The sequence below is a fragment of the Labrenzia sp. 011 genome, assembly GCF_003075075.1.
Lineage (GTDB): Bacteria > Pseudomonadota > Alphaproteobacteria > Rhizobiales > Stappiaceae > Roseibium.
Genome location: NZ_QCYM01000065.1, coordinates 1 through 47,880, shown reverse-complemented (window position 1 = coordinate 47,880; position 47,880 = coordinate 1). Strand labels below are relative to the sequence as shown.

Genomic DNA, 47,880 nt, shown 5'->3' with positions numbered 1-47,880 from the left:
ATGTGTATGAGAGACACGAGCCGGCCGCTGCCGGCGAGACCTCCGGTGACTCAGCGCCTGCCCCCACGCCGGGGCACGAAACCTCTTCCGCTTCCGAAAAGGAGCCGGCACAGGTGGAGCCAGAGGTTCAAGCAGAGGTGCAGACACAGACGGCACCGGAACCGGCAACCGGAAATGCCGGCGACGACAAGCCCGGCCCCGAGGAGTCCGCCGAAAGGGAAATCGTGCTCGATCTGGATGACCTCATCGCTGATACCCCGCCGCAGGCCACCGCAAGCCCCGATCAGGACGAGCCCGCCGCCGCCCAGGACAACACCGTCTCTCAGGACCAGTCCCAAACCCCGGCAAAAGAGGCTTCCTCGGACGAGGAGCCTCGCGACGACCAGGTAAGGCCGGCTGCGCGGCCTGCCCCGACCCTGAGCGAGAAAAACCCGATCGAAGAGGAAATGGCGAAGATACTCGACGAGCTGGGTGGACAGCCCAACTGATGACCCGCGACAGACATTCATTGCGGCGATACGCGTGGCTCGCGTTGCCGGCGTTCGCCGCAGCGATGCTCGCCATTCTGGCCGGTCCGGCCGCCGCCCAGGAGATTTCCGTCGGCTTCGGTGACGACGCCAGCCTGACAGAACGCGCCGTACAGCTCGTCATTCTTCTGACGATTCTGTCGCTCGCACCGTCGATCCTCGTGATGGTGACCAGCTTCACGCGGATCGTCGTGGTGCTCTCGCTGCTGCGTTCCGCAATCGGCCTGCAGACGGCTCCACCCAACATGGTGATGGTCAGCCTGGCGCTTTTCCTCTCCGCCTTCATCATGATGCCGACCCTGCAGGCAGCCTATGACGCCGGTGTCGAGCCGCTGGTCAACGGGGATATCGAATTCGAACAGGCGTTCGAACGCGCTTCGGAGCCCTTCCGCACCTTCATGCTGTCCCAGGTCCGTGAAAACGACCTTGCGCTCTTTCAGGAACTTTCAGGCCAGGACGCTCCGGACGGTCCGGAAGATCTTTCCATGGCCACGCTGATCCCCGCGTTCATGATCTCCGAACTCAGACGCGCTTTCGAAATCGGCTTCCTGCTGTATCTGCCGTTCCTCATCATCGATCTCGTCATTGCGTCCGTTCTGATGTCCATGGGCATGATGATGCTGCCACCGGTAGTCATCTCGCTACCCTTCAAGCTGATTTTCTTTGTTCTTGTCGACGGCTGGAACCTTGTTGCCGGATCGCTGGTCAAGAGCTTTGGTACATGATGTTTTTATGCATACACAATCCTCGAACGTAGAGGAAAATTAACAATAGACCGCAATACTCGCCACTGTACTTGAGGATTTTTCCGCTCCGAACCGCAGTGGTAATTTGGTGATACATCAACAACTTGAACAACTCGCCAGGATCAGGGAACCGGAAGCCAGATCCAAACTCATCCGGGCCCTTGTAGGGGAATACGCCCGCTCGGAAGACCATCAGCCCAGCGAGACGGAACGGGAGCTTTTCTCCGGGATTGTTCTGTCTGTTTTCGATCAGCTCGACCGCGAGGCCCGTTACGAACTGGTCGTGCGGCTCGCCAAGACGGATCGCATCATATCCGCGCTCGCGGACAGGTTGGCTCAGGAAGATTACGCACTTTCGGAACCCGTCATCGAGTGCTCGCCCATGATGAGTCCCAACGGATTGATGACAATCGCCCGGGCCGGCGGCAACGACAAGAGATTGTCCGTTGCCCGCCGGAAGGATGTGAGCGAGGAGATCTGCGACACGCTGATCGCCCGTGGCAACAGAAATGTGGTTCATGCCCTGCTGAACAATCCGCACGTGCCGTTTTCCGTCCGGGGAACCCTGGCCCTGCTGATCTTCGCGAATACGGAACCCGAAGTGCTCGGCGGCATTGCAAGGCGGGCGATCAGGGACGAGGAATTCCTGCGCACCCAGATGGAAATTCTGGAGACAAACTGTCCGCTGCTCCCCCCGCCGCTGAAGACGGCGCTGGAAACGGGAGACCTGCAACGCCTGGCCAATTCGATCGAGGATCAACCCCGCGACGGCGACATCGAGCTGGACGGAGTGAATTACTCCCGCCACGAAGCCAGTATCCAGATCGCCAACGGGGAACTGTCCTTCGATGCGATCCTGCGCACCCTGTTTGAACAGGAGCGCATCGACGCCGCCATCTGGCTGATCAGCCGCAGGATCAATCTCGCCGACGAGGTTGTTTCCGACACGCTCAAATCGGATGCCGACGGCGCCATCATGCGCCTGATGCTGCAGACCGGCATTCACGAAAAGACCTATCGCGACTTTCTCAAGGCCCGCTGCGAGTGGCTTGGCCGCAGCACGAGATCCATTCCCGAACTGGTCATGCGCTATCGTGCCGAGCTGCGCTCCCCGGGCCACTACCGGCCGCAACTCGCGGGCCAGTAGAGCAAGTAGCGCTAACCTGAATTCAGGAATTTTCCCGAGAGCTTCTGCAATGCAGCCTCGGGCCCCTTCCCGAAACCGGGATTTTGCCGGGAGGCACCGCGCTTCCATGATGGCGAGAGCCGGCTGATCCAGACTTTCCGAAGCATCCCGCCTGCGGTCACGTCGACCCGGACACCCTAACCGGCAACCTCGTCGACTTCCGAGGCCGCCGTGGACTGATCCGGACTGCGGTCAGGCGACATATACTGGCGGCGATATTCCTTCAGGAAGGTTTCCAGGGAATCGATGTCCGCCAGTTGGTTGGCGACTTCGAGGAATTCGACGCCCTGGGCCTCGATCGGCCGGGTAACCACCTCGAAGGCCAGCGCCTCCGGGCTGTCGGACATCTTCTCCATATATTTCGTCTGCAACCGTTCCAGGCTCAACTGATCGCCTGCCAGGGAGTAGGCAATGCCGGCCCGCAGAATGTCGCGGCGCTCCAGATCGTCGAGCGGAATATTGTCCGACCAGCGCGAGCCGTGCATCGCCTCGAACTGCTCTCCGGCCTCCCGCCAGCTTTCAGCCGCCCAGAAGGTGTCGGCCCGAAGACGGTCGACATCGGATCCGCGCATGTTGCGCACCAGTTCCAGGGCAAGATCCGGGCGTCCGCTTTCGGTAAGCGCCCTGGCCTCGACAATGTTCCGCTGCCGCTCAAGGGTCGACGGCAGGCTTGCCTGCCGCGTCCTGTTGAGCACCCGCAACGCCTGATCCGACTTGCGGTCCATCAGGTAGATCGCCGCCAGATCCGCAGCAATTTGCGCCCTCGCCGCCCCTTTCAGCCGGTTGTCGACCTGGTGGCGCAGCAGTTCCGTCGCCTGCCCCAGAAGATCCACTTCCACCAGCCGCTTGGCCAGCAGACGGACCATCTCGTCGCCCTGCCGGCCGATAGGCGTCAATTCGCGGAAATCGTAGTAAAGCGCCAGCGCCTTGACCGTCGGCATTTCATCCGCCTTGCCATCCAGGAACAGGGCATTGAACAGCGCGTTCATTTCTTCCTGCAAAAGGCGCGTGGTATCGGAGTCCGGATCCGCCTGGACCGCCGATTTCATTGCCTCGAACGCTTCGCGGTATTGGCCGCGCTCGGCATAGAGCTGCGCCAGGAACCGCAGGGTCTTGAGCTCGATTTCGTCACCGCGCCAGGAGGTGGCCAGGCCTGCCAGCCTGTCGATGGTTTCATCGATCCCCAGTTCGCCGTCACGATAGCGGATTCTCAGCGCCCGGTATTCCGCCTCGGCGGCGCGCGGCCTGTCGTCGGAGCGTGTGACGAGATCGAACACTGTCAGCGCTTCCTGCGAACGACCGGATGCATCGGCGACCCGGCCGCGCAAAATGTCGTAACGGGCAGCCTGCGCGCGGGTCACTTCACTCGGCTCGATCTCCGCCAGGATGCCGTTGGCGATACCGAAATCGTTGACTTCCACCATCGCCTGGGCAGCGGCAAGCTTGAACTCGGTCTGAATGGCGGCAGGATAATTGCCCACCACCGCCCGGCCCCGCGGCATGGCGATGCGCGCCGGCGTCCAGTTGCCCAGCTTGACGTCGACGATCGTCTGCCAGATGGCCGCGTCCGGACTGTTTTTCAGATCCGGCCGGTTCAGATGGGCATAGGCCTCTTCCGGACGGTTGGCCATCGTCTGGGCCGCCCCCATCATCAGATTGAAGGAACTGTCCTCCGCCAGGGCCGGCTCTTCTTCCAGCGACAGCTGCATCAGTCCCAGCGCTTCCTGGGCGAACTGATGGGCGAGATAGAACCGGGCCAGCGCCATCAGCGGCTTGCGGCGCTTGCCTTCCGGCGAATTGGCCAGACGATCCTGCAGTTCCTCAAGACCCGAGCGGTAGGCGCCCGGCCCTTCCGTACTCAGGGAGACGAACTCGATCGGGCTGCTTTCCTCCGGATTGATGATCCGGTTGAATGCCCCGGTTCCCCCGCGCAGATACTCGTTGGACAAGAAAAGACCGCCATCCTTCTCGATAATCACGTCATCGCCGAGGATCTTCATCTTCACCCCGTCGGACTTCGGCACGATGGCGATCCCCTGCGCGGAACTCAGCGCGTTCAGGTCGACGAAATTCTGGGGTTTCAGCAGTCCCCGCGGCGGACCGAAACCGGTGACCAGGGAAATCGTGTCGCCCACGAAGGGATCTTCAACCTGGCGGATATTCTGGGGATCCTGGTAAAGCACCCGCAGAGCCGAGCCGCCGTCGCCGCGGATATTGCGCTCAAGCTGGAGCGGAATGGACGGCTCGAGGATCATGTCGCCAATCACCAGCGACCAGGCATTGCCGTCCACACCCACCGTCGCAAGAACGGGATCATTCATGTCCATGCGCAGGATCTGATAGTCCTCGAACTGGTGGACATCGATGGTATCGGCGGTTTCGGCGAGCGCGGAAACCATTCCCCGCGTGTCGATGGTGGCATCGGTGTCGAACACCAGCCAGATACTGTCATTGCGGCGGAACACCGCACTGGAGACCGGCTCGGAAAACGGAAAGACGACGCGCACAGTATTGCCGATCCGGCGTGCCTCGGCCGAGACGAAATTGCGGACCTCCTCCGCAAATTCGGCAGGCGGCGTCTCCGGGGACGCCGGAAACTCCCTCAAGTCCTGCCCGCCCTTGGCCCTCCAGACCTCCTGTGTCTCCTCGGGACGGCTGGGCAGCCGGATGCCCGCCGGCACGTCAGAACCGCCAAGCCCCGTGCCATCCTGCATCTGCACCGGATCGCCGGGCGAAGAGGCTGTGCCCTGGCCCGCCTGTTCCGTCAACCCGGCGGGCTGCATGGTCGGAATGGTTCCGTTTTCGTCCTGCGCCGCGCCCTGGTTTTGCTCTTGAGACCGGGGGGGCGCGATCTGCTGCGTGGAAAGGTCGAGCATCGGCCCCTGGCGGATGAACTCCTCTTCCTCAATGTCCTCCGGAGCCTGACCGGACAACGGCATGGCTTCCGGGGCAACCGGAGCTCCCGCCTCGGGGGCCGCCTGCACGGTTCTGACCGGTTTCGCCACCGGCAGGCCTCCAGCACGGGGCTCTCCGTCCGGAGCGGGAATGGCTGAAGTGATCAGATCGTTGGAGGGATGAAAGTCTTTCACAGCAACATCCGGAAGGACGGACGCGACCAGCTCCGGCGCGCGAAGCGTTTTGATCGCCAGCTCCCGCGTCTCCGGACCGGTTTCGGCCGCCGCGGCCGGTTTGGACCGGGGCACCATCGCCAGCTGCGGTCCCTGCGGCCCGTCAGTCGGAATCGCGAGCGTAAGATCGAGGGTGCCCGCCGCCGGTTCCCCGCCGTCCGGCAGGGCTGCGCCCTGATTGCCTGGGGCCGGCGTCAGTGGAACAACGGTATAGGCGGGAGAATCGTCGGCCGTGGATTCCTTCAGGATGCCACTGCCTGCGGTGGTCGCCGGACCGGCCGACGGCCGTCCGCGGGGGTTCTTCACCTCGCGCGTGTCCCTGAGACCGGGGGCGGTGATCATGTCCTTCCGGTTCTCGTTGTCCTCGACCGACAGTTCCCTGTTGATCATGGCGTTGGCCGGATCGTTCGCCGTCATGTTCTCCGGAGTTATGTCAATGACATAGGTCTGCTCTTCACGGAAGGCGCGGATATCCACGGACGGCTCGATGCGCATCAGGAACTTCAGCTTGCCCTGATCCAGGAAGGAGGTCGCATCGATCACCCCCTGGGGAAGATGCGCGCGCAGGTGGGAGATATCCAGCTGTGCCGGGTGATTGAACGTCACCTTGATGATGTCGTTCTCGCGCACGAATGCGGTATCGAACTTGATTGACCAGTCGAAGACGAGCCGGGTAAAGGTCGGGTGTTCCCCCACATGGAGGGTCACTTCCGGACCTTCCTGCACCTTCAGCCGCGCCTGTTCCAGGGCACGCACCTTGCGCATGGCCGCCTCGGCGCGCTTGGCCAGTTCCCGCACCACGTCATCGGGCAGTCCCGGCGGCAGGCCCTGCCAGTTGAGAGGCAGGATATCAACGAACAGCTTTTCGCCAGCTTCCAGCGTATTGATCTTGAACTGGTTCTTCAGGGCAAACCGGATGGCGCTGCCGTCTGGATCGCGGCGGGCGATGGCAACGTAGTTCTTGAGGTCGAGCGGCACGTCGTCGACATTGATGTCGATCGGCTCCTCGAAGGAAATCCGCAACACGCCGCCGGTGATCACCGCATCGTAGATCGGCAGCAGCGTCCGGTCCTTGAAGGTCAGGACGATCCGGCCGTATCCGTCCTTCTGGGAAACATCGACATCCACCGGCTCGAGCGACTGGGCCCTGAGCGGGGCAATTCCGGCACAGAACATCATGGCCAGGCACAACCAGGCAGCAGCCGCGATCGGACGCGAAAGCGCCCGCCATCCACCCGTAAGGGCGCAATGGCAGCTTTTACCAATGGTCAGGAATAGTCCCGGCAAGTTGTTCTGTCCTCGAATAACGCCAACACACCATTATTAGTTTTCTGTTCTTAACGTGCCCTTACGCGACCGGTCCAAATACACGTAATTCACTCAGTTTGACGGGATTTTCGGCAGGCTGCCCGGCACGGAAGCCCGGGTCTGCGTCGGCCTTGGCGCTTGTGCGGCTGCATCGGGATCACCGGCAATGGCAACGGTCAGCCTTTCCGCCGACTCACCGGACATGCGGGCCAGGATATCGGCCATTTTCCGTGGCTTCATCTGGCGGACCACCTTGAGGAGGATGGGAAGACTCAAACGATCGAAGATGCGGGCGGCATCCTTGGCCTTCATGCTTTCATACATGGTCACAAGTCCGGCAATCTCCGCCTTTTCCTGCTTTTCCTTCTCTCCGACGGCCGCTTCGATCCGCTGTTCCAGCTTCTTCAGTTCGTCCACCCGCTTCTGGATGCGTTCTTCCGTCGCCTGGAGGAGCTTTTCACGCAGATCCAGCTGACCTTCCTGTTGCTGAAGGTCTTCCCGCCGCTTTCCCAGACTTTCCAGAACCGCCCGTTCGGCGGCGGACCCGCCGATTTCAAGACTGTTCGGCAAGACCGGCTGGTCCGGAAGCTCGCCTCCCGGCGGTGGCGGCGGCGCGCCGTCATCCGGCATCGCAGGCGGCGCATCGGCTCCACCGGCCTCATCGCTGGCGGCAGTTTCCTGCGCGACTGCCCCGTTGATGGGAAGATTGCCGCTGTCCGCCCCCAGCACGAGGCCGAGCAGCTTCAGCGCAAGCAGGGCGCTCGCCGAAATCCCCAGCAAAGGCAGCAGTCTCAGATTCATGCCGCAGCGCCCTTTCGCCTGCGAAACTCTTCCAGACGGGCCGTTGCTTCCGCTGCCGCGCTGCGGATATCGGACGTCCGGCTGCGCTTGCGGTCAGGCTCATGCTCCGCTGTCACTGGTCCGGGATAATGGGCGGCGGGCGCATAGGCCTGCTCCGCCGGCGCATAGCCCGGCTGTGTCTCGGGCGGCTGCACCGCATAGGCCTCGCCGCGGGGCGTACTTTCCCGCTGCGGCATCGCCGAGCGGGCCGCCTCCGCGATCTGGCTGATGCGGGTAAAGACCCTCTCGCCCTCGCCCAGCTGGTCGGCCAGGGTATGCGACATGGTCTCCGCCTGCTTGAGGCGCGTGCCGAGGGTCTTGTCCGCATCCGCGGCGGTGCTCTTCAGGCCAAGGATCGCCCGTTCGGCGATTTCCGTGGCCGTCATCAGCTCCGAAATGGTCGCCCGCAGCACCTGTTCGTCGGCGCGCAGCCGTTGCAGGCGTTTGTTGAGCATCCAGCAGTAACCGATCGTGATCAGCAACAGAACGGCCACCAGCCCCTCGATAATCATTCCCAATGGCAAGGTGGTCATCAGTTCTCCATTTCGCTTTGCATGGCGCGCTCGAATGCTGCCAGGGTCATCTTGGGCTTGCGCAAGTTCTTTGCGACACGAATGGAAATGGAGTCGTCCACTTTCCCGAGTGTTCCTTCCGTGAGAGGAACATTGCCGCATTTGATTGTCACGGGGTCGGAAGGGCTCACGTCGAACAGCAGCGTCTGACCGACATCCAGGCTCAGGATCCGCCCCAGCGGCAGATAGGTTTCGTAAAGGACCGCATCGACCTCGACCTGCGCCGCATGGATTTCCGAGGCCAGATGGCCTTCCCAGATCGGATCGCGGCCGAACTTCTCGCCCATGAACATCTGCAGGAGCAGATCGCGGATCGGCTCCAGCGTTGCATAGGGCATCATGATCTCGACCGATCCACCCCGATCTTCCATGTCGATCCTCAACTCGACGAGGATCGCGGCGTTCGCCGGGCGGGAGATCGCCGCGAAACGCGGGTTGGTCTCGAGCCGTTCGAGATTGAAGTGAACCGGAGACAGCGGCGCGAAGGCCTGCTCCGCGTCCTGCAGGATCAGCGCCACCATCTGCTGAACGAGACCCGTCTCGATTGTGGTATAGGGACGCCCCTCCACGCGGACCGCGGACGTGCCCCGCCCGCCGCCGAGCAGCACGTCGATGATCGAATAGATCAGGCTCGACTCAACCGTGATCAGACCGAAACCATCCCATTCCTCGGCCTTGAACACCCCCAGAATGGCCGGCAGGGGGATGGAGTTCAGGTAATCGCCGAACCGGACGGAACTGATGGAATCCAGCGACACCTCGACATTGTCCGAAGTGAAATTGCGCAGGGAAGTGGTCGTCAGGCGCACGAGCCGGTCGAACACGATTTCGAGCATCGGCAGACGCTCGTAGGAGACCATCGCCGAGTTGATCAGCGCACGGATACCGCTCTGGTCACCGGCGATCGTGTCCTCGATGTTGAAGCCGAGAAGGTTGTCGATTTCCTCCTGGTTGAGAACACGGTCGGCGCCTCTGGTGGCGTTTTCAAGATCCGGCTCGCTGTCGTCGATCATGGCCGCCCATTGGGCCGCCATATCGTCGGAACCGCCGGCCCCCTGCTCTTCCAGGGCAGCCCCCCAGGCAGCAGCCAGATCATCGTCCTCTTCGCCGGCCGCACCTTGCTCGGCAAGGGCAGCTCCCCAGGCATCGGCCATGTCCTCTTCGGACAGGTCGTCTTCTTCGATATCAGCCATTAGTCCCTACTGAACAAGGATTTCCTTGAACAGCACCCCTTCAACCTTTGCCGGATAGACCGACAGATTGATCCGCCTGAGCAATTCTTCCTTCAGACGGAACAGACCGGCAGACCCTTCCAGGTCCGCAGGGCGCAGCTCGCGCAAATAAATCTGGAACGCATCCAGAATACGCGGCAGATACGGTTGGATCTGGTCGATCATCCCGCGGTTTTCGACTTCCAGGGCGATCCGGACCTTGAGATAGGTGGAACGCCCGTCGGTCGCCAGATTGACGGTCATTTCCGGCAGGTCGTAAAACACCACCGGCTTTTGCACTTCCTGAAGCGGATCCGGCTCACCCGGCGTCGGCGCCGGGCTGTCGCCTCCCATCAGGAAGAAATAGCCGGCCCCGCCCGCAACGGCCAGAACAGCCACGCCGATGCCGCCAAACAGCAACAGCTTCTTCTTGCCGCCCTTGCCACTGCCGGCAGCAGCGTCTTCTTCGTCGTCGCCCGCGGCATTTTCGTCCGCCATTCCGCACTCCGCATCTGCTGGCGCTCGCGCGCGCTAATTATTACTAAAGAGTTAATGGTTAACGAGTGGTTAACGATTAAGTGTCGGCACATTGGCGCGAGTCACCGGGCAAATATTGCCAACTGGTTAAGTTCTGCCGGAATCTCTTGCCGCATGCATCCGCCCCCTTTGGCTTTTACCCAGATTTCCCAACGATTTAAAAACTGGCACGCTGTGTGCATTAACCTTAACGAGCCAGCGGATCTGGGGAGATCGGCCGGCTTTTCGGGGAGCATGAAGGGAACCGTTCGCAATGGAGAACGCTCAACTAGTCGCCTTGTCGAGGCAATCGAACTTGCGCCACCATCTCGATGTGGTCGCCAACAACATGGCGAACATCAACACATCCGGATACAAGTCGCAGAATCTGCATTTCACTGAATATCTCATGCCGGTCGCAGACGGGTCCGCTTTCCTGCCGCAGGATCGCGAGATTTCCTACACGGACATGTTCACGACGCGGACGAATTTCGAACACGGTTCGATCAAGCTGACCGGCAACGAGTTCGATCTCGCCCTGAACAGCGACGGGTTCTTCGTCGTGCAGATGGACGACGGCACGGAAGCCTATACCCGCTCAGGCGCCTTCGGTCTGGATGCGAACGGACAGCTCATCACCACCGGAGGCCGGCCGGTCATGACCGATGCGGGCCCGATCACCATCTCCGTCGAAGACGGCCAGGTTGAGATCGCCAAGGACGGAACCATCGCCACCGAACAGGGTATCCGCGGCAAGATCAGGGTCGTCGACTTCGAAGACGTCCGCACCCTGGAGAAAGTCGGCGACACCCTGTTCGCCGGAGAAAATCCCATTCCTGCTGCCGAAGTGCGCATGGTTCAGGGAGCCATCGAGGGCTCGAATGTCTACGGGATCACGGAAGTGACCCGCTTGATCGAGGTCACCCGCGCTTATGACGCCACATCCAAGGTCGTGAACGACCTGGACGAGTTGCGCCGTCAGGCGATCGGCACCCTTGGAAAACTTCAGGCCTAAGCGGCATCGAGGAAGAAGAACATGAAAGCACTCCATATCGCCGCGACGGGCATGAAGGCCCAGGAACTGAACGTCGAGGTCATCTCGAACAACGTCGCCAACATGCGTACCACCGGGTTCAAGAAGCAGCGGGCGGATTTTCAGGATCTGCTCTACCAGAACCTGCGCCGCATGGGCACGGAGACATCCGATGCGGGAACGATTGTTCCGACCGGCATTCAGATCGGCTCCGGCGTCAAGCTGGCTTCCACCACCCGCATCATGTCCCAGGGCTCGCTGGAACAGACCGGAAAGTCGCTCGATCTGGCAATCCGTGGCGAGGGCTTCTTCCAGATCGACATGCCCGACGGCACCACGGTCTATACCCGGGACGGCTCTTTCGAGCGGGACGCCGACGGCCAGCTCGTGACGGTTGACGGCTATACCGTCAATCCCGGTATCAACATCCCGGAAACCACCCTGGACATCACCATCTCCAACACCGGCGAGGTTCAGGGGGTCGATCAGGCGGGCAACACTGTCCAGCTCGGCCAGGTCCAGCTGGTCAGATTCGTCAACACGGCCGGTCTCGAGGCCATCGGCGACAACCTCTTCCGTGAAACCGATGCCAGCGGCGCGCCGGAAACCGGCGATCCCGGCGACGACGGCTTCGGCAGCGTCGCACAGTATTTTCTGGAAATGGCCAATGTGGACGCGGTGACGGAAATCGCGGATCTGATCTCGGCCCAGCGTGCCTACGAGATGAATTCCCAGATCATCCAGGCAGCCGACGAGATGTACTCCACGACCACCAACCTGCGCTAGGAACGGAAGGCCGAGATGATGAAACACCTTCTCACTGCCGTGATGGCTCTCCTGCTGGCTGGTCTTGCCGGCGGAATGTCGCTGGCCGAAGATCGTCCGGTCCTGCGCTCACAGGTTCTCACCCTGTCGGAGATCGTGACCGTTGGCGACTTCTATTCAAACGCCGGCCTGCTGGGCTCAAAGCCCCTCTTCCGCTCACCGGACATGGGGACCTCCGGCAACGTCGACGCGGATGTGGTCGCGGCCCGCGCCCGCGCGGCGGGCCTCGAATTTGCCAGCACCGACGGACTGCGCACGGTTGTCGTTCATCGGGGTGCGACACGCTTCGACCGGGACAGGCTGGAAGTCCTGGTTCGCTCCGCACTTGCCGAGCGCAATGCCGGTATCGACGCCGACAGTCTCGACGTGCGGCTGGTTCAGGCGCCTGACGAGATCCTGGCCGACCCCAAGATAAGCGATCCCGTACGGATCGACCGGGTCGACTGGTCCCAGTCCAGCGGGCGCTTCACCCTCAATATCTCGGTGGCCGTCGAACACGGCACCCGTCCCGTGACCCTGAGCGGCACGGCGGTCGAAATGATCGAGGTGGCGACCCTGGCGCAGCCGCTTCGCCGCGGCGACATTCTCAACGAAGACGATGTCGCCATCATCCGCCTGCCGCGCAACAAGGTGCCCGCGGGCGCAATTCTGGATGCAGATGAAATTGCCGGCAAGGAAGCGCGGACCGGCCTGCGCCCCAATGCGCCCCTGACCCGCAACGACTTCCGCAGCCCGATCCTGATCAGCCGCGGGGAAAAGGTCACCGTGACCTATGAAATGGCGGGCATGAAACTGACGTCCCGCGCCCAGGCCATGGATGACGGCGCCAAGGGTGACGTCATTGACGTCATGAACCTTCATTCCCGGCGCATCGTCCCGGCAATTGTTTCCTCCCGCGGTCAAGTACGCGTCCATGCCGCCAATCCTGTCATTGCAAGCTTGAACAGCGAGATCAACTGATGCTCATTTCTCTTCCAAGACACTTCCTGGCGAGCATCGCGCTGAGCGCTCTCGCAGCCGGATGCGGCACCGCCGACAAGCTGGCCAACGTCGGTCAGCAACCTGTCCTGAACGCCATTCAGGATCCGACCACCACCCCGGGCTACCGACCCGTGCAGATGCCCATGCCGGAACCGCAACAGGCGCATTACAATCCCAATTCGCTATGGCAGTCCGGCAGCCGCGCCTTCTTCAAGGATCAGCGCGCCAGTCAGGTCGGTGACATCCTGACCGTTGTGGTCACCATCGACGATCAGGCCGAAATTGAAAACAAGACCGAGCGCAGCCGCTCGGAAAGCAGCGGCGCCGGCGTCGGCGGCGCACTGGGCACGGCCATCGACACGATCTTCCTGCCGGCCAGCACTGCTGCCAGCGATCTGGCCAACACCAACAGCAATTCCAGTTTCGAGGGCGACGGCAGCGTCGACCGCAACGAAACGCTGCAGACGACCGTGGCCGCCGTCGTCACCCAGGTCCTGCCCAACGGCAATCTGGTGATCGAGGGCCGCCAGGAGGTTCGCGTCAACTTCGAGGTCCGCGAGCTGATCGTCGCCGGTATCGTCCGTCCGGAAGACATCACCGCCAACAACCGCATCGCCAGCGAACAGATTGCCGAGGCCCGCATCGGCTATGGCGGCCGCGGCCAGATATCCGATGTCCAGCAGCCGCGCGTCGGCAACCAGGTCCTGGATATCCTGCTGCCGTTCTGATCCGGCACCCGGTCGGACCACGGGCCCCTTCACCCCACAATCAGGGGCCCGTGATCCGAAGTTCCCCCGGCCGGTGCGGGCGGCGTGTTCTAGAAGCGCCCAACGTTCCGGCTGACAACGGGCATGGTGTCTCGCTCCCCGAGCACCATGCCCGTTCTCTTTTTTGACAAACAGCGGGACAGGCCCCGGACAATCGCGGGCCGACCCCGGTCGCGGCACATGGTCGACGGTTCCAGCCGACGCCCGCCTTCCTTGCCGGCTGAAAAGATCTCCATGGTATAAAGCCTGATTGTTTTCCCGATTCCGAGCCACGTGACATCGACGCTTATCGTGCTTGCGCAGTCATCAGACACGATCCCTGACGCAATCCCTGCCCCACCGGCGCTCCGGCACAGCGCCGTGCGCTTGGCCGAAACTGTTCCGGCCCCGACAACAGAGTTGATGACGCAAGGCGAATTTGAGCTAATATGACCGGCGGTATATCGGAGCTAGCGGAGCCCTCATGCGCCTTTTCATATATGTTTTTCTTGGATGTTTTCTTGTTTTCCCCCTCACCGCCTCGGCAGCGTCCTGCGGCAACGGTCCCGGCGGATTCGAGGCCTGGCGTGACGACTTCATCGCTCAGTCCGCCCGCCATGGCCTGAAACCGAGGGTCGTGAAGCCAGCCCTTCAGAATGTCAGCTACAATTCCAAGGTGATCCGGCTGGACCGCGGGCAGAAGTCCTTCAAGCTGAGCTTCGAGCAGTTCTATGCCAAGCGGGTCAACAACGCGATGATCCGGCGCGGCCAGAAACTCGGCAAGACCTACGCACGAATCTTCAGGGGTATCGAACGGAAATACGGCGTTCCGGCACCGGTGATTCTGGCGATCTGGGGTCTGGAAACCAACTATGGCAGCTTTTCCGGCAACATGCCCGTGCTCCAGTCTCTGGCAACCCTCGCCTACGACTGCCGTCGCTCGGCATTTTTCACCAACGAGCTGGTCGCCGCCCTGACCATCGTCCAGCGGCGCGACATGACCCCGGCCGAAATGAAGGGGGCCTGGGCGGGTGAACTCGGCCAGACCCAGTTTCTCGCATCGTCCTATGTCAAATACGCCGTCGACTATGACCGCAACGGCCGCCGCGATCTGATCCGGTCGATCCCCGATGTTCTGGCCTCCACGGCAAATTATCTGGCAAAGCACGGCTGGCGTCGCGATCAGGGCTGGGGCCCGGGAACCGCGAACTACAAGGTCCTGCAGAAGTGGAACAAGGCCGGAGTTTACGTTCGCACGATCTCTGTCATGGCGGACAAGATCGCCGGCTGATCCCGCACCGGTGCGCGCCCGGTCCGCATGGGCCGGCGCAGACCCGCCGGGCGCATGTCCGCGACGGGCTCCTCTTCCGGAAACAAAAAACCTTCCCGCGATGGGGAAGGTTTGAAGTCACATCCTCCACCGTCTTTGCGGCGGCCTGTCATTGTTCGCAAGTCAGTCGTCCCGGTAGACCTTTTCCCGGCGTTCATGCGCTTCCTGTGCCTCGATCGACAAGGTTGCGATCGGCCGGGCCTCAAGGCGCCGCAGGGAGATCGGTTCGCCCGTCTCCTCGCAATAGCCGTAGCTCCCGTCGACAATACGTTCCAGCGCATCGTCGATTTTCGAAATCAGCTTTCGCTGCCGGTCACGCGCGCGCAACTCGATCGAGCGATCCGTTTCGGACGACGCACGGTCGGCAAAGTCGGGATGATTCTGGCTCTCTTCCTGAAGGTTGGTGAGCGTTTCCTTGCTCTCCCTCAGGATGTCCTCTTTCCAGGCAAGCAGCTTGTTGCGAAAGTATTCCCGCTGCCTGTCATTCATGAACGGCTCGTCTTCCGAGGGTCGGTAGTCAGACTCTATTTCAACCGTCATCGATAGCTCCGGATTACCGTTAGGCCGGGCGCAATATATAGCCGCATCCTTCAACCGACAACGGTCCATTTTGAAAAAATAAAAACGCGGAAATAGCAAATGTTTCAATCCGTTGCGTAAGGTTGCCCGGAAATTGGTGCATATTCCCTACGTCCTCGGGACGCCTCAGTCGAGGAATCGGCCGAGCTTCGCCAATTCGACTTTGACGCGCAATTCGATCTCCTCCATCACGGAATCGACGTCGGGATCGCCGCTGGACTGGCGTCGGGAAACATCCTGCGCAAGCCTCTCCAGCCGCTCTTCGGAAACATGTCCGCCGAGCAGGTCGGCGCGGATGGCCTCAAGAGAATTCAGCAGCCCGTGACCGCGCTTCGCCGCCCGGGACCGGCGCTCGGCAACCTCATCGACTTCCTGCAGCGCCAGAAGCGCATCCATCCCCTGGATCCCGGCCCCGCCGGCGGTCGGCGCGGACTGGGAGACTTCCTCGCCCAGATCCGGAGCGAAACCCTCCGCTCCGGAGGAGCTCCGCTTTTTCGAGCTTTTCCCCTGGACCCCGGTGATCGGTTTATTGCCTGTAATACGCATTTTCTTTTCCGGTCCAACTAAGGGTTTGAATCCCCTGCCCGTCAAATTCTGCCGGTAAGGGTAAATGAGTCCTTGCGCATTGGGCAATATTTGCCGCCCCGCAAACGCATATTCTTTACCCGGATCGGCAAATTTACGTGGATATGCTTGCAACCATACCGGAAAACAAAGGAGAATCCGGGCAATTTAATCGAAAGAACCACAAGCTTCCTGAAGTTGGCACGGCTCTCGCATTACGCAAGACCAGAATGTGTGACCGGCAACAGTCGCCGGATCGGGAAAACGGGCAAGAAACAGCAATGCGAAATTTGGGTGAAAAGACTTCCCGTTGGTGCGCGCGGATCGCCTGCGCCGCCGCAGCCCTTGTCATCGGGGCATCCATTGTCCTGACACCTGCGCTTGCCGCCTCCCGCATCAAGGATATTGCCGATTTCGAGGGTATCCGGGAAAACCAGCTTATCGGATACGGGCTTGTCGTCGGCCTCAACGGCACGGGCGACTCCCTCAACAATTCGCCTTTCACCCAGCAGAGCCTGCAGGCGATGCTGGAACGGCTCGGTGTGAACACCCGCAATGTCGATCTGAATACGGACACGGTGGCCGCAGTCATGGTCACCGCGAATCTGCCGCCCTTTTCCACACAGGGCACGCGCATCGACGTCAATGTCAGCGCCCTCGGCGACGCGGAGTCGCTTCAGGGCGGCACGCTTCTCGTCACCCCGCTCGTCGGCGCCGACGGCGAGGTCTATGCCATCGCGCAGGGTTCGGTCGCCATCGGCGGCTTTTCGGTTCAGGCCGACGCCGCCTCCGTTGTCCGGGGCGTTCCGACAGCCGGACGCATCGCCAACGGCGGACTGGTCGAGCGCGAACTGGATTTCAAGCTCGCTTCCCTGACCACCTTGCGCCTGGCGCTGCGCAATCCGGACCTGACCACGGCGCGGCGGATCGCACTGTCCATCAACGAGCTCATCGGCATGCCGACCGCCGAACCTCTCGACCCGGCCACGGTGCGCCTCGATCTGCCGCAACGCTATGACGGCAATATCGTCGACCTTCTGACCGACATCGAACAGCTGATCGTTGAACCCGACCTTGCCGCCCGCATCGTCATTGACGAGAACTCCGGGATCATCGTGATGGGTCAGGACGTCAAGGTGTCCATGGTCGCCGTTGCCCAGGGCAACCTGACCGTGACCATCGCCGAAACGCCCCAGGTCTCCCAGCCGCTGCCGTTCTCCGACGGAGAGACCGTCGTGGTGCCGCGCTCGGAGGTGTCCGTCAACGAGGACGACGAGGCGAAACTCGCGATCGTTCCCGAAACCGTCACCCTGAAACAGCTGGTCGACGGGCTGAACGCCCTCGGCATCGGCCCCAGGGACATGATCTCCATCCTGCAGGCCATCAAGGCGTCCGGCGCCCTGCAGGCAGAAATCGAGGTGCTGTGATGCTCGCGCAGATGACGACACCGCAGGCCGCAAGCACCGGCCAGCGCAATCCGCTGGACACGATCAAGGGCGTCGACCCGAATGACAGGACTTCGGCCAGCAAGGCGGCCAAGGAATTCGAGGCTGTTTTCCTGAACACCATGCTCCAGAACATGTTCACCGGCCTCGACCAGGGTGGCACATGGGGCAGCGGCCACGGGGCGGATGCCTGGCAGAGCCTTCTGATCGACGAATATGCACGCACCATCGCCGAAAACGGCGGCATCGGACTGGCCGATAGCGTGGAACGCGAATTGCTTTCTTTACAGGAGGGGGCCAGATGACAGCTCAACCGGAAACCACGACCTTCCCGTTTTCCCTGGAACGGCCGACGAGTCCCCAGGATGCGGAAACCTTCTGCACGGCCCTTTCCGGCACCATGGAAGCCCTGTTGTCCGTCATTGAAATGGAAACCGACCTGGTGCGGGCCGGCAAGTTGCAGGATGCCGGCGAACTTCAGGCCGACAAGGCCCGCCTTATCCATGAATACACGCGCGGCATGATGACCGCGAAAGACCATGCGGTGGCCCTTGGCAATCTCGCGCCGGCCGCGACCCAGGCCCTGCGCCGCCAGCACGGCGAATTCCAGCCTGTCCTGCGGATCAATCTGGCGGTGCTTTCCACCGCCCGCGATGTGGCCGGCAACATTGTCGCCACCGTCGCCAAGGTGGCCGGCGCCAGGAACGCGACGGCCCCGACGACTTACGGGCGCAACGGCTCGGCTCCGAGCGGCCCCAAGATGGCGCATGGCATCGCCGTCAACCAGTCTCTTTAGGCTCTTCAGAGTCTTCAGGTGCCCCGGCGCCCACGAGAGATGCCGTCTCCCCTTGCCCGAAGGAGCCTGCAGGCCGGGCCGTCTTACATGTCTGGGGAAGAACCGTTAGAATACCGGCAAAAGCGCGAGCCGTGCGACCCCGAATCAGGCGCGGCCGGAAACAATTAAAAGCCGACAGGTAAAATCCTAACCAATTCATTAACGGAAGTTTTATTCCGCTGCGTTATCTTGTCTTTAATTGGGTATCTGTATCGAGCAACCCGGAGACAAGATGATGGACACGGGACTGGCCCGGCCGCCATCGCCGACGTATACGGCGATCACGCCGGTTACGCGGGCTCCAGAACGGAACGCTCCCGCCGCAAAAACCGAATTGCCGAGAGAAGCCACCGTCAGCCCCGCTGACGAGGGCAGCGACGGCCAGCGGGCTGCCAACAATGCCCGCGATCAGAAAAATCAGGCCGATCCCGTCACCCCCCGGCTTGAGCGCCGCAACATCATCGATCCGGACAGCGAGAGTCTGGTCTATGTCGCGACGAACACCGACACCGGCCAGATCGTGCGACAGATCCCGAGCGAAACCCTCCTGCGTCTCCGGGCCTATTCCAGGACCATGGAAGAAAGTCAGCCAAGCCAGACCGGAAAACCGGTTCAACTGGTCGTCTGACACGGCGCTGCGAGACAATCGCAGCACGCCTCCCTTTTCCCAGGCCGTTTCCGTCTTCTTGCCCTGCCTCCCTTTGGAAAGCAGCCTTCCGCCTCAGGGCGGTCGCGGCAAGTTTCAACACCTCCCGTCAATACGGAACAGCTCACTCTCCGGCCAAGCCCGCTTCCCGCATACATTAAAGGATGCCCGCTCAGCAGCCCCTGCCCCGGCCGGCTGCGGAACCGCAGTGCGATCATCCATTGCCCGCCGCGCTGCTGAAAGATTTCAGTCGTAAAAAACTCCATCATCAAAATATAGACACAGGAACAGCAGGAACGATTACTGAAGACATCTATTTACTCTGCATTAAGGTTAATACACGCTAACCACGTTTGTTTAGATTTCCTTACACCCGCCGGCCGTTCTATGCCCCCTGGATCCAGGAAGGGTCCATGTATTTTGTATTCCTAGAAAGGACACACAATGGGTGACGTAACTCTTTCCAGCGCAGTTCGCGCAAACCTCTCCTCCCTGCAGTCTACGGCTGACATGATGTCCAGCGTCCAGAACAAACTGGCCACTGGTCTGGAGGTGAACTCCGCGCTGGATAACCCGAGCAACTTCTTCACGGCTTCCGGCCTGAACGCGCGGGCAAACGACCTCAGCACTCTGCTTGATGACATGGGTCAGGTCGTTCAGACGCTGAAGGCTGCCGACGAAGGCATCAGCAGCATCACCAATCTGGTTGAATCCGCCAAGGCGAAGGCAAACCAGGCACTGCAGACCCAGAGCCAGTACGAGCGCAAACAGTTTGCAAGCCAGTACAACGAACTGCTCACGCAGATCGAAGACCTGGCCAAGGACAGCTCCTACAAGGGCAAGAACCTGCTCGCCGGCGACGGCAACGACCTGACGGCGATCTTCAACGAAGATTCGACTTCGAAACTGACCGTTGGCGCCGTCGACTACACCAACGTCGGCCTCTCGACCGGTCTGAACCTTTCCGAACTCGAAGAAGGCACGGGCGCAACCACGTCCTTCCAGCTTCAGGGCGGCAAGACCACGATCACGTTGACTGACGGTGCGTCTACCCTGAATTCCAGCTCTGTCCTGTCTGAGTCCAATGCGATCTCCTCCACGACCACTCTTTCCTTCGTGGACGATACCGGTACCGCTCCCGCAGCGCTTGCAGGCGCAGGCAGCCTGACGGCCGGCGCGACGGTTCAGGATCTCGTTGATTCCTTCAATGACATCGCCGGCGTTCGTGCCGAATTCGACGACAACACCGGGGAACTCACCGTCTACAGCGACGAAGATTTCCACATCACTGACGGTTCCGTGACAGCCACTCTCGGCGCGTTCTCATTCGATGCAAACGCACTGACAGCAACGACACAGCTCCTCAATGAAACCGGTTCCTTTGCAGTCGGCGACACCCTGACGCTGACCGACGGCAACGGCTACGAGCTCGGTTCTCTGGAAATCGAAGACGATACCTCGGTCGATGACCTCAAGGACTTCGTCAACGATTTCGATGGTGTGTCCGCATCCTTCGACACCGGTTCGGGCAAACTGACGATCACGTCCGAAACTGACCTGTCGCTGACAAGTGACAATGACGACTTCGCGGCGGCGAGCTTCGTGGCAGATTCCGATGGCATCAATATCTCCGCCATCGCCGACAGCGGCTTTGCTACGGACAGCGACATCAACCGTGTCATTGGTCGTATGAACTCCGCACTGTCCAACCTTCGCACACAGGCGTCCGAATTCGGTACCAACCTGTCGATCGTTGAGAACCGTCAGGACTTCACCAAGAACATGATCAACACGCTTGAAGAAGGTGCCGGCAAGCTGACCCTGGCCGACACCAACGAAGAAGGTGCAAACCTTCTGGCACTGCAGACGCGCCAGAGCCTGGCATCCACCTCGCTGTCCTTCGCAGCACAGGCGGATCAGAACGTTCTGCGTCTCTTCTAAGCACTCGAAAAGCTTTCAAGACGGGAAAGGCGGGCTCAGGCCCGCCTTTTTTCGTTTCCCGTCCACCGCCTCCCCTTCCCGGTTTACCGCTGAATTTCCCATATCTTTCCAGTCAGTTAACGCCTCGTTAACCCTATAGTGCGATGCAGTTAACCAATGATTAGGGTTAACAGGAGATGATCCTAATCAACCTGCTCAGGACGAGCAGAAGAATTTGTGACCCAGGAAAGGGATAATCAGATGCAGGACATTACCCTGTCAGCTGCCGTACGGCAGAACCTTCTTACTCTTCAATCCACCGCAGACCTGATGTCCGGCGTCCAGAACAAACTGGCTACCGGCCTCAAGGTCAATTCCGCGCTGGACAATCCGAACAGCTTCTTCACCGCCTCCGGCCTGAGCTCCCGCGCCAGCGATCTGTCCAACCTGCTTGATGACATGGGCCAGTCCCTGCAGACCATCAAGGCCGCGGACAAGGGCATCCAGACCGTTACCGACCTGGTCGAAACCGCGAAAGCGAAAGCCAACCAGGCGCTGCAGACCCAGAGCCAGTACGAGCGCAAGAGATTCGCCGAACAGTACAACGACCTGCTCGAGCAGATCGAAGACGTGGCGAAGGACAGCTCCTACAAGGGCAAGAACCTGCTGGCCGGCGACGGCAACGACCTGACCACCATCTTCAACGAAGACGCCACGTCCAAGCTGAAGATCGAAGCGGTCGATTATACAGACACCACGCTTTCGACCGGTCTGAACCTGTCCGACCTTGCTGAAGGCCAGGGAAGCGCCACGTCCTTCCAGCTTCAGGGCGGCAAGACGACGATCACCTTGACCGACGGTACGTCTACCCTGAATTCCAGCTCTGTCCTGTCTGACTCCAACGCGATCTCCTCCACGACCACTCTTTCCTTCGTGGACGACACCGGCACCGCTCCCGCAGCGCTTGCAGGCGCAGGCAGCCTGACGGCCGGTGCGACCGTTCAGGATCTCGTGGATTCCTTCAACGACATCGCCGGCGTTCGGGCCGAATTCGATGACAACACCGGGGAACTCTCCGTCTACAGTGACGAGGATTTCCACGTCACCGACGGCTCGGTGACGGCCACTCTCGGGGCCTTCGCATTCGATGCCAACGCTCTGACCGCGTCGACGCAGCTCCTCAGCGACACCGGTTCCTTTGCAGTCGGCGACACCCTGACGCTGACCGACGGCAATGGCTATGAGCTGGGCGCCCTGGAAATCGAAGACGACACAACGGTCGCCGATCTGAAGGATTTCGTAAACGATTTCAATGGTGTGTCTGCTTCCTTCGACTCCGGTTCGGGTAAGTTCAACATCACCTCTGAAACGGATCTGGCCCTGACAAGCGACAACGACGACTTCGCGTCCGCCGGCTTCGTCGCGGACACGGACGGCATCACCCTCCAGGCTCTGAGCGACAGCGGCTTTGCGACGGACAACGACATCAACCGGGTCGTCGACCGTATCAATACCGCCCTGTCCAACCTGCGCTCCCAGGCGTCCGAATTCGGGACCAACCTGTCCACGGTGGAGATCCGTCAGGATTATACCAAGACGATGATCAACACCTTGCAGGAAGGCGCCGGCCTTCTGACCCTGGCCGATACGAACGAGGAAGGTGCGAACCTGCTGGCTCTTCAGACCCGTCAGCAGCTTGCCTCGACATCCCTGTCCTTCGCCTCGCAGGCCGACCAGACAGTGCTGTCCCTCTTCTAGGTCGACGAGAATCAGTCAGACGGCGAAATCACGCACAAACAAGCGGAAACGGCGGGCCCAAAGCCCGCCGTTTCCTTTTCCGGTGCATCCATCCAACAGGATGCAGTAGAATTTTTCGGTTGAATTTCAATCGCTTAAAAGAAACCTTTTGGTAACTTTCATTTACAACAGGTTAATTAGTGCATCACCGATTAACTTTCCATTTAGTTTTACGTCAGTGGCGCGGGCTCTTCTTGCTCCATTGGAAGGCCACCTTGGCGAGTGCTGAATAGGAAACGTGGTGAAATCTGATGCCTGATATTGTTCTTTCCAGTGCGGTCCGGGACAATCTCCTGTCGCTCAAGCAAACAGCAAGCCTTCAATCGATCACGCAAGGACGACTTGCGACCGGATTGAAAGTTAACTCGGCGCTGGACAACCCGAACTCGTTCTTCACGGCCCAGTCCCTGAACGACCGGGCGAGCGACCTGGCCAACCTGCTCGACAACATGGGTCAGGGAGTTCAGACGATCCGGGCGGCCGATGAGGGCATCACGTCGATCACGAAACTCGTCGAATCGGCCAAAGCCATCGCGAACCAGGCGCTCCAGACCTCCAGCGAGTATGAACGCAAGCAATACACCAGCCAGTACAACGATCTTCTCCAGCAGATCGAGGATATGGCCCGAGATTCCGGATACAAGGGCAAGAACCTTCTTTCGGGTGCCGGCAATGAGCTGGAAGTGATCTTCAACGAGGATTCGACCTCGAACCTCACGATCAATCCGGTCGACTTCACCGATACGACCCTGGATGACGGCCTCAATCTGGACGATCTCGACCCGGGCGGCACCGGAACGTCTTCCTTCAATCTCTTCGGCGGATCGACCACCCTGGACCTGACCGGGCTGCAGGCATCGTCGAACCTGAACGACCTGGGAGACTGGGCCGACGGCGACATTGTCACGGTGACCGACAGTTCCGGAACCACCTCCTTCACGGTCGGCACGGACATCGTGACCGTACAGGACTACATCGACGCCTTGGACGGCCTCAACGGCATCCACGCCAGCTTCGACGAGACGTCCGACCAGATCACAATCACGTCCGGACTCGACAATCCGCTGGCGATTTCGAAGGATGCCACCGGCGGCGGCACGGCAACTGACGGTGGCGCTACCGGCGGCACGACGACAAGCCTGACCGTTACCGCCCTCACCGAGGGGGCAACGCTGATTTCCTCCGGCGGGTTCCAGGCAGGCGACACAATCACAGTCACCGACGGCAACGGCTTCGAACCTGCATCGATCGAGATCGACGACGAGACCACGGTCAGTGACTTTGTGAGTTTCCTGAACAACGTCAAGGGCCTGGACGCATCATTCTCCGGCGGAAGCATCAGCCTGATCGGAGAAGTATCCTTCGATATCAGCAGCAGCAATGCGGATTTCAACAGGCCGACTCTCGCAACAGCAAGTGGAACGGTCGGCCTTACGGCGGCCGCGTCGGAATTCAAGACAGACACGGATATCGACCGGGCCCTTCAGGCGATCAATGCCGCTCTTGACGAACTCAGATCCGCGGCCAGGGCGATGGGCACGGCCCTCTCCACTGTCGAGGTGCGCACCGATTTCACCGAGAACATGATCAACACGCTCGAAGTCGGCGCAGGCAAACTGACCATCGCGGACATGAACGAAGAAGGCGCAAACATGCTGGCGCTGCAGACCCGTCAGCAGCTTTCGTCGACGGCGCTGTCGCTGGCGAACCAGGCAGATCAGAGCGTTCTGAGCCTGTTCGGTTAACAACTACAGTGAAAATCGGTAAGGTACCGGCAACGGACGTTAACTAATTGGTCAACGATTCGGTCGATACTCGCATGTGGAGGTCACGGAATGGCGCTCAAGGTTGAGCTGAAACCGGGCGAGCGGATTATTATTGGTGACAGTGTCATCACCAACGATAATCAGCGAACCCGCCTTTTTATCGAAGGCCAGGCGCCCATTCTGCGGGAAAAGGATATTCTCACACCTGCCACCGCGGATACACCGGCGAAACGCGTCTATCTGGCCGTTCAGCTGATGTATCTGTCGACAGATGTGCAGAGAATTCAGGAGAACTACTTCACACTCGTCAACGATATAGTGGAAGCCGCGCCGAGTACGATCCCCTATATTACGAGGATCAGTAATTACATCATTACCGGCGCGTTTTATAAAGCACTGAAAGAAGCACGCAAGCTCATTGAGTATGAAGGGACGCTGATCGGTCATGTACAAGCAGGCAGCGCAGGCTTACCAGAAAACGAGCCAGGTGGCGATATCGCCCAGGGAGCTGGAAGCGAATCTGCTGATGAAAGCCGCGGCACGGCTCCAGTTGATCAAGGATGAATGGGAAGACTCTTCACTCGCCGAAAAGGACGACGCGCTCGTCTACAACCGTAAGCTCTGGACGATCCTGGTGACATCCGCCACCAGCGAAGAAAGCCAGCTGCCGCAGGATATCAAGAACAACATCGCCACCCTGGGTGTGTTCATTTTCAAACAGACGATTGCGATCATGACGGACGACGACGCCAACAAGCTCACGTCCATCATCGGGATCAACAGGGCCATCGCCGAAGGGCTCCGGTCGCAGCCGGAAGCTGCCGCCGCTCAGGAAACCGGGAACGTTTGACAGGAAAGAGCGTCTCCCCTGCGCTCATCTGATCGCAGGATACCGCGCAGCGCGACAGGCGGCCCCTTCGCTCTTCATATGGAAATGCAAAAGCCGGTGCGATTTTCGCACCGGCTTTTGTGTGACCGGAATTTGCCTGATTGCCCGTTTGAGCGCGAAGATCTCCCTTGGCCCCTGAGGCCCTGATCTTCTCCCGCGCATCATAAAGAGAAAAAGCCGATCTGTTCGGGCGTGCTTTTCAAGCACGCCCGAACGCCGGGATCAAAGATAATCGGAGAGAGACAGGTTGTAGATGATCGCGGAAGCCCGGTAGGACACCTCGATATTGTTCTGCAGCGTCAGGATCTGCGCGGCGACCAGTTCCGTGTCCACGCCTTCGATTTCGGAGATGGTGCCCTCATAGCTGTTCCTGGTCTGATCGTGCCTGTCGTCCGTCAATGACATCGTGCGGTGGGTAATCGCAATGTCGGTCGATATGTCGACGATGCCGGACTGGTCCACCCCCTCGGGCTGCAGGAGCGTGCGCATGTCCGTCGACAGGGCGTTGTAATATTCCTCGTCCGTCGCCGTGGCGTCGGAGAAGTCCGCCGCCACGAAGGCCGCCAGGGACTGCACCAGCTCCTTGAGCGGATCCTCATTGGCCCGGACGCCGTAGTTCACTGTCAGATTGGTGTCGATCACCGCATTCTTGTCCGTCCGCGGGTCCGAGGTGGCAGTGTTGGTTCCCGTGTACCATGCGACCGTGGTCGACCCTCCCGCGGTCATGGCGGTGGCGCTGTCATAGGGAGGACCGTCCACCCGTTGCGGTTCCTCGCCCGCGAAGGTGCTGAAGAACTCGTCCGAGGCCCAGGCATCGGAAACCGCGCGCAAGGTCGTCATCGCCTGGTTCTCGATTTCGGCGGCGATCGCATCGCGAAGATTCTGCGCCGTCTCCTCGAGATCTGCACCGACAACGAACGACCCCTCCCCTTCGTTCGTGAGAGCGGCCGTCAGCTCGATCGAGATCGTATCCGTGTGATCGGGGGGCATGCTCAGTTCGATGGAGATGGTTTCTCCCAGATCCGGCTGGCCGGTAAACGCGAAATCCACGCTGTCCGGATCCGCGGCCGCCGGGCCGGTGACCGTCACGTTGCTGAGTGTCGACGTGACGGCGGAGATATCGAACCCGAAATCATGGGCCCCGTCTTCCGCCAGCGTGAATGTGGAATCCGTTGGAATGGCGCCCGCGTAGTTGGTCGTCAGAGCCGAGATTGTCGTGCGCCCGGTATTGCTCGCACCCAGATTGGCCTCGGCAAACTGGCTCATGTAGGTTCTCAGCCCGTCAAGACCGTCCGCACCGTCGAGAATGGCGTCCATGGAGGCCACCGGGCTATCGACGGCATCGGTACCGCCGAAAACGTAATATCCTGCGATTTCCGTGTTGAGGATATTCAGCGTTTCATTGAGCAGCAGCTCTGCCCGGGCCTGGGTCTGCGTCTGGCCGTCGTTCTGGATGACGAAATCATTGGTATCGAGAGCCGTTTTCGCGTCCCGGCGAATATCTTCCAGTCGCTCCAGTGACATGGTCATGGTCTCGAGATGCAGATTGGCGACGGTGATCGTCTCCTGATAGGTTTCGATCATGCTGACCTTCTGCGTCAGCTGAATGTCCAGAAGCCGCCGGTCTCCGACATCTCCGTACGTGGTCCCGACCTTGCCTGTCGCAAGTTGCGTCGTCTTCTCCGCCAGCAGGTCGTTCATCTCCGTGAGCTGCCGGGTCAGATAGTTTCTGGAGGTCGTGATGTTACCGATGGTCATAGGTCACTTCCCGCACTAAACGATTGTCAGGAGCTCGTCGAAGAGATCCTTGATGGTCTGCATGACACGCGCATTGGCCGCATAGGCGTTTTCGAGCTGCACCATGAAGGCGAGTTCCGCATCGAGGTCCACCGCATAGCTTTCCTCGTACCGCACGGCCAGGTTCACGGTAAGCGTTTCCTTCGAGTTCGCGAATGTGGCCGCATCTTCCGCCTGATTGCCCTGGAATGCCACCGTGTGGTTCACGAAGTCCAGGATCGTGCCCTGAAACGGCGTCGATGTGCTGCCGATGCCCGAAGACGGATCGAAATAGGTCGCCCCGCTCTTGAGCGCCTCGGACAGATACTGCGCCCGAGCCGGATCGTTGGTGCTGTTCGGTTCCGGTGTTGTTTGATAGTTCACCAGGAGCGCACTGTCGGCCAGCAGCTCCGGATTGACACTGATCCCGCTGGCAAATCCGACCCGCTGGCCGCCATCTTCCAGAGCATCGGTGAAAAGCTCGGGGCCGTCGCGCTGATCGACGAAGATCGCCAGCCCCAGACCCTGGTCCGAACTGCCCGTGACGGTCACTTCCGCGGACAGGCCTTCAACGCTGGTCGGCGCGGTGTTGTCACCCAGCACCTGCAGTTCGTCGGAACCGTTGTTGCTAACGAGAAGCCCCGTCCCTGCAAGCGCAGCGGCGATATTGGTGATGTAGGTCGCCGGCGTGCCGCTGGAGATGTCGAAACCGTAGACCGTGTCGTTCGGATTCGCGGAGGCTGAATTGTCCAGCGGCAGAAGCGCGGGATCCTCGACGGCAACCAGGGTCACGGTCTGCGCCTCACCCGATGTGTCGGTATATTCCAGAGTTATCGTATTTCCGGGCTGCAGCGCGGACACATCCAGGTCGAACCCTTCGTCCAGACCGACGGTGACCGCCGTGCCGGCTTCGGTGACATTCGAAAATGCCAGCGAGGTTTCCGCCGCAATCGTATCGAGTTGCTTTTGCGCCTCGAGCAGGATGTCGTCCCGCAATTCCGCCGTTGCCAGAAGCGAGCCGGACCGGGATGCGGAAATCAGATCGTAGGTGGTTCCACCGGGCGTCGTCACCAGCACCGTATTGCCAGGATCCCCCGGCTGCAGCGAATGCGAAGCGTCGAAGCTCAGTGTGGACGCCCGGTTGTCCGCATACAGCTGTTCCCCGTTGGCGGTCTGGATGAACAGCGTGTTGTTGGTATCCTTGGTAACGCTCACGTCCAGGTAACCGGAGAGCTGCTCGACCAGCCGGTCGCGCTCGTCTTCCATTTCCGCGCTCGAAATTTCGGCCTGGGTCGCATCCCGGATCGCCGCGTCGATATCCTCGATACTGGCAAGCAGGCCGTTCACGGTTTCCGTCTGGCGTGCAAGGCTGTTGTCCGCCTCCTGGCGCAGATCCGTAATCTGGCTGTAGGCCGAATTGAGCTCTCGCGCAAAGGCATCGGCAAGCGCGACAACATCGCTCTGGGCGGCAAAATTCCCCGGGTCGTTCACCAGCAGCGAAAGGGAAGAGGACAATTCCCCGGCCAGTGTCGACACGCTGCTGCTGTCGTCCCGCGTTCCGAAAATATCGTCGAGCCGGTCCGTGTAGTCGGCAATCTGCTTTGCATAGTTGGTATCGGCAAGCGAGGCGAAATAGTCGGTCTGGATCTGGTCATCAACGATCCGCCGCACTTCTGTCGCCGTTACGCCGGTAACATTGCCCAGCGTATCGAAATAGACATTCGCCGAAACCGTCTTTTTTGAATAGCCGGCCGTGTCAGCATTCGCGATATTGGCCGCCGTAACGTCCAACTGGCGCTGATTGTACTTGATTCCGAAGACCGCGGTATTCAGGGCACTTGTCAGTCCCATGGCGGTTTCTCCCAGGGTTACGCTGCGGCTTGGGCGAAAGGACCGGCGGGTCGAAACCCGCCGGAGACGTCAGAGTTACCTGACCATGTTCAACGCGCTGTCGAGCATCTCGTCAGCGGAGGTGACGATCTTCGAGTTGGCCGAATAGGCCTGCTGCGTGATGATCAGCTTGGAAAATTCGTCCGCGATATCCGCGTTGGAAAGCTCCAGCTTGTTCGAGCGGATCTGTCCGCCGCCGGTCAGATCCGGATCGCCGGAAGAAGACGTTGCCGCGAAGGCAGCCCCGTCCACGCGCTGCAGGTTCTGATCGGCCTCGAAGGTCGCCAGGGGAATTTCGAAGACCGGACGCTGCTGATTGTTGGAATAGCTCGCGATCACCCTGCCCGATTCATCGACCGCCACGCCGACCAGTTCGCCGGCAGGAAAACCGTCCTGGTCAAGACTGACGGAACTTGCGGTGCCATCCGCATCCGAATACTGGGTCAGCGCGCCGCCGCCGAAGGATATCTCGACATCGGAGACCGTTGTTCCACCGATGGTCAGACTGGTGATGGTGAAATTCTCGTTGGCGAAATCGGCTGTACCGATTCCCAGCGTTCCGTCCATGCTGCTCAGCTCGCCGGTGCTGTCGAAAGTGACTTCGCCGACATTGTACCAGGTGTCCCCGGTCTCTTCGCCGGTCGCGATATACATGTTCCAGGTATCCTCCACCGGAACACCCGCATCCTCGTTCACGGTCTTGGCGTAGCGGACATCGATATTCATCGCCGTACCATTCTGGTTGTAAATGGTAATCGACCCGCCGGAGATGGAGCTGTCGAGGAAGTCATCATTCTGGGCGGCGTCGACATTGCCCGTACCGACCGTACCGCTCAGCAGCGCCGAAGCGTCCGTGCCGTCGTAGTCGTCCGGCTGCGGGATGCGCGGCAGGTTGGCCTGATAGTCGACCGTTGTCGTGGCCGAAGCGGCCAGGGGCTGGTTCTCCACCCGGATCACCTCGGGTGCATCGCCGATGGCATTGCCCGTATCAGGGTCGAGAGGAAACCCCTGAAGATAATATCCGGCCCCGTTGATGAGGTAGCCTTCCTGGTCGCGCTCGAAATCGCCGGCGCGCGTATAGAAGGTCTCTTCGGCGAAGGAGGTCGATCCGTCGACCACGTCCGAAGCCCGCGTCACGACGAAATAGCCTTCGCCGTTGATCGCCATATAGGTATCCACATCGACATCCGTGATGTCGCCCTGGATCGAGTTCGTGGCGCGCGATGTGGACGTGGTGGTGCCGGACACCTGCGCGGCCTGGGTATAACCGCCGCCGGATACCAGATCGGAGAAAGTCGTATCGAGCCGTTTGTAGCCAGTCGTCTGCGAGTTGGCGACGTTACCGGAAATATTCTCCAGCGCCGTGGCCTGCGCACTCAACCCGGAAACCGCCGTATTGATAGCCCCATAAATACCCATGTTTCGTCCTCTTGATAGATTGGGCACGATTGTCGCGGGCTTGCGCCCATAGTCGGCCTTTCTCCGCAAGGGACGTGCCAAGTCGGAGCGGATATTTTTTCATAAGCAAATTCAATCAGTTAATTGAATCCTTCTTCCTGAAACCGTCAGGAGAACCCGGCAGCCGGCGGCATGAGGGGCAAAAACTTCCGCCTGCAATGGGCAAGTCTGTCCCTGCGCTGTGCCTCCTCCTCTTTACGGACTTGCGTCCTTGGACCGGGCCTGCCACCTTTCGCGCAATCAATTCAGGATGGACGGCCCCATGCGTTTCGAAGGAACTGAAGACTATATCGCCACGGAAGACCTGCGGATTGCGGTCAATGCAGCCGTCGCGCTGGAGCGGCCGCTGCTCATCAAGGGAGAACCGGGCACGGGCAAGACCGTACTCGCGCAGCAGGTGGCCCTGGCGCTGGACGCGCCGCTGATCGAATGGCACGTGAAATCCACCACCAAGGCCCAGCAGGGGCTTTACGAATACGATGCCGTATCACGCCTGCGCGACAGCCAGCTGGGCGACGAGCGGGTGAAGGACATCAACAACTACATCCGCAAGGGAAAACTGTGGGAAGCCTTCGACGCCCCGCAAAGGCCGGTTCTGCTGATCGACGAGATCGACAAGGCCGATATCGAATTCCCGAACGACCTTCTGCTGGAACTCGACCGCATGGAATTCCACGTCTACGAGACGGGAGACACCATCCGGGCAAGACAGCGGCCCGTCGTCATCATCACGTCCAACAATGAAAAGGACCTGCCCGACGCCTTTCTGCGGCGGTGCTTCTTCCATTTCATCAAGTTTCCGGACGCCGAAACGATGGCCGAGATTGTGGAAGTCCACTTTCCGGACATCAAGAAGCGCCTGCTTTCGGAAGCCCTGCGCCTTTTCTATGATGTCAGGGACGTGCCCGGCCTCAAGAAGAAGCCCTCCACTTCCGAACTCATCGACTGGATCAAGCTGTTGCTGAACGAAGACATCGATCCGGAAACACTTCGTCAACAGGACAGTGCCAGACTGATCCCGCCGCTGCATGGCGCCCTGTTGAAGAACGAGCAGGATGTCCACCTTTTCGAACGTCTGGCTTTCATGACGCGCCGGGAACGAACCTGAAGACCGGGGAGAGACTGCCTTGACGAGACCGCTCGCAATCCTGCTTCTGCTCGCCGCCTCCGGTCTGGTCCCGCCTGCCCTGATGCCGGAACCGGCACGGGCCCAGGTTCCGCCGGAACAGGATGCGGGCTGGCAGAGCGACTTCAGCGGGCTGCGTCATTTCACCGGCCTGCGCTGTCCGGACATGATCGGCACCTTCTACCGCATCAAGGTCATGCAGGGGGATGCGGTCAGTCTGGCCGGCTGCGTCTATACCGGTCGCGGCGGCATAACCGCCGTATTGCGCAATCACCTTGAAGACACGGGCCGCCGCGAGGCGCTGACGTTTTCGCGAAACTACAAGGCGGCCGGCTTCGAGCCGATCAGGCTGACAGGCGCCGCCGCCTCAGGCACCTCCTTCCGCACCCGCAACTGGACAGCCAAAAGCCTGTGCGAAACACTCTGGTATTTTTCCGGCGAGAAAGCTGATTATACCCTGTGGCTGTCGTATACCCTGCCGACGCAGGAAGTTGAGATCGGCCCGGCGCTGGCCGCCTTCACCCAGGCTCTCGCCAGCCAGAACTGACGGCGCGCAGCCACGATCACGGTCGCGGCGAACCGCCACCGCAAACGAGAAATCCGGAAACACGACATGCGGCTACTCCTTCTAAGACATGCCAAATCCGAATGGGGAGACGAGGATCTCGCCGATATCGACCGGCCGCTGAACAGCCGCGGCAAGGCAGCCGCAGCGACCATGGCGCGCTACATGAAAGACAACGGTCTGCTGCCCAACCAGATCCTGTGTTCCACCGCGCAGCGCACCCGTGAAACCCTGGCGCGACTGCTGCCCTTCCTGCCCCAGGAAGCCCAGATCCACCTGATTTCCGATATCTACCGCGAAAGCGAAGACGACTATTGCAGCCTCATCCGCAAATATGGCGGCAGGGCACAGAACCTGATGGTGATCGGCCATAATCCGGCAACGGAAAACAGTGCCCTGACCTTGAGCGGAACCGCAGACCCGCAGGCCCTGGCGGATCTGGAGGAAAAATATCCCACCGGAGCGCTGGCGGTCATCGATTTCGACATTGCCGACTGGGCCGAGCTTCATCCCAAAACCGGCCACCTGGAAAGGTTCACCAGGCCGCGCGACCTGAAAGACACCTCGGATTGACCATCTGGTCACCAGCCCGCCAGGGCCGGTCTCCGGGATAGTCCGCATTTGCACTTGCCCGTTCCCGCGCCTACATGAACGCGCTGGAGGCGCTCTTGAACCCGTTTACGAATTTTGCCGAGGAAACCCGGCTGACACTTGCGAACCTGACCGACGCGGTCGGCGATCTGGCTGTTCCCAGCCTGCGTCTGGGCGTGACCGGTCTTGCCCGGTCCGGCAAGACCGTTTTTCTGACGGCTCTGGTCCACAATCTGGTCCACGGCGGCCGCCTGCCGGTCTTCAGCGCGGCGGCCGGTCACCGTGTCACCGGCGCCAGTCTCCAGCCCCAGCCGGACGACGCGGTGCCGCGCTTCGACTACGAGGCCCATGTCCGTGCCCTCGTCTCCGATCGCATCTGGCCGGACTCGACGCGTCAGGTCTCCGAACTGCGGCTGACCATCGAATTCGAGAGCGCATCCTATCTCTACCGCAAGCTCGGGCCGGGCCGCCTGCATGTGGACCTGATCGACTATCCCGGCGAATGGCTGCTGGATCTGCCGCTGCTGACCCGCGACTACGCCACCTTTTCCGCGGAGGCCCTTGAGCGCGCCCGGGCGGGCAACAGAAGTGGAATTGCCGCCCCCTTTCTGAAAGCGCTTGCGGCGGTGGATCCCGATGCGGCGGAAAATGAAACAGCGGCGCTCACGCTCTCGGCCGCCTTCAAGTCCTATCTCGCCGCCTGCCGGGACGACACCCACGCCCTGTCCATGCTGCCGCCCGGCCGGTTTCTCATGCCCGGAGACCTGGATGGCTCCCCTGCCCTGACCTTCGCCCCCCTCGACATTCCCGCGAATGCGGTCCCGGCCCGGTCGGGAACGGTGCGGGCGATGATGGAAAGGCGCTACGAAGCCTACAAGACCCATGTGGTCCGGCCGTTCTTCCGCAATCATTTTGCCAGGCTCGACCGGCAGATCGTGCTCGTGGATGTGCTGCATGCCATGAATGCCGGCCCCCATGCGCTCGCCGACCTGGAAACGGCGCTCGGCGCGGTTCTCGGTGCCTTCCGGCCCGGCAAGCGCAGCTGGCTGTCCTCGATCCTGACCCGGCGCATCGATCGGATCCTTTTCGCCGCCACCAAGGCGGACCATCTGCACAGGCGTGACCACGACCGGCTGGAAGCGATCCTTCGGCGTCTGGTCGCCCGCGCCGAGGAGACCGCCCGCTTCAAGGGGGCCGAAGTGGACGTCATCGCCCTGGCAGCCGTGCGCGCCACCCGCGAGGCAACCATAAAACACCGGGGCGAAGAGCTCCCCGCAATCCTCGGAACGCCTCTGCCAGGTGAACGCCTCAATGGGGAAACTTACGATGGTGAAACGGAAATCGCCATGTTTCCCGGGGACTTGCCGCAGGATCCTGAATCTGTTTTTCGGCAAGCTGACTCAAATTCTGAACAAGAGCGAGCGGACTTCCACGCGGCGCAGGCGGATCTTCAGTTCCTGCGATTCCGCCCTCCCGAGCTGGACACCACGGCAGAGGGTCTGAAATTGTCACTGCCGCATATTCGTCTCGACCGCGCCCTTGAATTCCTGATCGGAGACCGTCTGGCATGACCGGGACACCGCCCCCCTCCGGCCGCAAGCCGGCTGCCTTCCGCCTTGACGACACCAAGGTCAGGATGACCGACGACGAGACGAGAACACCCTCCGCCGGCGAGGCCCTGATCACCCGCATGCCTCCCGAGGATGACGAACCCCGCCTGCCGCGCGCCGCCAGCACGCCGAAAGCCCGGTTCCGCTTCGGAAAATGGCTGTTCATCGGCCTGTCCGGACTTGTCTCGCTCGCCGTCGGCCTTGCCATCGACAGCCTGATCCGCGACCTGTTTACCCGCACGGACTGGCTGGGCTGGCTCGGCCTTGCCCTCACCGCCGTGGCGGCACTCGGCCTGCTGGGCCTGGCCGTCAGGGAAGTTGCCGGCCTGCTGCGGCTCACCCGCATAGATCACCTGCGCGACCGGCTGCAGGAGGCCGCAGATACGGACAACAGCCGGACGGCGACCGCCGGACTGACGGATCTGCTCGCCCTCTATCGCGACAGACCCGAAACCGCACATGGCCGCAAGCTGCTTTCCGGTCACATGCGCGAGGTGATCGACGGCACGGATCTGGTGAAACTGGCCGAACGCGACCTCCTCGCCCCCCTCGACCTGGAAGCGCGCCGCATTGTCATGAACAGTGCCAAGCGGGTGTCGCTGGTCACGGCCGTCAGCCCCCGGGCGCTGGTCGACCTGCTCGCCGTTCTGTTCGAGAACCTGAGAACCATCCGCCGCCTGTCGACGCTTTATGGCGGACGGCCCGGCATGCTCGGGTTCCTGCGTCTTGCCAGGCACGTCGTGACCCATCTGGCGGTGACCGGAGGCATGGCCGCGGGCGACAGCCTCACCTCCCAGGTTCTGGGACACGGCCTGGCCGCCCGGCTGTCCGCCCGGCTCGGCGAAGGTGTCATCAACGGACTGCTGACCGCCCGCATCGGAATCGCCGCCATCGCCGTCTGCCGCCCGTCCCCCTTCATCGGCACCAGGGGCCCCACAATTTCCGAATTCATGGGCGAACTGGTGTCTTTCACCGAAAAGCCTGAAAAAGCCCCGCCGGGAACCGGCGAGCGCGATCACACGGGCAGCAAGCAACGCCGGGATCCGGCATGACGGTAACGAAAGACGCTGCCGCAGCGGACGGCTCCTCAAGGTGAAAGGCAACGAATTCCCGCCTCGACAGCCCGCGCACGCATCGCTATTTTCCCTCCATGTTCATCAATTTTTTCACCGAGCTCAAATCCGCCGGGGTTCCGGTCTCGATGCGCGAGTATCTGACGCTGATGGAGGCGCTGGACAAGGATCTGGCCGAAAAGAGCGTCGAGGACTTCTATTACCTCGCCCGTCTGTGCCTGGTGAAGGACGAGAGCAATCTCGACAAGTTCGACCGTGTTTTTGCTCATGTCTTCAAGGGGCTGGAGCTTCTGAGCGACGTGCCGGCGACCGACATTCCCGAAGACTGGCTGCGAAAGCTCGCCGAAAAGCATCTGAGCGAGGAGGACAAGGCACAGATCGAGGCCATGGGCGGCTTCGAGAAACTGATGGAGACCCTGCGCGAGCGCCTGAAGGAACAGCAGAAGCGCCACCAGGGCGGTAGCAAGTGGATCGGCACGGCCGGGACCTCCCCCTTCGGCGCCTATGGCTACAATCCGGAAGGCGTCCGCATCGGCCAGCACGAAAGCCGGCACCGGCGGGCGGTCAAGGTCTGGGACAAGCGGGAATTCAAGGATCTGGACGACACCCGGCTTCTGGGCGCGCGCAATATCCAGGTAGCACTCAAGCGCCTCCGGAATTTCGCCCGCACCGGCGCGGCCGAGGAACTGGATCTGGACGACACCATCCGCTCGACCGCCCACAAGGGCCTGCTCGACATCAGAATGCGTCCGGAACGGCACAATGCGGTGAAAGTGCTGCTGTTCTTCGATATCGGCGGTTCAATGGACGATCATATCCGCGTGTGCGAGGAACTCTTTTCCGCCGCCCGGTCGGAATTCAAGGTTATGGAGCATTTCTACTTCCACAACTGCCCCTATGAATTCGTCTGGAAGGAAAACCGCCGCCGTCACACTGCACGCCTGCCGACCATGGACGTGCTGCACAAATATCCGGCGGACTACAAGATCATCTTCGTCGGCGACGCGTCCATGAGCCCCTATGAAATCGCCTATCCCGGCGGGTCCGTGGAACACTGGAACGAGGAGCCGGGATCGGCCTGGATGCAGCGCATCACCGGACTTTACAAGAGCGCGGTCTGGCTCAATCCCGTGCGCGAGGAACACTGGGGCTACACCCAGTCCATCCAGATTCTGAACGAGCTGATGGACGGGCGCATGTTCCCGATGACCCTGGAAGGGCTGACGGAAGCGATGAAGGAACTGGTGCGATAGGGCAAATCTGCCCCAGTCCTTTGGCCGGAACCAGGCCAGCGTGTTTTCCTGCGAGCCACCACCACTGCCGTCCCGGCCTTGTGCCGGGACCCTGTGCCGCGATGGATTGGTCCCGGTGCAGGACCGGGACGGCGGCAGGCTCATTTCATACGGCTCAGCTGCCGCGCAGCACCATTACCGAGCATGGTGCGTGACGCACGATATGGGCCGCGTTGGAACCGATGAAATAGGTGGACAGCCCCGGTTTGTGGGATGTCATGAGAATGAGATCGCAACCGGTCTTTTCCGCCTCCTCGATGACCTCGTGGTAGACGGTCCCCATACGGACCTGGCAATCGACCATCCCTTCCGGAACCTTCAGGCCTGCGCCGATCTTGTCGAGAATGAGCCCGGTCGCCTCGATTTCACGTTGCTGCCAGCCCTCCGGCAGCTGGCTGGCCACGAAGCTTTGCACTTCCGGACAAACCGCAAGAAGATGGATTCTGGCGCCATAGTCCGTGGCGAATTGCGAGGCTTTGGCAAGAGCCTCCTCCGCAAAGCCCGGTTCGGCAGGATCCAGGGGAACGAGGATTTTCTTGAACATGGCTCTTGTCTCCGGCAGGTTCGATTGGCTGACAATTGCCATGAAAGCCGATGGCTGCCATGAGGCAGATCAATCCGGATTGCCGCCGCCGAAATAGCGGCCGGGGGTCACCCCGAAGGATTTCCTGAACGTCGCCACGAAAGCACTCGGCCCTTCATAGCCGAGCTTGTCGGAAACATCGGAAACGCTGTGACCGCAGGCAAGCAGTTCAAGCGCCCGGAACAGCTTCACCTGCCGGCACCAGGTCCGGTAGCTGAGCCCGGTTTCCGCCTTGATCCGCCGCTCGAAGGACCGGACGGAAGTGGCGCAGCGTTCCGCAGCCTCGCCGAGGGAGGGAACGTCCGCCGGGCAGCGCACCACGTCTTCGCACAACTCCCGCAGCCGCCCGCCCTGGGGCATGGGAAGCTGCAACGGAGCCGCGGGCAGCATTTTCAGCTGATCGAGAATGACGGCGGCAATCCGGGCGGCCGGTCCCTTCTCCGTTTCGGCGCGCGGATAGGACATGAATTCCAGGATCAGCGCGCGCAGGAGGGTGGTCACCTGCATCACCTGCGGGGTCTGCGGCAGATCCCGGGCATGCTCGAACTGGACATAGATATAGCGCAGCTGGGTATCGGTCAGATAGCGCGTCTGGTGGCTGACCCGCGGCGGCAGCCACACGGCCCGCTCCGGCGGCACGAAAAAGGTGCCGAGGTCGGTATCGATGGCGATGGAGCCGGTCACCACGTGAAAAAGCTGGGCGGCATCATGGGCGTGCCAGCCGTTGTTCTCGCCCTGGAGCTCGGTCCGCGCGTAGCCGATGATGGGCGCCGCCACTGCATGTCTGGGAAACTCGGCGAGTTCCGGATGAATGCTCATTGTCCTGTCGCCCCTTCCCGCCGGAGTATCCTGCGTCCCGTCTCCGGTTCACCGCACACACCACGCGCGCTCATTTCAAGATCGGTCAACCAGCACAGCGCCAACCGGAATTGGCGGACCGTCCGCCATCCCGGCTGAAGCACCTGCCGGTTTACCCGCTTTTACCGGTCCATGGGTACAGACCGGGACATCCTGCGGATCGAATGTCCGCTCGCCCGGCGCTGCGAACGCCCCGGATTTTCCGCCCCCTGCGCCCGGGACCGGCCTTGCGCGCATCGCGGGAGACAGGGCTCTCGCGACTTTTTGGCGAGTGAAAAACATATCGTGACAAAACAGCGCTAACACGCAAGACAAAAATGGGTTTAGAAGCTGGGCCCTGAATCAATTCACTCTTTCTACGGCTACGAAATGACCTATTTCACCAAAAGCGCCTCCCCGGACCAGGTCACCGGCTGGCGCTCCCCGGCGGTGCTTCTGATGATCATGGCAGGCGCCATGCAGCTGTCTTTCGCCGCCTGGTGGAACCTGATGAACAATTTCGCGGTTCAGGAGCTGCACTTTACCGGCCGCGAGATCGGCATCCAGCAATCGATCCGCGAGATTCCCGGCTTTCTGAGTTTCCTGGCGATCTACCTGCTGCTGTTGATGCGCGAGCAGACGCTGGCCTATCTGTCCCTGCTGATGCTGGGCGTCGGCGTTGCCATCACCGGCTATTTCCCCACGGCGATGGGCTTCTATGTCACCACGCTGATCATGTCGATCGGGTTTCACTATTATGAAACCATGGCCCAGTCGCTGTCCCTGCAATGGCTGCCGAAGGAAACGGCCGCCGCCAGCATGGGCAAGATCATTTCCGTCGGGGCCTTCGCCCAGCTGGTTGCCTATGGCGTCATCTTCGTCGCCTGGAAGATGTTCGACCTGTCCTTCACCACCGTCTTCGCCATCGCCGGCGGACTGACGATCGTGGTGCTGGTTTTCCTGATGATGGCCTTTCCGCATTTCCGCGAAGGCGTGCCCCAGCACAAGAAGCTGATCCTGAAAAGGCGCTACTGGCTCTACTACGCCCTCACCTTCATGGCCGGCGCCCGCCGCCAGATCTTCACGGTCTTCGCGGGCTTTCTGATGGTCGAGCGGTTCGGATACGATGTGCACGAAGTCGCCGGGCTGTTCCTGCTCAACGGTTTCTTCAACATGCTGCTGGCTCCGAAGATCGGCCGCCTGATCGTGCGCTTCGGAGAACGCAAGGCCCTGGTTCTGGAATATGCCGGGCTGATCCTGGTCTTCCTGAGCTATGCCTTCGTCACCAACGCGACCCTGGCGGCAAGCCTCTATGTGGTCGACCACGCCTTCTTTGCCATCGCCATCGCCATCAAGACCTATTTCCAGAAGATCGCCGATCCGGCCGATATCGCCCCGACCGCCGGTGTCGCCTTCACGATCAACCACATTGCGGCCGTGTTCATTCCGGTGATTTTCGGTCTTATCTGGCTGGTCTCGCCCGCTGCGGTCTTCCTCGCCGGCGCCGCGATGGCATTGGCCAGCCTGGTCCTGGCGACCCTGATCCCGAGCAATCCGGAAGAAGGCCGCGAGGTCCATTTCTGGTACCGCAAACCGCTCCCCCAGCCCGCCGAATAGGCGGACGCCGCCGCAAGCTCCCGGCAGGAAAAGAATGCTCCCTTGCCGGGGACCGGCCGAGCGACCGAGTGCCGGTTGAAATCCGGGAGATTTCTGAAGCGTATCGCGTCCAAACGGATTCCTGGCTTCGGGCAGACGCCCGAGGCGGCATTTGCATCGCAAATGCGTTCGGGTGATTGCCTGAAGTCAATTTAACGCGACAGGCCCTAGGCCTGCCGCTCGGGCACATGAACCACCAGGCCATCCATCTCGCTGGTGACCTTGATCTGGCAGGACAGGCGGGAGGTCGGCTTCACATCATAAGCGAAGTCGAGCATGTCCTCTTCCATCGGTTCCGCCGTGCCGGTCTTGTCCGTCCAGGCTTCGTCCACATAGACATGGCAGGTGGCGCAGGCGCAAGCGCCGCCGCATTCCGCTTCGATGCCCTGAACCATGTTCTTGATGGCATTCTCCATCACGGTGGAGCCTTCGGCGGCGTCCACATCGGTCCGGGTTCCATCGGCGTTTATATAGGTGATCTTCGGCATGCGTCGCGTCCAGGCCTCGAATTGTGGTCAATGCAGCGCTGCATACCCGCCGTGAACCTTCCGGGCTCTGGCGGCCCGCTCCAAACGATTCACATAGGGCGCATCGCGCTCCGGTCGTCCCGACATAAAGCTTCCGCGAAAAAGGTCAAGGACCGTGCCGTTTCCGCGCGTCAATCTACCCCGGACAAATTGCCCCTGCGGTCCGGATGGGAGCGGCAGGCAAGGGAAACAGGACAGACGCCTCGCAAGGAAGGTCGTTACCGCCCTTCCCCTTCAATCAGGCCTCCGGTTTCAGCCTTCCAGAAGATCCCGGATGTAGCGGTTGGTCTCGTCGACGGCGGCAATCAGGCCTTCGGTCGCGGGATCGGGTGCGGCTTTCATCTTTCCCTCGAGGGTTTCGCAGACCACGGCGACCCGTTCCGCCCCGATCGCCAGCGCCGAGCCTTTCAGCGTATGCACGAGGTCGAGCCGGACCGCCGCGTCGGTTTCCCGCGCCAGCCGTTCGAGTGTGGTGGTGGATTGCGACTTGAAAAGATGCAGGACCTGAACTTCCAGATCCCGGTTCCCAAGCGTGTTGGTGGCCAGCCGCACCAGATCGATCGGTGCTTCGGGTCCGGCCCGGCCGGCGACACGGGCCATGGATGAAGGGGCCATGAGGGTGCTCCAAACTGCTTTGCTCATGCCTGACGGCACCCCGCCGCAAGCTATGACTTGCGCAACTGTGCGCCCGGATCCCCAAACACGCGGTTAAACCGGCCCTCCGGACCCGCCCTTTGGCCGAATGTCCCCAAAAAATTGTTTTTTTGGTTAACGCGGATTAACACAGGTTTCAAAACGAGATTAAAAAAGTCCTTGCAAATCCGCCGTTTTATTGAATCGATAAAATTTTAATCATCTGATTCGGCGTTAACGTTTATTCCGGTTTTGACTTGCGGAGAGAACATCAATCGCTGCAGGCGTCAGCTTGCAGACCAGCCAATCGGGCTTGATTGGGTTGGAAAACCAAGGTTCTGCCCAGCCCGCGTCGATACAGGCGCGGATTGTACGCGCCGGAATTTCCCGTCCGCTGCTGTCGAACAATGGTAACTTCCCGCCGGGCTGATCGAGCCCCTTCAGTAACCATCGCTTTTGCGCAGCGGTTAAATTTTCCGCTTTCAGCGCAACACCTGAAGTGGTGTTCCGGCCCTCTTTCACCACGTCGTCATGCTTCGATTCAGGCATTCAAACCGTCCCCTAAGTGACTCGCGCTATTGCCGTTTCTTGTTCGTTAGGAGAGATTGTGCCATTACAGTTACTGATGCGGCAAGGTGGGGAGTGTACCGTCGAACGGAAAGTTCACGGTCGGTCAGCGGCGGCCCTCCTCATGGACAAGATTTACGGTGCTGTTTTGTGAAACAGCGACCGTAAAATTGACGCATCCGGTAGTCACTGTGGAAAGGCTGCAACAGCAGCCGGCTGAAATTACCGGTGTGTAATGAGTACGGACGTGAGGCGACCCTATATGGCAAATCCGATAAAGGCGAAAGATCCGGCGGAAGCAGCACTCTCTGCTGTTGAAGAAGCCCTGAAGCTTGATTTCGGCGGCCCGGACACTGCAGCGACGGAAACGGCGACTGAAGCGAACCTGGCTGTGGAAGCGGACACGGGGCGCAGGTCCCAGACGACCAAGCAGGGCCAGTCCCAGCGTGACGAACAGCGCCAGTCCAGGCGCCGGGGACGCGGCGGACGCCCGCCTGCGGCAAATGACGACCGCCGCAACATCGGCACGCTGATCTATGCCCTGCAGCGCAGGCCCTCTTCCACACCCTTCTGGGGCGCCCTCGCCCTGAGCGCCATCTGGGCCGCTCTCGGCAGCAGCCTCTTCCTGACCGCCTTCCCCGACAGGATTGCCACCCTCAACGATCCGCAGGCGCTGCTCGCCTCGCCCGAGATGATCCTGGCCGGGGCCGGGATCATCGTGCCGATCATCTTCTTCTTCGTGATGGCCATGATGATCTGGCGGGCGCAGGAAATGCGCATCGTCGCCCGCGGCATGACGGAAGTCGCACTGCGGCTCGCCGAACCGGAGGACATGGCCAAGGAATCCATCCTCAGTGTCGGACAGGCCATCCGCCGCGAAGTCGCGGCCATGGGCGACGGCATCGAGCGCGCGATCGCCCGCGCCAGCGAGCTGGAAGTTCTGGTCCACAACGAGGTCTCTTCCCTCGAACGCTCCTATAACGACAATGAACTCAAGATCCGCAGCCTGATCGAGGAACTGGTCAGCCAGCGTGAATCCATCGTCATGAATGCCGAGCGGGTGCGCGAAACCATCGCCGGCGCCCACGAGAGCTTCGCCTCCCAGATGACCGACACGTCCGGCGAACTGGGCACCACGGTCGAACAGGCCACCCAGCGGATGATCGATGCCGTCAACAGCCGCGTGGAGGAACTGACCTCCAGCGTGGATTCACGCATCGAAACCCTTGGCGCGACCCTGCACGCTTCCGGCAGCGAGCTGGTGGATTCCCTCACCCTGCGCGCGGAAGACTATGTCTCCCGCCTGTCCACCACCGGCAACGAACTGGTCGGCAATCTCGCCGAAACCGGCTCCACCATGTGGGAAACCATGACGGAGCGCGGCAACGAGGTGAACGAACGCTTCGCCGAAACGGCGAACAAGTTCGTCGAGACGCTGACAGCGCGTGGCAGCGACATCAACGAAACCCTCACCTCCTCCAGCACCTCCGTCATCGAGACCCTGAGCACCAAGGCCGATGAATTCCGGCATTCCATGGAAAGCACCGGAGCCTCGGTCGGCGACATCATCACCCAGCGCGGTGAGGAAATTAATGCCAACCTGTCGCTGACGTCCGGCCGCCTGATCGACACGATCACCAGCCGCACCGAAGAACTGGTCGCCACCGTAGACACCCGCGTGACCACGCTGGACGAGTCCCTTGCCGCCACCGGCAACCGGGTCGTCGAAAGCATCTCCGAACGCGGACAGACCGTTACCGACACCATCTCCATCCGTGGTGCCGAAATCGTCGAAACCCTGTCCAGCCGTTCTACCGAAGTGGCTGAAATCCTGCGGGGAACCGGCGAAAGCATTGTTGTAGACCTCTCCCTGCGCGGCGGCGAAATCGCCTCCAAGCTGGACGAGACGGCAGGAACGCTGACCGAAACCATCACCGGGCGCGGCGGGGAACTCGCAGAGAAGCTCGACACGATTTCCGAACGCATCTACACCGCGATTTCCATCAACGGCAGCGAGCTCGACGAACGACTGGCAGCCCGCAGCAACGAGATGGCGGCAGTTCTGGAACAGCAGACGGACGGCTTCCGCCAGACACTGGAAGGCATTTCCTACCAGTTCTCCACCGGTCTCGGCGAACAGACATCCGCTCTCACCGAGAAGCTTGCCGAAACCGGCACCCAGCTTGCCGAGCTCATCGGCAGCCGCGGCGACCGTGTCACCAGCAACATCAACGAAATCAGCGGCAAGATCGCCGAAACACTGGACGTGCGTGGCCACGCCCTTCAGGAAGGCCTGTCCTCGCGTCTGGCCGAACTGGAGACCCTTGTCGGCGAACGCGGCGGCCAGTTGATCGAAGCCTTCGATTCCAGGACGGAAGTCCTGTCGGAAGCCCTCGACAACCGCCTGTCCGGCCTCGACAACACATTCGCGACCCGCATCGACATGATGGATGTTTCACTCGGCGACCGGATCGCAACGATAGACACCTCGCTCAGCAGCCACATCAACACGCTGGATCTCACCCTGGACCAGCGGACGGCTGCCTTCGAGGCGACCCTTGAGACCCGCACGCAGATCCTCTCCGATGCCATCGACCACCGCACGAGCGGTATCAGTGATGCGCTGGAGGAAAAGACCCGCAACATCACCGATATTCTTGCGGATCGTTCCGACGCCATCACCATGCAGCTCGGTCAGCGCATCGAAGACGCAGGCAACACCCTGGCCGAACGTGCCGAAGAGATCGGCCAGACCCTGTCGACCCGTGTCGACGGTGCGGCATCGGCCATGGCCGAAAAGGCCGAACTGCTGTCGGTTTCCATGACCAGCGGCACGGACCGGATCGACGAGACGCTCGACGCCCGGGCACGCCAGATTTCCGAGACCCTGATTTCCCGCACCAAGGAAATCGCCCAGGCCTTCGTCGAAGGCCAGGAGGAAATGACCTCGGCACTGGACAACAGGCTGGCGGAAGCCGGCAGCGTTCTGGGCAAACAGAGCGCGGAACTCACCGAGTCCCTCTCCGAGCGGATCGCCGAGATCAACGTGTCCCTGGGCGCCAAGGTCTTCGAGGTCGCCGAAACTCTCGATACCCGCGCCTCCCAGCTGGAGACGCTGCTCAACGAGCGCCTGGAAAGCATCTCCGGCACACTCACCGATGAAAGCGAGCGTGCCCGGGATATCCTCACCACCGTGATCGCCGAAGCCGGCACGACCCTGTCTACCGAAAGCACGCGCTTGCGCGATGTGGTTCAGGAAGCCGTCGGAGCCGCGGTCCAGTCCCTGTCCGAGGAACGCAACAAGACGGTCGAGATTGTCGACGGGGCCCTCAGCCAGGCGACCGAGAAGCTTTCCGGCGAAGGCGACCGCATGCGCCAGATCGTGCTTGGCACCGTCGGCGAAGCCCGCGGCGTTCTGGTGGGAGAAAGCCAGAAGGCAGCGGATGCCGTCACTTCGGCCATGCAGCAGGCAACCGGCTCCATGTCCGGCGAAAGCAGCAAGATCCGTGATCTTGTGCTCTCCGCGGTCGGTGAAGCTGCCCGCGCCATGGCTGCGGAAAGCGAAAAGGCCCGCACCCTCTATGCAGGCACGCTGGCGGAATTCAGCGGCTCGCTCACCGGGGAAAGCGACAAGGTCCGCAACGACCTGTCCGGCCTGATCGCCGAGATTTCCGGCAACCTGTCCGCCGAAAGCGAACAGGCCCGCCTGACACTCGCCAAGACTCTGGAAGAGATCCGCGGCCAGATGTCGAGCGAAGCCGGAATTGTCCGCGCCCGGGTCAACAGCGCCGTGGCGGAAGCCGCGGAACTGCTGGTGGGTCGCGGCAACGAGGTCGCCAACGAGCTTCTGGAAAAGGCCACCACCCTCAATGCGGCCTTCGGCGCCCGTTCCGGCGAACTGGCGAAGATTGTCGGCACGGATGGCAACGAACTGGTCAAGGCCATCGAACTGCGCGCCAACGATCTGACCGGACGCCTGTCCGAGGTCCATGGGGCCATCCTGGAAGCCATCACGGTCAAGGGCCGCGATGTCACCGATGCCTTCGCCCACACCGGGCTGGACGCAACCCGTTCGCTGGTAGATGCCGGAGAACGGATCGTCACCAGCATCAACGAGCGCAGCGAACACGCCACGACCCTGCTCACGGAGACCAAGCGCCGGCTGGAAGCCGATGTTACCGAGATCCTTACGAAGATCGAGGCCTCCAACACCAACCTGCAGGACATTGTCGCCTCGGCCGGGGAGAACCTCAGCGAAGTGGAAGGCAATCTTGCCCGCCGCGCCGGCGAGTTCCGCTCCGCGGTCGACCGCGCGGTGACCGAGACCAATCTGACGACATCCTCCATTACCGAACAGGTTGCCAACCTGCGCGACGTAACGGAAACCACCCTTGCGGATATCACCAACCTGACGAGCCGCTTCGGCGACCAGTCGGAGGAACTGACCAAGGCGGCCCGTCATCTGGAGGAAACCAACCGGAGCGTGGAAACCCGCGTCACCGACCGCCGCACGGCGATCGAGGACGTGGCCGATACGCTGCTGGCGAAAACCGAAGCCGTCGACAGTCTCATGCGCTCCTTCACGCAGACCCTGTCCAGCACGCTGGAAACGGCCGACGACAAGGCCCGCGAAGCGGCCAACGTGCTGGGTGCGGCTGCCGAAGCTGCCTCAAGGCAGGTGGCCGAACAGTTCGAATCCATGCGCCTGACGGCCGGCATGGAAGGCCAGAAGGCACGCGATGCGATCCGCTCCGCTCAGGACGACATCATCGCCGAGATGACCCGCACGGTAAGCGAGGCATCCGAGCGCTTCAACGATGCGGCCGCACGCATGCGCGACGTGGCCCGCGACGTTCATCGCGAACTGGAAGCGACCCGCTCCGAACTGAAACAGGGCGTCCTCAACCTGCCGGACGAGGCCGAGGAATCCTCCGCTGCGCTGCGCAAGGTGGTCAACGAGCAGATCCGCGCGCTGACCGAATTGTCGGAAATCGTGGCCAAACAGTCCAATGTCCTCGACATTTCCCGACCGCAGGCCGCAATGGCAGGCGCTGCCGCGTCGCCGGTACCGGCTCCGGCAAATTACGCCCCCGCCGCACCGGCCCGCCCGCAACCGGCTCCTGCCGCCGAACATCGTCCGGCTGCCCAGGGCCGTCCGATCGACACCCGACGGCAGCAGCCGGCACAACAGGCCGACGCCGGCGTATCAGGCGGCAAGGGCTGGGTTTCCGATCTCCTGCGCCGTGCATCGCGCGACGAGGATCCCAGCTCCGACACCCAGCTCGACCGCACGCCGCTGCAGACCGTTGAAAGCCTCAATTCCCTGTCCGTCGATATCGCCCGGGCAATCGATCACGAGACCTTCGTCGATCTGTGGAACCGGTATCGCAACGGAGAACGGCATGTGTTCACCCGGCGTCTCTACACGCTGCAGGGCCAGCAGACCTTCGACGAGATCCGTCAGAAGTATTCCCGCGACCCCGAGTTCCGCACCGCAGTGGAACGCTACGTGGCCGATTTCGAGCAGCTTCTCGCCCAGGTCTCGCGCAACGATCGCGACAACATGCTGGGCCAGACATATCTCACCTCGGACACGGGCAAGGTCTACACCATGCTGGCCCACGCCAGCGGCCGCCTCGACTAGGCCGCGGTCAACAGAATGAAAAGGGCGGCCCTATCGGCCGCCTTTTTTGTGTGCTCTTCCCCTCCTCCGGCACGTCCTGCCGTTGGCTTAAATCTTTACCTTTTTACCGAAGCGTAGATGCGTGATAGTGTTTTAGAAAAGCGTGGCTGATCGTTTGAATGTCTGATCAAAGGGAGACACTGACGTTAACCCTTCACGGGTTACCCGCCTTCAACAAGGAAGTTGATGGTGAGGCTTTCGCACGCAAATTTTTTAAGTTCATGCAAGCTTTAGCAGAGGCTGATGAGCAAGCTAATGGCGGAAGACGTTCTAGATATCTTATCGATGGATTAGAAAAGAACACTGCGACAGCTCGCGTTAAGGAAGTCCCAATTGACACGGCAAGTAAGCAATCTGGCGTGGAATATTTTCATGCTGGTGTGTCTTCTATCTACTACGATAGACCAGCGGCACGAAGGCTATCTCTTAGATTTGTGAATTATGTTCGTTAGATTTCTTCCGACTCTAGGAAAACATTTGAGTTTGGGGAAATCAAGGCAAACGACAACACTGTTGTAAAGGTAGATGCGAGCTTAAAGAAAAATGCCGATAAGATTTCTGCTGAAATCAAGCGTGTTTCTATGGGTGTCATCAAGCCATTTTCTGGGATTTCCCATGTCTCC

Annotated in this window: 40 protein-coding genes and 1 pseudogene; 26 read left to right on the top strand and 15 right to left on the bottom strand. The window is 61.0% G+C overall.

All coding sequences use genetic code 11. From position 1 onward, the window contains the following. The 3 genes and pseudogenes from DCO57_RS23235 to DCO57_RS23225 form a co-directional block, all read left to right on the top strand. Positions 1 to 488, top strand: a pseudogene (locus DCO57_RS23235) (hypothetical protein); the annotation flags it as partial. 65 nt (positions 489 to 553) lie between these two features. Next, positions 554 to 1,252 carry a flagellar type III secretion system pore protein FliP gene (gene fliP, locus DCO57_RS23230; RefSeq protein WP_116701304.1) on the top strand — a complete coding sequence of 233 codons (699 nt, stop codon included), beginning with the start codon at positions 554 to 556 and terminating at the stop codon, positions 1,250 to 1,252. Positions 1,253 to 1,361: 109 nt separating this feature from the next. Beyond that, the gene (locus tag DCO57_RS23225; protein WP_116701303.1) at positions 1,362 to 2,420 is read left to right on the top strand and encodes a DUF2336 domain-containing protein; all 1,059 of its coding nucleotides are present in this window, start codon (positions 1,362 to 1,364) and stop codon (positions 2,418 to 2,420) included. Between the two features lie 176 nt (positions 2,421 to 2,596). Here DCO57_RS23225 and DCO57_RS23220 read toward each other — a convergent pair whose 3' ends face one another. From DCO57_RS23220 to DCO57_RS23200, 5 genes are all read right to left on the bottom strand, one after another. Next, positions 2,597 to 6,874: a tetratricopeptide repeat protein gene (locus DCO57_RS23220; protein WP_208978108.1), complete on the bottom strand. Its 4,278-nt coding sequence runs from the start codon at positions 6,872 to 6,874 to the stop codon at positions 2,597 to 2,599. 93 nt (positions 6,875 to 6,967) lie between these two features. Next, positions 6,968 to 7,696 (bottom strand): hypothetical protein, encoded by a 729-nt coding sequence (locus tag DCO57_RS23215; protein WP_116701295.1) that lies wholly within the window; start codon positions 7,694 to 7,696, stop codon positions 6,968 to 6,970. After that, the gene (locus tag DCO57_RS23210) at positions 7,693 to 8,268 is read right to left on the bottom strand and encodes a DUF6468 domain-containing protein (protein ID WP_205756265.1); all 576 of its coding nucleotides are present in this window, start codon (positions 8,266 to 8,268) and stop codon (positions 7,693 to 7,695) included. Before DCO57_RS23210 ends, DCO57_RS23215 begins: the two co-directional genes overlap by 4 nt. Next, on the bottom strand, positions 8,268 to 9,500 hold the full coding sequence (gene fliM / locus DCO57_RS23205; RefSeq protein ID WP_116701294.1) for a flagellar motor switch protein FliM: 1,233 nt from the start codon (positions 9,498 to 9,500) through the stop codon (positions 8,268 to 8,270). Before fliM ends, DCO57_RS23210 begins: the two co-directional genes overlap by 1 nt. A gap of 6 nt (positions 9,501 to 9,506) precedes the next feature. Then, complete coding sequence (locus tag DCO57_RS23200; protein WP_116701293.1) at positions 9,507 to 10,016, bottom strand: flagellar basal body-associated FliL family protein; 510 nt, start codon at positions 10,014 to 10,016, stop codon at positions 9,507 to 9,509. A 292-nt stretch (positions 10,017 to 10,308) separates the two neighbouring features. Here DCO57_RS23200 and flgF point away from each other — a divergent pair, with 292 nt between their 5' ends. The 5 genes from flgF (at position 10,309) to DCO57_RS23170 (ending at position 14,910) form a co-directional block, all read left to right on the top strand. Continuing rightward, entirely contained in the window at positions 10,309 to 11,049 is a 741-nt protein-coding gene (gene flgF / locus DCO57_RS23195; protein WP_116701292.1) for a flagellar basal-body rod protein FlgF, read from the top strand. 21 nt (positions 11,050 to 11,070) lie between these two features. Further along, positions 11,071 to 11,853, top strand: coding sequence for a flagellar basal-body rod protein FlgG (gene flgG / locus DCO57_RS23190; protein ID WP_116701291.1), 783 nt, complete (start codon positions 11,071 to 11,073; stop codon positions 11,851 to 11,853). Positions 11,854 to 11,868: 15 nt separating this feature from the next. Beyond that, the gene (gene flgA, locus DCO57_RS23185) at positions 11,869 to 12,852 is read left to right on the top strand and encodes a flagellar basal body P-ring formation chaperone FlgA (RefSeq protein WP_116701290.1); all 984 of its coding nucleotides are present in this window, start codon (positions 11,869 to 11,871) and stop codon (positions 12,850 to 12,852) included. Continuing rightward, positions 12,852 to 13,601, top strand: a complete 750-nt coding sequence (flgH, locus tag DCO57_RS23180; RefSeq protein ID WP_116701289.1) for a flagellar basal body L-ring protein FlgH — start codon at positions 12,852 to 12,854, stop codon at positions 13,599 to 13,601. The genes flgA and flgH overlap by 1 nt, the downstream gene beginning before the upstream one ends. Before the next feature lie 502 nt (positions 13,602 to 14,103). Continuing rightward, positions 14,104 to 14,910, top strand: coding sequence for a lytic murein transglycosylase (locus DCO57_RS23170; RefSeq protein ID WP_116701287.1), 807 nt, complete (start codon positions 14,104 to 14,106; stop codon positions 14,908 to 14,910). 162 nt (positions 14,911 to 15,072) lie between these two features. Here DCO57_RS23170 and dksA read toward each other — a convergent pair whose 3' ends face one another. Beyond that, the gene (dksA, locus tag DCO57_RS23165; RefSeq protein ID WP_116701286.1) at positions 15,073 to 15,489 is read right to left on the bottom strand and encodes an RNA polymerase-binding protein DksA; all 417 of its coding nucleotides are present in this window, start codon (positions 15,487 to 15,489) and stop codon (positions 15,073 to 15,075) included. 165 nt (positions 15,490 to 15,654) lie between these two features. Further along, positions 15,655 to 16,074 carry a flagellar assembly protein FliX gene (locus DCO57_RS23160; protein WP_116701285.1) on the bottom strand — a complete coding sequence of 140 codons (420 nt, stop codon included), beginning with the start codon at positions 16,072 to 16,074 and terminating at the stop codon, positions 15,655 to 15,657. Positions 16,075 to 16,373: 299 nt separating this feature from the next. Here DCO57_RS23160 and DCO57_RS23155 point away from each other — a divergent pair, with 299 nt between their 5' ends. The 9 genes from DCO57_RS23155 to flaF all read left to right on the top strand — a co-directional run bounded on the left by DCO57_RS23155 (position 16,374) and on the right by flaF (position 25,351). Beyond that, complete coding sequence (locus DCO57_RS23155) at positions 16,374 to 17,519, top strand: flagellar basal body P-ring protein FlgI (RefSeq protein WP_116701284.1); 1,146 nt, start codon at positions 16,374 to 16,376, stop codon at positions 17,517 to 17,519. Then, positions 17,519 to 17,842 carry a rod-binding protein gene (locus tag DCO57_RS23150; RefSeq protein WP_116701283.1) on the top strand — a complete coding sequence of 108 codons (324 nt, stop codon included), beginning with the start codon at positions 17,519 to 17,521 and terminating at the stop codon, positions 17,840 to 17,842. The genes DCO57_RS23155 and DCO57_RS23150 overlap by 1 nt, the downstream gene beginning before the upstream one ends. Next, positions 17,839 to 18,333, top strand: coding sequence for a hypothetical protein (locus DCO57_RS23145; protein ID WP_208978106.1), 495 nt, complete (start codon positions 17,839 to 17,841; stop codon positions 18,331 to 18,333). The genes DCO57_RS23150 and DCO57_RS23145 overlap by 4 nt, the downstream gene beginning before the upstream one ends. A gap of 271 nt (positions 18,334 to 18,604) precedes the next feature. After that, positions 18,605 to 19,000 (top strand): hypothetical protein, encoded by a 396-nt coding sequence (locus DCO57_RS23140; RefSeq protein WP_116701282.1) that lies wholly within the window; start codon positions 18,605 to 18,607, stop codon positions 18,998 to 19,000. Positions 19,001 to 19,462: 462 nt separating this feature from the next. Continuing rightward, the gene (locus DCO57_RS23135; protein ID WP_116701281.1) at positions 19,463 to 20,959 is read left to right on the top strand and encodes a flagellin; all 1,497 of its coding nucleotides are present in this window, start codon (positions 19,463 to 19,465) and stop codon (positions 20,957 to 20,959) included. A 240-nt stretch (positions 20,960 to 21,199) separates the two neighbouring features. After that, positions 21,200 to 22,696, top strand: a complete 1,497-nt coding sequence (locus tag DCO57_RS23130) for a flagellin (protein WP_116701280.1) — start codon at positions 21,200 to 21,202, stop codon at positions 22,694 to 22,696. Between the two features lie 290 nt (positions 22,697 to 22,986). After that, positions 22,987 to 24,480: a flagellin gene (locus DCO57_RS23125; RefSeq protein WP_116701279.1), complete on the top strand. Its 1,494-nt coding sequence runs from the start codon at positions 22,987 to 22,989 to the stop codon at positions 24,478 to 24,480. Positions 24,481 to 24,570: 90 nt separating this feature from the next. Then, entirely contained in the window at positions 24,571 to 25,065 is a 495-nt protein-coding gene (gene flbT, locus DCO57_RS23120) for a flagellar biosynthesis repressor FlbT (RefSeq protein ID WP_116701278.1), read from the top strand. Continuing rightward, the gene (gene flaF / locus DCO57_RS23115) at positions 24,947 to 25,351 is read left to right on the top strand and encodes a flagellar biosynthesis regulator FlaF (RefSeq protein WP_116701277.1); all 405 of its coding nucleotides are present in this window, start codon (positions 24,947 to 24,949) and stop codon (positions 25,349 to 25,351) included. Before flbT ends, flaF begins: the two co-directional genes overlap by 119 nt. Before the next feature lie 261 nt (positions 25,352 to 25,612). Here the strand turns inward: flaF and DCO57_RS23110 are convergent, their stop codons facing one another. The 3 genes from DCO57_RS23110 to DCO57_RS23100 form a co-directional block, all read right to left on the bottom strand. Further along, positions 25,613 to 27,148: a flagellar protein gene (locus DCO57_RS23110; RefSeq protein ID WP_116701276.1), complete on the bottom strand. Its 1,536-nt coding sequence runs from the start codon at positions 27,146 to 27,148 to the stop codon at positions 25,613 to 25,615. A gap of 15 nt (positions 27,149 to 27,163) precedes the next feature. Next, complete coding sequence (flgK, locus tag DCO57_RS23105; RefSeq protein WP_116701275.1) at positions 27,164 to 29,017, bottom strand: flagellar hook-associated protein FlgK; 1,854 nt, start codon at positions 29,015 to 29,017, stop codon at positions 27,164 to 27,166. Between the two features lie 75 nt (positions 29,018 to 29,092). Continuing rightward, positions 29,093 to 30,475 carry a flagellar hook-basal body complex protein gene (locus DCO57_RS23100; protein ID WP_116701274.1) on the bottom strand — a complete coding sequence of 461 codons (1,383 nt, stop codon included), beginning with the start codon at positions 30,473 to 30,475 and terminating at the stop codon, positions 29,093 to 29,095. 301 nt (positions 30,476 to 30,776) lie between these two features. Between DCO57_RS23100 and DCO57_RS23095 the strand changes: the two genes are divergently transcribed. The 6 genes from DCO57_RS23095 to DCO57_RS23070 all read left to right on the top strand — a co-directional run bounded on the left by DCO57_RS23095 (position 30,777) and on the right by DCO57_RS23070 (position 36,732). Next, on the top strand, positions 30,777 to 31,622 hold the full coding sequence (locus tag DCO57_RS23095) for a MoxR family ATPase (protein ID WP_116701300.1): 846 nt from the start codon (positions 30,777 to 30,779) through the stop codon (positions 31,620 to 31,622). 19 nt (positions 31,623 to 31,641) lie between these two features. Further along, positions 31,642 to 32,187: a hypothetical protein gene (locus DCO57_RS23090; protein WP_208978105.1), complete on the top strand. Its 546-nt coding sequence runs from the start codon at positions 31,642 to 31,644 to the stop codon at positions 32,185 to 32,187. Between the two features lie 66 nt (positions 32,188 to 32,253). Next, complete coding sequence (locus DCO57_RS23085) at positions 32,254 to 32,778, top strand: histidine phosphatase family protein (RefSeq protein WP_116701273.1); 525 nt, start codon at positions 32,254 to 32,256, stop codon at positions 32,776 to 32,778. Between the two features lie 74 nt (positions 32,779 to 32,852). Next, a complete protein-coding gene (locus DCO57_RS23080; RefSeq protein ID WP_116701272.1) occupies positions 32,853 to 34,367 on the top strand; it encodes a YcjX family protein in 1,515 nt (504 codons plus the stop codon). Then, positions 34,364 to 35,458: a TIGR01620 family protein gene (locus tag DCO57_RS23075; protein WP_116701271.1), complete on the top strand. Its 1,095-nt coding sequence runs from the start codon at positions 34,364 to 34,366 to the stop codon at positions 35,456 to 35,458. Before DCO57_RS23080 ends, DCO57_RS23075 begins: the two co-directional genes overlap by 4 nt. 98 nt (positions 35,459 to 35,556) lie before the next feature. After that, positions 35,557 to 36,732 carry a VWA domain-containing protein gene (locus DCO57_RS23070; RefSeq protein WP_116701270.1) on the top strand — a complete coding sequence of 392 codons (1,176 nt, stop codon included), beginning with the start codon at positions 35,557 to 35,559 and terminating at the stop codon, positions 36,730 to 36,732. Positions 36,733 to 36,886: 154 nt separating this feature from the next. On the opposite strand, the gene DCO57_RS23065 is transcribed toward DCO57_RS23070, so the two are convergent. Both DCO57_RS23065 and DCO57_RS23060 read right to left on the bottom strand, forming a co-directional pair. Next, on the bottom strand, positions 36,887 to 37,315 hold the full coding sequence (locus DCO57_RS23065; RefSeq protein ID WP_116701269.1) for a universal stress protein: 429 nt from the start codon (positions 37,313 to 37,315) through the stop codon (positions 36,887 to 36,889). A gap of 69 nt (positions 37,316 to 37,384) precedes the next feature. Beyond that, positions 37,385 to 38,173: a helix-turn-helix transcriptional regulator gene (locus tag DCO57_RS23060; RefSeq protein WP_116701268.1), complete on the bottom strand. Its 789-nt coding sequence runs from the start codon at positions 38,171 to 38,173 to the stop codon at positions 37,385 to 37,387. Between the two features lie 408 nt (positions 38,174 to 38,581). On the opposite strand from DCO57_RS23060, the gene DCO57_RS23055 reads away from it, so the two are divergent. Then, positions 38,582 to 39,808, top strand: a complete 1,227-nt coding sequence (locus tag DCO57_RS23055; RefSeq protein WP_116701267.1) for an MFS transporter — start codon at positions 38,582 to 38,584, stop codon at positions 39,806 to 39,808. Between the two features lie 206 nt (positions 39,809 to 40,014). Here DCO57_RS23055 and DCO57_RS23050 read toward each other — a convergent pair whose 3' ends face one another. From DCO57_RS23050 to DCO57_RS23040, 3 genes are all read right to left on the bottom strand, one after another. Next, complete coding sequence (locus DCO57_RS23050) at positions 40,015 to 40,335, bottom strand: 2Fe-2S iron-sulfur cluster-binding protein (RefSeq protein WP_116701266.1); 321 nt, start codon at positions 40,333 to 40,335, stop codon at positions 40,015 to 40,017. Positions 40,336 to 40,626: 291 nt separating this feature from the next. Then, positions 40,627 to 40,989: an Hpt domain-containing protein gene (locus tag DCO57_RS23045; RefSeq protein WP_208978104.1), complete on the bottom strand. Its 363-nt coding sequence runs from the start codon at positions 40,987 to 40,989 to the stop codon at positions 40,627 to 40,629. A gap of 252 nt (positions 40,990 to 41,241) precedes the next feature. Next, complete coding sequence (locus DCO57_RS23040; RefSeq protein WP_205756264.1) at positions 41,242 to 41,556, bottom strand: hypothetical protein; 315 nt, start codon at positions 41,554 to 41,556, stop codon at positions 41,242 to 41,244. Positions 41,557 to 41,836: 280 nt separating this feature from the next. Here DCO57_RS23040 and DCO57_RS23035 point away from each other — a divergent pair, with 280 nt between their 5' ends. Together DCO57_RS23035 and DCO57_RS23420 are read left to right on the top strand one after the other, a co-directional pair. Then, positions 41,837 to 47,218 (top strand): antitoxin, encoded by a 5,382-nt coding sequence (locus tag DCO57_RS23035; protein WP_116701264.1) that lies wholly within the window; start codon positions 41,837 to 41,839, stop codon positions 47,216 to 47,218. 158 nt (positions 47,219 to 47,376) lie between these two features. Further along, positions 47,377 to 47,709, top strand: coding sequence for a hypothetical protein (locus DCO57_RS23420; RefSeq protein WP_133192753.1), 333 nt, complete (start codon positions 47,377 to 47,379; stop codon positions 47,707 to 47,709). Positions 47,710 to 47,880: the final 171 nt, after the last annotated feature.

Bases quoted from the DNA above. Each gene is read 5' to 3' on its own strand.
- fliP (WP_116701304.1), top strand. From the start codon at position 554: ATGCTCGCCATTCTGGCCGGTCCGGCCGCCGCCCAGGAGATTTCCGTC.
- DCO57_RS23215 (WP_116701295.1), bottom strand. From the start codon at position 7,696: ATGAATCTGAGACTGCTGCCTTTGCTGGGGATTTCGGCGAGCGCCCTG.
- DCO57_RS23210 (WP_205756265.1), bottom strand. From the start codon at position 8,268: ATGACCACCTTGCCATTGGGAATGATTATCGAGGGGCTGGTGGCCGTT.
- fliM (WP_116701294.1), bottom strand. From the start codon at position 9,500: ATGGCTGATATCGAAGAAGACGACCTGTCCGAAGAGGACATGGCCGAT.
- DCO57_RS23200 (WP_116701293.1), bottom strand. From the start codon at position 10,016: ATGGCGGACGAAAATGCCGCGGGCGACGACGAAGAAGACGCTGCTGCC.
- flgF (WP_116701292.1), top strand. From the start codon at position 10,309: ATGGAGAACGCTCAACTAGTCGCCTTGTCGAGGCAATCGAACTTGCGC.
- flgG (WP_116701291.1), top strand. From the start codon at position 11,071: ATGAAAGCACTCCATATCGCCGCGACGGGCATGAAGGCCCAGGAACTG.
- flgA (WP_116701290.1), top strand. From the start codon at position 11,869: ATGATGAAACACCTTCTCACTGCCGTGATGGCTCTCCTGCTGGCTGGT.
- flgH (WP_116701289.1), top strand. From the start codon at position 12,852: ATGCTCATTTCTCTTCCAAGACACTTCCTGGCGAGCATCGCGCTGAGC.
- DCO57_RS23170 (WP_116701287.1), top strand. From the start codon at position 14,104: ATGCGCCTTTTCATATATGTTTTTCTTGGATGTTTTCTTGTTTTCCCC.
- dksA (WP_116701286.1), bottom strand. From the start codon at position 15,489: ATGACGGTTGAAATAGAGTCTGACTACCGACCCTCGGAAGACGAGCCG.
- DCO57_RS23160 (WP_116701285.1), bottom strand. From the start codon at position 16,074: ATGCGTATTACAGGCAATAAACCGATCACCGGGGTCCAGGGGAAAAGC.
- DCO57_RS23155 (WP_116701284.1), top strand. From the start codon at position 16,374: ATGCGAAATTTGGGTGAAAAGACTTCCCGTTGGTGCGCGCGGATCGCC.
- DCO57_RS23150 (WP_116701283.1), top strand. From the start codon at position 17,519: ATGCTCGCGCAGATGACGACACCGCAGGCCGCAAGCACCGGCCAGCGC.
- DCO57_RS23145 (WP_208978106.1), top strand. From the start codon at position 17,839: ATGACAGCTCAACCGGAAACCACGACCTTCCCGTTTTCCCTGGAACGG.
- DCO57_RS23140 (WP_116701282.1), top strand. From the start codon at position 18,605: ATGATGGACACGGGACTGGCCCGGCCGCCATCGCCGACGTATACGGCG.
- DCO57_RS23135 (WP_116701281.1), top strand. From the start codon at position 19,463: ATGGGTGACGTAACTCTTTCCAGCGCAGTTCGCGCAAACCTCTCCTCC.
- DCO57_RS23130 (WP_116701280.1), top strand. From the start codon at position 21,200: ATGCAGGACATTACCCTGTCAGCTGCCGTACGGCAGAACCTTCTTACT.
- DCO57_RS23125 (WP_116701279.1), top strand. From the start codon at position 22,987: ATGCCTGATATTGTTCTTTCCAGTGCGGTCCGGGACAATCTCCTGTCG.
- flbT (WP_116701278.1), top strand. From the start codon at position 24,571: ATGGCGCTCAAGGTTGAGCTGAAACCGGGCGAGCGGATTATTATTGGT.
- flaF (WP_116701277.1), top strand. From the start codon at position 24,947: ATGTACAAGCAGGCAGCGCAGGCTTACCAGAAAACGAGCCAGGTGGCG.
- DCO57_RS23110 (WP_116701276.1), bottom strand. From the start codon at position 27,148: ATGACCATCGGTAACATCACGACCTCCAGAAACTATCTGACCCGGCAG.
- flgK (WP_116701275.1), bottom strand. From the start codon at position 29,017: ATGGGACTGACAAGTGCCCTGAATACCGCGGTCTTCGGAATCAAGTAC.
- DCO57_RS23100 (WP_116701274.1), bottom strand. From the start codon at position 30,475: ATGGGTATTTATGGGGCTATCAATACGGCGGTTTCCGGGTTGAGTGCG.
- DCO57_RS23095 (WP_116701300.1), top strand. From the start codon at position 30,777: ATGCGTTTCGAAGGAACTGAAGACTATATCGCCACGGAAGACCTGCGG.
- DCO57_RS23085 (WP_116701273.1), top strand. From the start codon at position 32,254: ATGCGGCTACTCCTTCTAAGACATGCCAAATCCGAATGGGGAGACGAG.
- DCO57_RS23080 (WP_116701272.1), top strand. From the start codon at position 32,853: ATGAACGCGCTGGAGGCGCTCTTGAACCCGTTTACGAATTTTGCCGAG.
- DCO57_RS23075 (WP_116701271.1), top strand. From the start codon at position 34,364: ATGACCGGGACACCGCCCCCCTCCGGCCGCAAGCCGGCTGCCTTCCGC.
- DCO57_RS23070 (WP_116701270.1), top strand. From the start codon at position 35,557: ATGTTCATCAATTTTTTCACCGAGCTCAAATCCGCCGGGGTTCCGGTC.
- DCO57_RS23065 (WP_116701269.1), bottom strand. From the start codon at position 37,315: ATGTTCAAGAAAATCCTCGTTCCCCTGGATCCTGCCGAACCGGGCTTT.
- DCO57_RS23060 (WP_116701268.1), bottom strand. From the start codon at position 38,173: ATGAGCATTCATCCGGAACTCGCCGAGTTTCCCAGACATGCAGTGGCG.
- DCO57_RS23055 (WP_116701267.1), top strand. From the start codon at position 38,582: ATGACCTATTTCACCAAAAGCGCCTCCCCGGACCAGGTCACCGGCTGG.
- DCO57_RS23050 (WP_116701266.1), bottom strand. From the start codon at position 40,335: ATGCCGAAGATCACCTATATAAACGCCGATGGAACCCGGACCGATGTG.
- DCO57_RS23045 (WP_208978104.1), bottom strand. From the start codon at position 40,989: ATGGCCCCTTCATCCATGGCCCGTGTCGCCGGCCGGGCCGGACCCGAA.
- DCO57_RS23040 (WP_205756264.1), bottom strand. From the start codon at position 41,556: ATGCCTGAATCGAAGCATGACGACGTGGTGAAAGAGGGCCGGAACACC.
- DCO57_RS23035 (WP_116701264.1), top strand. From the start codon at position 41,837: ATGGCAAATCCGATAAAGGCGAAAGATCCGGCGGAAGCAGCACTCTCT.
- DCO57_RS23420 (WP_133192753.1), top strand. From the start codon at position 47,377: ATGTCTGATCAAAGGGAGACACTGACGTTAACCCTTCACGGGTTACCC.